54 protein-coding genes, 1 other RNA gene and 1 riboswitch (2 of these 56 running past the window's edge) are annotated in these 56,238 nt (G+C 58.6%); of the genes, 11 read left to right on the top strand and 44 right to left on the bottom strand.

Annotated elements, in window-relative coordinates:
• From moaE to moaA, 12 genes are all read right to left on the bottom strand, one after another.
• Positions 1–355 carry the 5' portion of a molybdopterin synthase catalytic subunit MoaE gene (gene moaE / locus ACY8FN_RS10315; protein ID WP_139693929.1) on the bottom strand. Its footprint begins 119 nt before the window's first position, so the window shows 355 of its 474 coding nt (coding positions 1–355); the start codon lies at positions 353–355; its stop codon lies off the left edge, out of view.
• A 100-nt stretch (positions 356–455) separates the two neighbouring features.
• Positions 456–701, bottom strand: coding sequence for a molybdopterin synthase sulfur carrier subunit (moaD, locus tag ACY8FN_RS10310; protein WP_438580512.1), 246 nt, complete (start codon positions 699–701; stop codon positions 456–458).
• Complete coding sequence (gene moaC / locus ACY8FN_RS10305; RefSeq protein ID WP_139693921.1) at positions 698–1,222, bottom strand: cyclic pyranopterin monophosphate synthase MoaC; 525 nt, start codon at positions 1,220–1,222, stop codon at positions 698–700. Before moaC ends, moaD begins: the two co-directional genes overlap by 4 nt.
• A 9-nt stretch (positions 1,223–1,231) precedes the next feature.
• Entirely contained in the window at positions 1,232–1,738 is a 507-nt protein-coding gene (moaB, locus tag ACY8FN_RS10300) for a molybdenum cofactor biosynthesis protein B (RefSeq protein ID WP_042020350.1), read from the bottom strand.
• Between the two features lie 245 nt (positions 1,739–1,983).
• Positions 1,984–2,577: a NapC/NirT family cytochrome c gene (locus tag ACY8FN_RS10295; protein WP_042020349.1), complete on the bottom strand. Its 594-nt coding sequence runs from the start codon at positions 2,575–2,577 to the stop codon at positions 1,984–1,986.
• An 11-nt stretch (positions 2,578–2,588) separates the two neighbouring features.
• Positions 2,589–3,044, bottom strand: coding sequence for a nitrate reductase cytochrome c-type subunit (locus ACY8FN_RS10290; RefSeq protein ID WP_101324268.1), 456 nt, complete (start codon positions 3,042–3,044; stop codon positions 2,589–2,591).
• Entirely contained in the window at positions 3,044–3,919 is an 876-nt protein-coding gene (gene napH, locus ACY8FN_RS10285; RefSeq protein WP_101324267.1) for a quinol dehydrogenase ferredoxin subunit NapH, read from the bottom strand. Before napH ends, ACY8FN_RS10290 begins: the two co-directional genes overlap by 1 nt.
• Positions 3,916–4,653 carry a ferredoxin-type protein NapG gene (napG, locus tag ACY8FN_RS10280; protein ID WP_463099952.1) on the bottom strand — a complete coding sequence of 246 codons (738 nt, stop codon included), beginning with the start codon at positions 4,651–4,653 and terminating at the stop codon, positions 3,916–3,918. Before napG ends, napH begins: the two co-directional genes overlap by 4 nt.
• Positions 4,654–4,669: 16 nt before the next feature.
• Positions 4,670–7,159: a nitrate reductase catalytic subunit NapA gene (gene napA / locus ACY8FN_RS10275; protein WP_101324265.1), complete on the bottom strand. Its 2,490-nt coding sequence runs from the start codon at positions 7,157–7,159 to the stop codon at positions 4,670–4,672.
• A gap of 105 nt (positions 7,160–7,264) precedes the next feature.
• Positions 7,265–7,519 carry a chaperone NapD gene (locus ACY8FN_RS10270; protein WP_101317032.1) on the bottom strand — a complete coding sequence of 85 codons (255 nt, stop codon included), beginning with the start codon at positions 7,517–7,519 and terminating at the stop codon, positions 7,265–7,267.
• A gap of 32 nt (positions 7,520–7,551) precedes the next feature.
• Positions 7,552–8,091, bottom strand: coding sequence for a ferredoxin-type protein NapF (gene napF, locus ACY8FN_RS10265; RefSeq protein WP_463099951.1), 540 nt, complete (start codon positions 8,089–8,091; stop codon positions 7,552–7,554).
• Positions 8,092–8,330: 239 nt separating this feature from the next.
• Positions 8,331–9,326: a GTP 3',8-cyclase MoaA gene (gene moaA / locus ACY8FN_RS10260; protein WP_463099950.1), complete on the bottom strand. Its 996-nt coding sequence runs from the start codon at positions 9,324–9,326 to the stop codon at positions 8,331–8,333.
• Positions 9,314–9,467: riboswitch (molybdenum cofactor riboswitch) on the bottom strand. It overlaps the preceding gene by 13 nt.
• Positions 9,468–9,545: 78 nt before the next feature.
• Here moaA and narQ point away from each other — a divergent pair.
• From narQ to ACY8FN_RS10245, 3 genes are all read left to right on the top strand, one after another.
• Positions 9,546–11,258 carry a nitrate/nitrite two-component system sensor histidine kinase NarQ gene (gene narQ / locus ACY8FN_RS10255; protein ID WP_463099949.1) on the top strand — a complete coding sequence of 571 codons (1,713 nt, stop codon included), beginning with the start codon at positions 9,546–9,548 and terminating at the stop codon, positions 11,256–11,258.
• Positions 11,258–11,896 carry a two-component system response regulator NarL gene (gene narL, locus ACY8FN_RS10250; RefSeq protein WP_005334471.1) on the top strand — a complete coding sequence of 213 codons (639 nt, stop codon included), beginning with the start codon at positions 11,258–11,260 and terminating at the stop codon, positions 11,894–11,896. Before narQ ends, narL begins: the two co-directional genes overlap by 1 nt.
• A 103-nt stretch (positions 11,897–11,999) precedes the next feature.
• Positions 12,000–12,575, top strand: a complete 576-nt coding sequence (locus ACY8FN_RS10245; RefSeq protein ID WP_042020342.1) for an LON peptidase substrate-binding domain-containing protein — start codon at positions 12,000–12,002, stop codon at positions 12,573–12,575.
• A gap of 237 nt (positions 12,576–12,812) precedes the next feature.
• Here ACY8FN_RS10245 and ACY8FN_RS10240 read toward each other — a convergent pair whose 3' ends face one another.
• Complete coding sequence (locus tag ACY8FN_RS10240; RefSeq protein WP_463099948.1) at positions 12,813–14,909, bottom strand: hybrid sensor histidine kinase/response regulator; 2,097 nt, start codon at positions 14,907–14,909, stop codon at positions 12,813–12,815.
• A gap of 31 nt (positions 14,910–14,940) precedes the next feature.
• Positions 14,941–16,125, bottom strand: coding sequence for an FIST signal transduction protein (locus ACY8FN_RS10235; RefSeq protein WP_463099947.1), 1,185 nt, complete (start codon positions 16,123–16,125; stop codon positions 14,941–14,943).
• Positions 16,126–16,238: 113 nt separating this feature from the next.
• Between ACY8FN_RS10235 and ACY8FN_RS10230 the strand changes: the two genes are divergently transcribed.
• Positions 16,239–17,153, top strand: a complete 915-nt coding sequence (locus tag ACY8FN_RS10230; RefSeq protein ID WP_463099946.1) for a gluconeogenesis factor YvcK family protein — start codon at positions 16,239–16,241, stop codon at positions 17,151–17,153.
• Between the two features lie 39 nt (positions 17,154–17,192).
• Here ACY8FN_RS10230 and ACY8FN_RS10225 read toward each other — a convergent pair whose 3' ends face one another.
• The 3 genes from ACY8FN_RS10225 to lpcA form a co-directional block, all read right to left on the bottom strand.
• The gene (locus ACY8FN_RS10225) at positions 17,193–17,528 is read right to left on the bottom strand and encodes an Hpt domain-containing protein (RefSeq protein ID WP_098968893.1); all 336 of its coding nucleotides are present in this window, start codon (positions 17,526–17,528) and stop codon (positions 17,193–17,195) included.
• 325 nt (positions 17,529–17,853) lie between these two features.
• On the bottom strand, positions 17,854–18,642 hold the full coding sequence (locus ACY8FN_RS10220) for a class II glutamine amidotransferase (RefSeq protein WP_139718598.1): 789 nt from the start codon (positions 18,640–18,642) through the stop codon (positions 17,854–17,856).
• Positions 18,643–18,805: 163 nt separating this feature from the next.
• On the bottom strand, positions 18,806–19,384 hold the full coding sequence (lpcA, locus tag ACY8FN_RS10215; RefSeq protein ID WP_101316920.1) for a D-sedoheptulose 7-phosphate isomerase: 579 nt from the start codon (positions 19,382–19,384) through the stop codon (positions 18,806–18,808).
• A 251-nt stretch (positions 19,385–19,635) separates the two neighbouring features.
• Between lpcA and fadE the strand changes: the two genes are divergently transcribed.
• Positions 19,636–22,092: an acyl-CoA dehydrogenase FadE gene (gene fadE / locus ACY8FN_RS10210; RefSeq protein ID WP_463099945.1), complete on the top strand. Its 2,457-nt coding sequence runs from the start codon at positions 19,636–19,638 to the stop codon at positions 22,090–22,092.
• A 179-nt stretch (positions 22,093–22,271) separates the two neighbouring features.
• Positions 22,272–23,546 (top strand): amidohydrolase, encoded by a 1,275-nt coding sequence (locus ACY8FN_RS10205; RefSeq protein WP_463099944.1) that lies wholly within the window; start codon positions 22,272–22,274, stop codon positions 23,544–23,546.
• A gap of 97 nt (positions 23,547–23,643) precedes the next feature.
• On the opposite strand, the gene ACY8FN_RS10200 is transcribed toward ACY8FN_RS10205, so the two are convergent.
• A complete protein-coding gene (locus tag ACY8FN_RS10200; RefSeq protein WP_463099943.1) occupies positions 23,644–23,991 on the bottom strand; it encodes an RnfH family protein in 348 nt (115 codons plus the stop codon).
• Entirely contained in the window at positions 23,984–24,418 is a 435-nt protein-coding gene (locus ACY8FN_RS10195; protein ID WP_042020332.1) for an SRPBCC family protein, read from the bottom strand. The genes ACY8FN_RS10200 and ACY8FN_RS10195 overlap by 8 nt, the downstream gene beginning before the upstream one ends.
• Positions 24,419–24,587: 169 nt before the next feature.
• Between ACY8FN_RS10195 and smpB the strand changes: the two genes are divergently transcribed.
• From smpB to ACY8FN_RS10180, 3 genes are all read left to right on the top strand, one after another.
• A complete protein-coding gene (gene smpB / locus ACY8FN_RS10190) occupies positions 24,588–25,076 on the top strand; it encodes an SsrA-binding protein SmpB (protein ID WP_042020331.1) in 489 nt (162 codons plus the stop codon).
• Between the two features lie 182 nt (positions 25,077–25,258).
• Positions 25,259–25,618: a transfer-messenger RNA gene (gene ssrA, locus ACY8FN_RS10185) on the top strand.
• Between the two features lie 719 nt (positions 25,619–26,337).
• Positions 26,338–26,700, top strand: coding sequence for a helix-turn-helix domain-containing protein (locus ACY8FN_RS10180; protein WP_041980052.1), 363 nt, complete (start codon positions 26,338–26,340; stop codon positions 26,698–26,700).
• A 29-nt stretch (positions 26,701–26,729) separates the two neighbouring features.
• On the opposite strand, the gene ACY8FN_RS10175 is transcribed toward ACY8FN_RS10180, so the two are convergent.
• The 4 genes from ACY8FN_RS10175 to ACY8FN_RS10160 all read right to left on the bottom strand — a co-directional run bounded on the left by ACY8FN_RS10175 (position 26,730) and on the right by ACY8FN_RS10160 (position 28,294).
• Positions 26,730–26,879, bottom strand: a complete 150-nt coding sequence (locus ACY8FN_RS10175; protein ID WP_162517237.1) for a hypothetical protein — start codon at positions 26,877–26,879, stop codon at positions 26,730–26,732.
• Between the two features lie 237 nt (positions 26,880–27,116).
• Positions 27,117–27,248 (bottom strand): hypothetical protein, encoded by a 132-nt coding sequence (locus ACY8FN_RS10170; protein ID WP_272950964.1) that lies wholly within the window; start codon positions 27,246–27,248, stop codon positions 27,117–27,119.
• The gene (locus ACY8FN_RS10165) at positions 27,245–28,057 is read right to left on the bottom strand and encodes a KilA-N domain-containing protein (RefSeq protein WP_463099942.1); all 813 of its coding nucleotides are present in this window, start codon (positions 28,055–28,057) and stop codon (positions 27,245–27,247) included. Before ACY8FN_RS10165 ends, ACY8FN_RS10170 begins: the two co-directional genes overlap by 4 nt.
• 78 nt (positions 28,058–28,135) lie before the next feature.
• A complete protein-coding gene (locus ACY8FN_RS10160) occupies positions 28,136–28,294 on the bottom strand; it encodes an Arc family DNA-binding protein (protein WP_463099941.1) in 159 nt (52 codons plus the stop codon).
• 156 nt (positions 28,295–28,450) lie between these two features.
• On the opposite strand from ACY8FN_RS10160, the gene ACY8FN_RS10155 reads away from it, so the two are divergent.
• Positions 28,451–28,753, top strand: coding sequence for an Arc family DNA-binding protein (locus ACY8FN_RS10155; protein ID WP_463099940.1), 303 nt, complete (start codon positions 28,451–28,453; stop codon positions 28,751–28,753).
• Positions 28,754–28,756: 3 nt separating this feature from the next.
• Positions 28,757–29,338, top strand: a complete 582-nt coding sequence (locus ACY8FN_RS10150) for a hypothetical protein (protein ID WP_463099939.1) — start codon at positions 28,757–28,759, stop codon at positions 29,336–29,338.
• Here ACY8FN_RS10150 and ACY8FN_RS10145 read toward each other — a convergent pair.
• The 21 genes from ACY8FN_RS10145 to ACY8FN_RS10045 form a co-directional block, all read right to left on the bottom strand.
• The gene (locus ACY8FN_RS10145) at positions 29,326–29,529 is read right to left on the bottom strand and encodes a hypothetical protein (RefSeq protein ID WP_069556139.1); all 204 of its coding nucleotides are present in this window, start codon (positions 29,527–29,529) and stop codon (positions 29,326–29,328) included. The two genes, ACY8FN_RS10150 and ACY8FN_RS10145, sit on opposite strands and share 13 nt — an antisense overlap.
• A gap of 73 nt (positions 29,530–29,602) precedes the next feature.
• The gene (locus ACY8FN_RS10140; RefSeq protein ID WP_463099938.1) at positions 29,603–37,879 is read right to left on the bottom strand and encodes an LPD38 domain-containing protein; all 8,277 of its coding nucleotides are present in this window, start codon (positions 37,877–37,879) and stop codon (positions 29,603–29,605) included.
• 131 nt (positions 37,880–38,010) lie between these two features.
• Complete coding sequence (locus tag ACY8FN_RS10135) at positions 38,011–39,411, bottom strand: hypothetical protein (protein ID WP_463099937.1); 1,401 nt, start codon at positions 39,409–39,411, stop codon at positions 38,011–38,013.
• A 14-nt stretch (positions 39,412–39,425) separates the two neighbouring features.
• Positions 39,426–39,665 (bottom strand): bacteriocin, encoded by a 240-nt coding sequence (locus ACY8FN_RS10130; RefSeq protein ID WP_463099936.1) that lies wholly within the window; start codon positions 39,663–39,665, stop codon positions 39,426–39,428.
• Positions 39,665–40,045, bottom strand: coding sequence for a hypothetical protein (locus ACY8FN_RS10125; RefSeq protein ID WP_103858409.1), 381 nt, complete (start codon positions 40,043–40,045; stop codon positions 39,665–39,667). Before ACY8FN_RS10125 ends, ACY8FN_RS10130 begins: the two co-directional genes overlap by 1 nt.
• 2 nt (positions 40,046–40,047) lie before the next feature.
• On the bottom strand, positions 40,048–40,725 hold the full coding sequence (locus tag ACY8FN_RS10120) for a hypothetical protein (protein WP_463099935.1): 678 nt from the start codon (positions 40,723–40,725) through the stop codon (positions 40,048–40,050).
• A 9-nt stretch (positions 40,726–40,734) separates the two neighbouring features.
• The gene (locus ACY8FN_RS10115; RefSeq protein ID WP_463099934.1) at positions 40,735–41,010 is read right to left on the bottom strand and encodes a hypothetical protein; all 276 of its coding nucleotides are present in this window, start codon (positions 41,008–41,010) and stop codon (positions 40,735–40,737) included.
• 93 nt (positions 41,011–41,103) lie between these two features.
• Positions 41,104–44,970, bottom strand: coding sequence for a phage tail tip fiber protein (locus ACY8FN_RS10110; protein ID WP_463099933.1), 3,867 nt, complete (start codon positions 44,968–44,970; stop codon positions 41,104–41,106).
• The gene (locus ACY8FN_RS10105) at positions 44,970–46,514 is read right to left on the bottom strand and encodes a hypothetical protein (protein WP_463099932.1); all 1,545 of its coding nucleotides are present in this window, start codon (positions 46,512–46,514) and stop codon (positions 44,970–44,972) included. Before ACY8FN_RS10105 ends, ACY8FN_RS10110 begins: the two co-directional genes overlap by 1 nt.
• 155 nt (positions 46,515–46,669) lie before the next feature.
• A complete protein-coding gene (locus ACY8FN_RS10100) occupies positions 46,670–46,840 on the bottom strand; it encodes a hypothetical protein (RefSeq protein WP_463099931.1) in 171 nt (56 codons plus the stop codon).
• The gene (locus tag ACY8FN_RS10095) at positions 46,837–47,169 is read right to left on the bottom strand and encodes a hypothetical protein (protein WP_463099930.1); all 333 of its coding nucleotides are present in this window, start codon (positions 47,167–47,169) and stop codon (positions 46,837–46,839) included. Before ACY8FN_RS10095 ends, ACY8FN_RS10100 begins: the two co-directional genes overlap by 4 nt.
• Complete coding sequence (locus ACY8FN_RS10090; RefSeq protein ID WP_463099929.1) at positions 47,166–48,653, bottom strand: LamG-like jellyroll fold domain-containing protein; 1,488 nt, start codon at positions 48,651–48,653, stop codon at positions 47,166–47,168. The genes ACY8FN_RS10095 and ACY8FN_RS10090 overlap by 4 nt, the downstream gene beginning before the upstream one ends.
• A gap of 11 nt (positions 48,654–48,664) precedes the next feature.
• On the bottom strand, positions 48,665–49,342 hold the full coding sequence (locus ACY8FN_RS10085; RefSeq protein ID WP_463099928.1) for a phage adaptor protein: 678 nt from the start codon (positions 49,340–49,342) through the stop codon (positions 48,665–48,667).
• Positions 49,343–49,351: 9 nt separating this feature from the next.
• Positions 49,352–49,933 (bottom strand): hypothetical protein, encoded by a 582-nt coding sequence (locus tag ACY8FN_RS10080; protein WP_463099927.1) that lies wholly within the window; start codon positions 49,931–49,933, stop codon positions 49,352–49,354.
• Between the two features lie 2 nt (positions 49,934–49,935).
• Entirely contained in the window at positions 49,936–50,376 is a 441-nt protein-coding gene (locus tag ACY8FN_RS10075; RefSeq protein WP_463099926.1) for a hypothetical protein, read from the bottom strand.
• A 66-nt stretch (positions 50,377–50,442) separates the two neighbouring features.
• Complete coding sequence (locus ACY8FN_RS10070; protein WP_139729150.1) at positions 50,443–50,832, bottom strand: hypothetical protein; 390 nt, start codon at positions 50,830–50,832, stop codon at positions 50,443–50,445.
• 68 nt (positions 50,833–50,900) lie between these two features.
• Positions 50,901–52,118 (bottom strand): phage capsid family protein, encoded by a 1,218-nt coding sequence (locus ACY8FN_RS10065; protein ID WP_463099925.1) that lies wholly within the window; start codon positions 52,116–52,118, stop codon positions 50,901–50,903.
• A gap of 73 nt (positions 52,119–52,191) precedes the next feature.
• A complete protein-coding gene (locus ACY8FN_RS10060; RefSeq protein WP_463099924.1) occupies positions 52,192–53,121 on the bottom strand; it encodes a hypothetical protein in 930 nt (309 codons plus the stop codon).
• A 137-nt stretch (positions 53,122–53,258) separates the two neighbouring features.
• Positions 53,259–54,011 carry a Gp49 family protein gene (locus ACY8FN_RS10055; RefSeq protein WP_463099923.1) on the bottom strand — a complete coding sequence of 251 codons (753 nt, stop codon included), beginning with the start codon at positions 54,009–54,011 and terminating at the stop codon, positions 53,259–53,261.
• Positions 54,012–54,052: 41 nt separating this feature from the next.
• Positions 54,053–56,179 (bottom strand): portal protein, encoded by a 2,127-nt coding sequence (locus ACY8FN_RS10050; RefSeq protein WP_463099922.1) that lies wholly within the window; start codon positions 56,177–56,179, stop codon positions 54,053–54,055.
• Positions 56,179–56,238: the final stretch of a terminase gene (locus ACY8FN_RS10045; protein WP_463099921.1), read on the bottom strand. 1,638 nt of this gene lie beyond the right edge of the window; the window shows 60 of its 1,698 coding nt (coding positions 1,639–1,698); the start codon falls outside the window, past its right edge — the gene reads right to left on this strand; the stop codon is at positions 56,179–56,181. The genes ACY8FN_RS10050 and ACY8FN_RS10045 overlap by 1 nt, the downstream gene beginning before the upstream one ends.

Below are 56,238 nucleotides of genomic sequence, written 5' to 3'. Positions count from 1 at the left end.
TGATGAAGTGACAGGCATCAAAGGCGGCGTCGCGGTGGGCACTGCTCACCGCCACCAGCACGATTTGATCGCCAAGCCACAGCTCGCCGATGCGGTGGATCAGGGTGCACTCCTGCAGCGGCCAGCGGCGACGGGCCTCCTGTACGATATCGGCCAGCGCCTTCTCGGTCATGCCTGGGTAGTGCTCAAGGGCCAGCCCTTTTACCTCCTCCCCCTGATTGAAGTCGCGCACCTTGCCAACGAAGGTGACGATGGCGCCACTGTCTGCACGGGTAGCAAGACGGGCATACTCGTCGGCCAGCGAGAAGTCCTCTCGCTGCACCAGAATGCGATCCATCATGGTTGCCTCGCTCATCATCAGCCTCCGGTCGTTACTGGAGGGAGAGGGAAGAAGGCCACTTCGTCGCCATCGCACAGCTCAGTGGTACGATCCACGGTCATTATCTCATTCATTCTCAGCCTCCGGTCACCGGCGGGAAGAAAGCCACCTCATCGCCATCATTGAGGGGCGTATCGAGGGGCACCAGCGTCTGGTTGACCGCCACCAGCAGTTTGCCCGCCTCGAGGGCCAGCGCCCACTTGTCACCGCGCTCACAGAGCTCTGCACGCAGCTGCTCGGCGGTGGCGTAATCGCACGGCAGACTCAGCTCGTCACAGGCCACCAGCTCTCTTACTTGCGCAAAAAACAGTACCTTGATCATGCTTGCTCCCCGCTAGTTGACCCCAACTGAAAATGGCCGGACTTGCCGCCCCTCTTCTCTACCAGTCGCACCTGCTCGATCACCATGTCCTTTTGCACTGCCTTGCACATGTCGTAGATGGTGAGGGCCGCCACCGAGGCCGCGGTCAGCGCCTCCATCTCCACCCCGGTCTTGCCGGAGAGCTTGCAGAGGGTGCGAATATGTACCTTGTGCTGCTCGGGCAGCGGCACGATTTCCACCTCCACCCGGGTCAGGGCCAACGGATGGCAGAGCGGGATAAGATCCGAGGTCTTCTTGGCGGCCATGATGCCGGCGATGCGGGCGGTGGCGAACACGTCACCCTTGTGATGCTGGCCGCTCAGGATCAGCGCCAGGGTCTCGGGAGCCATGGCAACAAACGCCTCGGCACGGGCTTCACGCTCGGTCACCTGCTTGTCGGTCACATCCACCATATGGGCTTCGCCGCTCTGGTTAAGGTGGGTCAAGTTAGGCTGGGTCTGCTTGGGATCGATCTGGTTCATCGTTTGCTCTCAAAGGTGGGAGACAAAGTTGCACGGCTTGGTGCGGGCATCGAGCTGATCGCGAATAAGTTGCTCCCAGCCCAACCGGCACGCACCGGGGGAGCCCGGCAGGCAGCAGATCAGGGTGCGATTTGCCAGCCCCGCCAGCGCGCGGCTCTGCATGGCTGAACCTTTTATCTCGGCAAACGAAAGCTGGCGGAACTGTTCGCCAAAACCTTGCACCGTGCGCTCGAACAGCACGCCGACCGCCTCAGGCACCCAATTTTGCTCATTAAAGCCGGTGCCACCGTTAATCAGGATTGCCTGCACTTCGCTGTCGGCGATCCAGTCACTGACCAGCGCCCGAATGCGAAACAGGTTATCAGCACACAGTGCCCGACCTGCAAGCTGGTGTCCTGTTGCAGTGAGGGCTGATACCAGATAGTCGCCCGAGCTGTCATCGGCGGTAGTGCGGCTGTCGGAAACCGTCAATACGGCGATCTTGAGGGGAATAAATTCGTTGTTGTTCTGTCCCATCGGGCAGCTCCTTATGGCTATGGGCCGTCAACGAGGCAAAATGAGGAGGGGGAGCAAACAGTCATAGAGAGCAACAAGAACCCGCGTCTCCATCCCGTTAGCCCACGTGCCCAGACGTTTGACGGCGGGCTGATTCTACCAAAGGTTTCACGGGATATGGGATTTAAAAGATACACAAATCTGATGTTTGTCTCAGATATCAGTAAAACGCAGGCCGGGCGAACCCGGCCTGTGATGAGGGGGGATCAGAATCCCTTCACCCCTGTCATGTCGGGCAGCTGGTGCGCAATCCCCTTGTGGCAGTCGATGCAGGTGCCCTGCCCCTCCTTGCCAAGATTGGCGGAGTGCATCTGGGCAGCCCGTTTACCTTGCAAAGAGAAATCCATGTACTCGAAGTTGTGGCAGTTGCGGCACTCGCGCGAGTCGGTCTCTTTCATCCGCTGCCACTCCCGTTCGGCCATCGCTCGGCGATGGGTTTCGAACTTCTCGGGGGTATCCACCTTGCCGGTGATCATGCCCCACAACTCTTTGGAAGCCTGCACCTTGCGGATGATCTTGTAGGTCCACTCGTGCGGCACATGGCAATCCGGACAGCTGGCCCGCACACCGGAGCGGTTGGCGTAGTGAATGGTGTCGCGGTACTCCTCGAACACGTTGTCCTTCATCTCGTGACAGCTGGTGCAAAACTTCTCGGTGTTGGAGGCTTCCATGGCGGTGTTGAAGCCGCCCCAAAAGATCACTCCACCGAAAAAGCCCATCATCAACAGCACCCAGAGGGCCGCTTTTGACGGTGACTTGAAGGTGGTCCACAGACGCTGGATAAAGCCGGGTAATTTCATTGATGGACTCCTTAGTTCAGTGCTTCAACCGGCTTGAAAGTATTTTCCACCAGCGGCTTGGCATCCGCTTGCGGCACATGGCACTGCAGGCAGAAGTAGCGACGGGGCGACACTTCACCCAGGGTTGTACCATCACGGGTCTCGAAGTGAGTCGGGCTGATCTTGGGGGCCTTCATGGCGCTGGCATTCTTGAAGCTGTGGCAGGCCAGGCACTTGTTGACCTTGTTATCCACCTCGTAGTTACGAATATCGTGGGGGATCAGCGGCGGCTGATGAATGTACTGGCGATCATACATATCGCCGTCTTTGCGAAAATTCTTCAGGGGTGCGGCATCCGCCTCGATCACCAGATCGGTGGCCCCCCGCTCGGATTTGATCCCTCCGGTACTGTTGATGATCTCGGGGGTGGCGGCCATCAAGGAACCCGCCATCAGGCAGGCCAGCATTGCTCCAATCAGCTTTTTCATTATTTATTCTCCAACGTTTTTTCTGCCTTGACGGCAAAACCTACAGTGATTTCAAAAACTTGTTCCGCGCAAACATCGATGCAACGGCCACAGTTGGTACACTCCTGAGCCGCAATCAAGGGCCCGTGACCGCGCTTGGCTCCGTGAACCGGCCCGCGCAGGATGGGGCGTTCCGGGCAGACCGCATAACAATCCATGCAGTTGCTGCACCGCTCACGCCCCTTGGCAGAAATTTTGATAAATCCGACCCGGTTGACCAGAGCATAGAAGGCCCCCACCGGACAGAGATGACCGCACCAGCCCCGCTCCAGCACGAACAGATCGAACAGGAACAACGCCGCCAGCAGGGCCCAGCCCGCCCCCATGCCAAACAGCAGACCGCGCATGGCCAGCGACACCGGATTGACCAGCTCCCACGCCATCACCCCCACCACCGCAGGCACCACCAGCACCATGGCCAGCAGCCAGTAACGGGTAGTACGGCTGAATTGGCCGTTGCCCTTGAGGCCAAGTCGCCCCCTGAGCCAGGCCGCGGCGTCAGTGATGAGGTTGACCGGGCAGACCCAGGAGCAGAACACCCGCCCCCCGACCAGCCAGTAACCGGCCAGCACGATGGCGGCCCCCAACCAGAGGGTGGTGATGGGCCAATGGCCCGCCGCCAGCGACTGCAACAGCGTGAGGGGATCGGTCAGTGGCACCGTCTCCAGCAACAGCGAGCTGGAGAGGTTGCCCTTGAGGATCCAGATGCCCGCCAGCGGCCCCAGCAAAAACAGCCCGAGAACGCTGAACTGAATCAGCCGACGCAGCAGCAGGAAGCGGTGGGAACGCCACCACCCCAGCTTGATGCGAGCCTCTTCCCCCGGATAACGACTCATAACCCCTCCGGTTTGCGGGTGGGCAGGGTGAGTCGCTCACCAATAAGCGACTTGTTTCCCGCTTTGGCCTTCTCTTCCCAGCCGAGCCGGTAGTGATGACCCAGCTCCCCCTTGGCGAGCTGACGGGGCACCACCTTGATGGCAGACTCCTCCAGCACGCAGGCGTGCTCGCACTTGCCACAGCCGGTGCAGACATCGCTGTGTACCGTGGGCAGGAACATGGCGTGCTTGCCGGTGCGCTGGTTATGCTGCAAATCAAGGGTGATCGCCTTGTCAATCAGCGGGCAGACCCGATAACAGACATCGCAGCGCAGGCCCAGATAGTTGAGGCAGGTCTCGTGATCGATGAGCACTGCCACCCCCATCCGTGCCTGATCAATGTCGGTCATCTGTTGATCCAGCGCCCCGCTCGGGCAGGCCACCACGCAAGGGATGTCATCACACATCTCGCACGGCACGGCACGCGCCTTGAAATAAGGGGTGCCGGTAGTCACAGGGTCAAACAGCCGGGCGAGCTTGAGGGTGTCGTAGGGGCAGGCCAGGGCGCAGAGCCCGCAGCGCACGCAGGCGCTGAGAAACTCCGCTTCGTCGAGAGCCGCAGGCGGACGCAGCGCCTGGGCAGGCACCGCGTGTGCCTGCTGGCGGGCCACCCCACCGAGCCCCACGCCAAGCAGGCCCACACCGCAGGCCCCATTTGCCATGTCGGCCAGAAACTGGCGACGACTACGACTCATCTCGCGCTCCCCCGCCTTATGCCTTCATCACCTTGACGGCGCACTTCTTGTAATCGGTCTCTTTCGAGAGCGGATCGGTGGCGTCCAGGGTCAGCTTGTTGACCAGTTGGCTGGCGTCAAAGAAGGGCATGAATACCAATCCCTTAGGGGGTTTATTACGGCCACGGGTCTCGACACGGGTCTTCACCTCACCACGGCGGGAGGAGACGATCACCTCTTCACCACGCCGCACGCCACGGGCCTTGGCATCGTCCGGGTGCATGAACAGCACTGCATCCGGGAAGGCGCGATAGAGCTCGGGCACCCGACGGGTCATGGTGCCGGTGTGCCAGTGTTCCAGCACCCGACCGGTGGAGAGCCACAGATCGTACTCTTGGTCCGGCGACTCGGCGGCAGGCTCGAACGGCAGGGCGAAGATGACCGCCTTGCCATCGGGCTTGCCATAGAAGCGCACCCCCTCGCCCGCTTTGACATAGGGGTCGAACCCTTCGCGGTAGCGCCACAGGGTCTCCTTGCCATCCACCACAGGCCAGCGCAGACCGCGCGCTTCGTGGTACTGATCGAACGGCGCCAGATCGTGACCGTGGCCGCGACCGAAGGTGGCGTACTCCTCGAACAGCCCCTTCTGGACGTAGAACCCGAAGTGCTCGGCTTCGTCGTTCAGCAGCCCCTTGCTCTGCTCTTTCGGGAACTGGTTGACCTGACCGTTGGCATAGAGCACCTCGAACAGGGTTTTGCCCTTCACTTCCGGCATCTTGGCAATCAGCTCAGCTGGCCACACCTCCTCGACCTTGAAGCGCTTGGAGAACTCCATCAGCTGCCACAAGTCGGACTTGGCCCCTTCCGGCGCTTTCACCTGCTGGTGCCAGAACTGGGTGCGGCGCTCGGCGTTGCCGTAGGCCCCCTCTTTCTCCACCCACATGGCGGTGGGCAGGATCAGGTCAGCTGCCTGGGCGGTGACGGTCGGGTACGGGTCGGAGACCACGATGAAGTTGCGCGGATCACGATAGCCAGGCAGGCGATCGGTATTCATGTTGGGACCGGCCTGCATGTTGTTGTTGCACATCACCCAGTAGGCGTTGAGCTTGCCATCTTTGAGCATGCGGTCTTGCAGCACGGCGTGGAAACCCACCTTGTCAGGAATGGTCCCCTCCGGCAGTTTCCAGATCTGCTCGGCAATGGCGCGGTGCTTGGGCTCGGTCACCACCATGTCGGCAGGCAGACGGTGGGCAAAGGTGCCCACTTCCCGCGCAGTGCCGCACGCAGAAGGCTGACCGGTCAGGGAGAAGGGGCCAGAGCCCGGCTCGGAGATCTTGCCGGTCAGCAGGTGAATGTTGTAGCAGAGGTTGTTGGCCCAGACGCCACGGGTATGCTGGTTGAAACCCATGGTCCAGTAGGAGACCACCTTCTTGCTCGGGTCGGCATAGATCTGGGCCAGCTTTTCCAGCTTCTCTTTGGAGACGCCGGAGAGCTTGGCGACCGACTCCACATCGTAATCCGCCACGAACTTGGCAAACTCGTCGAAGGTCATCGGTGTGGCATCGCCGCTGTCCGGGTTCTTCGCTTTCTGCTGCAGCGGATCGGTCGGGCGCAGGCCGTAACCGATGTCGGTGACCCCCTTCTTGAACACTGTGTGCTTGTTGACGAAGTCCCAGTTCACCTTGTCGTTCTGAATGATGTAGTTGGCGACATAGTTGAGGATCGCCAGATCGGTCTGCGGGGTAAATACCATGCCGTTGTCCGCCAGCTCGAAGCTGCGGTGCTCGAAGGTGGAGAGCACGTGCACCTGCACATCCGGATTGGAGAGACGGCGATCAGACATCCGCGACCAGAGGATGGGGTGCATCTCGGCCATGTTGGAGCCCCACAGCACGAACGCATCAGCCTGCTCGATATCGTCGTAGCAGCCCATCGGCTCATCCATGCCGAAGGTACGCATGAAGCCAACTACCGCAGAGGCCATGCAGTGGCGGGCATTGGGGTCGAGGTTGTTGGAGCGGAAACCGGCCTTCATCAACTTGGCGGCGGCATAGCCTTCCCAGACGGTCCACTGGCCGGAGCCGAACATGCCGACCGCAGTCGGGCCTTTCTCTTTCAGGGTCGCCTTGAACTTCTCGGCCATGATGTCGAACGCCTGATCCCAGCTAATGGGGGCGAAATCACCGTCCTTGTCGAACTGGCCGTTCTTCATCCGCAGCATCGGCTGGGTCAGACGATCCTGGCCGTACATGATCTTGGAGAGGAAGTAGCCTTTGATGCAGTTGAGGCCACGGTTGACCGGCGCATCCGGATCACCCTGAGTCGCCACGACCCGACCATTCTGCGAACCCACCAGCACGGAGCAGCCGGTGCCGCAGAAGCGGCAGGGGGCTTTATCCCAATGGATGGCAGTCTTGTCGGTACTGGTGATGAGATTGGCCGCCAGCGTGGGGGCACTGACACCAGCCACCGCAGCGGCAGCGGCCACCGCGTTGGCCTTCATAAAGTCGCGTCGACTCAGCTTCATGGCATATCCTCGCATTGCTTATCGCGTAAGTTTAAGTTGTCGAATCTATCGAACGGGCGCCAGCCAACAGCGGCAGAGCGCACGCCCGGCATCCCATCAATCTTTTCAGTGACCGCCGAGTTCATCGAACTGGTGGTAAATCAGGGCGGCAGAGAGCACGCCCGGCATCGCCTGTATCGCATCAATGGCCGCCATGATCGGCCGCTGGCTCGGACCTTCCAGGGTCACCACCAGCTTGCCCTCGTCACTGACGGCGTGGATCTCGGCCCCTTCCAGGGCGCCAATCTGCTCGGCGAGCTGATGGCGCAAGGGGGGCTTGGTCAGCACCACCAGACTCGAGACATGGAACTCCTGATCCATTGTGGCTTCTGTGTCACACGGCTTCTGACTCATTATGACTCCTGCTTGAGGGTGGGCTGGCTGGCACCACCGGATGCGGCTGCTCGCCCGTCGACCTTGATGCTGCCAACCGGACAATCCTGCACGCAGGCGCCGCAGCCGTTACAGCGATCCAACTCGACCGTTGGGGTGGGCACGCGCCCCAGCACCGGAATAAAACGAATGGCATTAGGCTCGCAACTGTCCTGACAGCGCTGGCAGAACACCTGACCATTGGCCAGACAGTTGGCCTCGATATGGGCCTTGTAGTGCCAGGGAGATTCGGTGGTCGGGCGAAACAGCGGCGCCTTGCAGACCGTGACGCACTCGGTGCAGAAGGTGCACTCGCCACGCTGAAAATCGACCACCGGAAAACCGCCCTCGCCAATCACCAGGATCTGCTCCGGACAAGCGGCCAGACAGTCCCCGCAGCGGGTGCAGTCGGCGACAAATGCCGACCAGTTGACTGACCAGGGCAACTGCACCGGCGGTTCGGCGGTTCTCAGCCGCCCCCGAAACAGGCCGCGGCGGGCAAGATCGATCTCATCCGGCATGTTGACTCCTGTTCTGGTGAGAAAGGGTGCAGTTCGAGTCCATGATTGGCATTTTCGATACCAATTATAAGAGTGGGTGTATATTGCGGCCCTGACAAGGTCAGGGATATACCACCTGGGAGATAAACAGAGGGGATTCTTGCGCCAGATCAAAGCCTTGCAGCGCAATAAAAATGGAGGTATCGGTTAAAATACCTCCATGTGAGGATTGCTATTTAATCGTTGGGGATTTTTTGCGGTTATCCGCCGATGGAGGCGAGATGAGGTGTGATGCCGGCATTGCCCTCATGGAGCCGATGGCTAGCACTCTTGCCCGCCAGCGCGGCACGAATACGCTGTTGCAGCGCATCCGACTGCGGATCTGCGCTGAGCAGGTCCCGCAGGTCGACGCCATTGTCACCAAACAGGCACAGATGCAGCTTCCCCAGCGAGGAGACCCGCAGCCGATTGCAATCGGCACAGAAATCCTTGCTGTAGGGCATGATAAGACCGACCCCACCCTGGGATTCCGGGTGCATAAAGACCTGCGCCGGCCCGTCATCCTTGCCCCGCAACTGCTGCACCCAGCCACTTTCCAGCAAGCGCTGTTTGATCTGCTCGCCGCTGACATGGTGGTCGCGAAACAGGGTATCCATCTCGCCGGTCTGCATCAGCTCGATAAAGCGCAGCTCGATGGGCTTGTGCTTGATCCAGCCCAGAAAGGCGTCGAGCTGATAGTCGTTGAGCCCCTTGAGCAGCACCGCATTGATCTTCACCGATTTGAAACCGGCAGCCAGTGCGGCTTCGATCCCCTCCATCACCTCGGCCAGCTTGTTTTCACCGGTGATCTGGTGAAACTGGCGCGGGTCGAGACTGTCGACACTGACATTGAGGGCGTTGAGTCCGGCATCAAACCACTCTTGGGCCCGCTCCTTGAGGCGATAGCCGTTGGTGGTCATGGCGACCTTCTCGATGCCCGGGGTAGTGGCAATCACCTTGACGATCTCGGTGAAATCGCGGCGCAGGGAGGGTTCTCCCCCCGTGATGCGCACCTTGCGAGTGCCCATGGCGGCAAAACCACCCACCACGCGACGGATCTCGTCAACCGAGAGAAACGATTTACGCCCCTCTTTGTGGCCTTCCGGGGGGCGATAGCCGTCGGGCAGGCAGTAGGTGCAACGGAAATTGCACACATCGGTCACTGACAGACGCAAATAGTAAAAACGACGGGAAAAACCATCTTCAAGTGGCAACATAAACACCTTTCCAAATACGGGAGGCCAGGGCATTTCTTTCCTGACCCTTACAGCTCGACCATTAGGTTCAACAATCGGCTGACGGCTGGTTTTCCCCTATCGCAAGGACGTAGGCAAAACAGCTCGGAGTTCATCTAGTTTTTCGATGCTAACACAAGTTGAAGTACACTCCCACGCATCTTGCGGAGTCATTATTACTGTCCAGAGGTGTTCATCAGCATGGGAAAACGGTTCAGAGTCCATTCGGTCAGCGGCGCCATCGGCCGTGCCATGGTGTTGATCCTCTTCATGGCCAGCCTGATCGCGCTGGTCGCGATGGTGACGCTTTTTTACTCGGTCCCCGATGCCAAGGCGATCAACCTCTCCGGCTCACTGCGGATGCAAGCCTACCGGATGGCCTACGAGATCGAGCGAGGTGACAGCGTGTTGGGGCGGCTCGCCCAGTTTGAAGAGACCCTGCACGCCGAAGAGCTGCAGGAGACCCAGCGCTGGATCACGCCCGCCTCGTTGCGCCGCACCTATGGTGAAGTGCTCGGCCAGTGGGCGGTGATGCGCCAGCATATCGAAGAGCGCACCCCAAGACGGTACACAGATAACACCGAGCGGTTTGTGGCGGCCATCGACAATTTCGTCAATCAGATGCAATACCACGTGGAATTCAAGGTACGGATGCTGGCCTTGGCGGAGGGGCTCGGCCTGCTGGCCATCATCACCATCGCCTGGTTTACGGTGCGCTTTACCCGCCAACAGGTAGTCGCCCCCCTCAATCAGCTGGTCTACTGCGCTCGCCAAATCCAGCGCCAGGACTTCGATCTCCAGCTGCCCGCCCACGGTGAAAATGAGCTGGGGGAGCTGTCACGGGCTTTCGTCACCATGGCCGACGAGCTCGGCAAGCTCTATCGGGAGCTGGAGAACAAGGTGGAAGAGAAAACCGCCAAGCTGCAGCAGGCCAATGATACTCTCTCATTTCTCTACTCGACCGCCCAGAAGCTGCACGCGGCCCCGCTCAGCACCCGCACCCTGATCAAGTTGCTGGATCGCGCCGCCGCCCACCAGCACATCGACCATATCCGGCTGACCCGCTTCGAACACAACGCCATGCCGGTCTACATCTCGGGGCGCACCGGCTGGCCCGGCGATCTCGATGCGGTCGCCAACTTCTATCTGCAAATGGATGAGCAGGAGTTTGGCCGGCTCGACATCATCAGCCAGCATCCTATCGACGAGCGGTTGATCAAAAACTTCACCATGCTGCTGGCTCAGGTGCTGCACAAGGATCAGACTCTGCTGCAACAGCAGCGGCTGCTGCTGATGGAGGAGCGGGCGGTGATCGCCCGGGAGCTGCACGACTCGCTGGCGCAGGCCCTCTCTTATCTCAAGATCCAGTCCACCCTGCTCAAGCGCTCCTACGCCAAGGGACAGCAGGAGAAAGCACAGGAAGCGATGCAGCAGATAGACGAAGGACTCAGCAATGCCTATACCCAGCTGCGCGAACTGCTCGGCACCTTCCGCCTCACCATTGGCGATGCCAATCTGGGGGAAGCAATCCGGGTGATGCTCGATCAGCTGCAACCCCAGACCCAGGCAAAAATAAGGTGCCATTACGAACTGGCCGATAGCGATTTGGAAGCGGGCCAGCACATCCATATCCTGCAACTGATCCGCGAGGCCGTCCTCAACGCCATCAAACATGCCAACGCGCAAGTGATTGATGTTAGCTGTGAGACCCTCGCCAGTGGTAACATCAACGTTCAGATTTCAGATGACGGTGTCGGGATCGGACTCGCCAGCTCGGCGATCAACCATTACGGTTTGAGCATCATGAACGAGCGCGCCAGCAAACTGCATGGTCTGCTGACCATCAGCGAGCTACAGCCACAAGGCACCTGCGTGCATCTGACCTTCCCCACCAGTCTAGCGAGAGACGCCTGATGGACGAGATGAAATACACTGTTCTGGTCGTAGATGACCATCCCCTCATGCGCAAAGGGATTGTGCAGTTGCTGGCTCTGGAAGAGAACATGGAGGTGACCGGTGAAGCCTCCAACGGCACAGATGCCGTGGCGCTGGCCAAGGAGTCCGAGCCGGACCTGATCCTGCTCGACCTCAACATGAAGGGACTATCCGGCCTCGATACCCTCAAGGCGCTGCGAGCCGAAGAGATCACCTCCCGGGTGGTGATCCTCACCGTCTCCGATGCCCGTCAGGATGTGGTGGCCCTGCTCAAAGCCGGTGCCGATGGCTACCTGCTCAAGGATACCGAGCCTGATCTGTTGCTGGCCCAGCTGGCAGACGTGATGACCGGCAAGCAGATCCTGAGCGAACCGCTGCGACCCTATCTCGAAAATATCTACGAGCTGGACCACCTGCAGCAGAAGCTGGAAAGCTTAACGCGTCGCGAAATGCAAATCCTGCGCGAAATTGCAAAAGGCCTCTCCAACAAACAGGTCGCCTCGGTGCTCCATATCTCCGAGGGAACGGTCAAGGTTCACGTGAAGAGCCTGCTGAAGAAACTCGAGGCGCAAAGCCGCGTGGAAGCGGCTGTCATGTATCTGGAGCAGCGCAACTAAGCGCCCTCTTCCTCCCGAAAAGCCACCCTCCGGTGGCTTTTTTCATTCTCTGGCACAGTCGCTGCATTGTCATATTCAGCAACTACTCAATGGAGGATGGAACATGAAACTACAACCTTTGGCACTGTTCCCCTTGCCTTCCCACATACTACCGGGCGGCAAGCTTCCACTGCGTCTGTTCGAGCCACGCCACCTGCAGATGCTCAAGGAGTCGTTCATCAACGATCAGGGCTTTGGCATCGTGATGGAAGAGTCGACCACCTCGGGACAATCCGGCCGCATTCTGCCGGTGGGCACCCGGGTCAAGGTGACCGATTTTTACACCCTCAATGATGGCCTGCTGGGGGTGACGGTGCTGGGACTGGAGCGCTTTTGCATCCACGAGATGGAAACAGATGAGATGGGCCTGCGCCGCGCCAAAGTGGAGCTGCTGCCCAACTGGCCGAGCACCCACTCCGATTTCAACGACAAACTGCTGGTCAACCGCCTGCGGGAAGTGTTCGAGCAGTATCCGGAGCTTGATGAGCTCTATCCGGACAAGCGCTTTGAAGATGCCGCCTGGCTCTGCCAGCGCTGGCTAGAGATACTGCCGATGCCGATTTATGAAAAGCAGATGCTGATTGCCAAACAGAACAGCGAAGCGGCCCGCAAATTCCTGCATCGCCTGATTTCGCAATAACAAAACGGCGTTGCAAAATGCAATTATTCCAAAAATGAAAATCACAAATTCGCATTTTGCAACGAGGTAGGAACATAACAAGAGAGAGCCGCTGCGCTACACGGCCAATATGAACACAAAAGAGTCACTAAAAAGTTGGCATGGATTTTTCATATAAACTAATACAACCCGATTTATCCCGTGCTCTCTTCAGTATTTGCTGAAGAACTGGTCAACCCACAAAGTTGACCATTTTTTTTATCCGCGAATTGGCAAGCGCTGGCCAAAGTGACGCTGCAAACACTCTCTCAGCCGTGACAAGGTGATGGGCTTGGCGAGGAAATCATCCATTCCCTGCGCCAAACAGCACGCCTTATCTTCGGCCATCGCATTGGCCGTCAGCGCAACAATGGGCATGGTGCAGCCCAGCTCCCGTAACCGCCTTGTGGCTTCCAGTCCGTCCATCAAAGGCATCCGCATATCCATCAGGATCAGATCCGGTAGCTGTTCATCCACCTGCGCCAGCGCTTCCAGGCCATTGGCAGCCAGACGCACCTTGCTCACCAGTTTTTGCAGCATCAGCGACACCACCAGCTGGTTGACCGGGCTATCCTCCACCACCAGTACATCCAGCGGCATCAGCGCAGCCAGGCCCTCCTCTTGCCTTGGCCGACAATCACAAGGCAGTGCCATCCCTGATAATTCGAACCAGAAACAGCTCCCCTTGCCGGGCTCACTCTCTAACCAAATCCCCCCCCCCATCAGCTCAACCAATCGCTTGCTGATGGCAAGGCCAAGGCCGGTGCCGGAGAAACGGCGGCTGGCGGAATTGTCGACCTGAGAAAAGGGCTCAAACAGCCGAGCCTGATCCGCCTGCGCGATGCCAATCCCGGTATCGGACACCGAAACCCGCAACTTGCCGTCCTGCCAGCCCAGATGCAGGCTCACCTGCCCCTGATCGGTAAATTTGATGGCGTTATCCAGCAGATTGCCCATCACCTGCGACAAACGCATGGGGTCACCCTGCAGGGCTAAAGGTACAGCCTCATCAATGCGGTAAACCAGCGAAATGCCTTTAACGCTGGCGCGGCCCTGCAGTGGCTCGATCAGGGATTGGCAAAGCTGGATTGGCTGCAGGGTCTCGCAGTGAAACGCCAGGGTTTGCGACTCGATTTTCGAAAAATCGAGCACGTCATCGATGATGGTTTGCAGCAATCTGGCCGAATGGGTGGCATGGCGCAGCAGGCTCTGCTGCTCAGGTGCCAACTCGGCATGCAGCACCAGGTCAAGCATCCCCAGCACCGCATTCATGGGGGAGCGGATCTCGTGGGTCATCATGGCCAGAAACTGGGACTTGGCACGGTTGGCTGCTTCGGCCTCATCCCGTGCCCGCGCCAGCTCCTCTTCCCGACGGATCTGGGTGCTGATATCCCGGGCGGTACCGCGATAGCCGGTAAACAGGCCATGGTGGTCAAAACAGGGCTCGGCGCTCACCTCCATCCAGCAGGGGCCATCAAGCAGCGCCACCTGCATCCGCACCCCTCGCACCGGTTTGTGCTGGGCAAGCTGCTGCAAATAATGCTGCGCCTCATCACTTTGCTTGTTGCAGAGATAGTCATAGAGGGTCGGGCGGGTCGCCAGCGGGGTCAGATTATTCAGATAACCGGGCTCGGAGGCATAACTGAGGCGATGTTCGGCATCTGTCTCCCAAAACCAGTCAGAGGCCATGGCGGCGAAACTGCGAAAACGACGCTCGCTGGTCTGCAGCGCCTCGGTTTTCACCGCGACTTGATCCTGCAGACGAGCCCGGTAGGTGATGTTGACCAGCGCCTGGGCGATTAGCGGGCGGCAACGTTCAATGGCAGCCTTGCTGTTGAGATCGAAAGTACCCGCCCGTGAGTGACGGCAGATGAGAGTGGCGGTAAACCCTGGCGCCTGCAGCCCGGTCAGCATCACGCTGGCCCAGCCAGACTCGCTCGCCAGCGGTGCCAGCTCGGGTAACTGGGAGGGGTCATAAATCACCAGGGTTTCACCCGCGATGGCACGGGTAAATGCCGGGGTCATACGCCAGCTACGAGCAAATATCATTGGCTCGGTGCTGAGGTGGGTGCTCCCGAGCTCACCTTCCCAAGCCACCACATCCGCGTGTTCAAAGCCAATAAAGGGTTTGAGCACCTGGATCAAGCTCTCCAGCACCTCTTCCAGAGTTTTGGCATCAGCGAGGGTGGCCACCCCGCCCAGCAAGGTCTGGGATTCTTGCCGATATTTGGCCTCCCGCTCGCGACAGCGCACCAGATCGACCAAGGTGGTCTGCAATTTGTCGCCAAGGGCTTCCAGTTCACTGTTGCCAATCATCTTGTTGCCTGCTCTGTTATGTTCTGCCGACTCAAGGGGTCAGGAAAATCACGCTCGATACCATCAGATTACCGTGGGCCAGCTCGCCATTGGGCAGCCGCCCCTGCTCACCGAAGGTAAAGGGGGTGATAAACGGGATCTTGCCGAGGCGAGCCTGGCTCTGCTCGACAAATTGGCACAACATATCACCTAGCGCCAAACGGCAACCAGCACAAAAAATGATAAGGGCACCGATGGGCTGCAATTCCACATCGACCCCATAACCAGGCTCGACGCGCATGGCATTGAGGCTGCGCTGCAGCAACCCCTCCTGACTGCTGTACATCAGCAGCAGACGCTCCCCTTGCACCACATCAGTAAAGAGCCGCAACCCGCCCTGTTCGGTCACCGCCTCGGGATGGGATAGCTTGTAGTAGGGAATGCCATCCAACGCCCCCACCTGACGGGCCAGCGGGGTGAGCGTGGTCTCCCGCAAAATCGCCCCTACCGACCAGGGCTGCTCCCGCCCGCACCAGCGGGCATAGACCTCGGCGGCAGGCTGGTGATCGATGGTGAGCACCTCGCGCCCCTCGCAAGCGGTGATTTCGCCGCTAAACTCGGCTGGCACATAACCGGAGTGAAACTGAAAAGCCAGCTGGCAATCCGGATAGAGTACCGCCAACGCTATGCCATCCTGACTCACCGCATCATCCCAGCAGAGCTGCCAGTCACCACTGACACTGTTGTCTGCCGCCGAGCCGCCCACCACAGGTACAGATGCACCTAGCTCTGCTTCGATACCAGCCAGCAACCCCTCTTCCTGACCGGGACTGGCGTGAAACAGGACTAACTGAGGCAGCTCGCCCGGCCGACCGCAATCGTTCATGGCGCGGCGCAGCAACTGGCGCGCATCCACCGTTGCACCGCTGGCACCGGCCACCCCGAACGCACCTTTTTCATCGTAGAGGGCCGCCACCGCCACCCCAAATCCCTCTCTGGCGTGATGTCCCATCTCGGTCATCACTCCGCCGCAGGAGCTGCATCCCAGCAGGCGGGTGGTAGGGAACTGGCGTTTGAGTGCTTCGCGCAGTATCGCCCCGTCATGGGCTTGGGTAAAATAGAGTAGCAGCAGGGAGGGGGCCTGATTGGCATGGTGGCGCAGCTGCGCGCAGAGATCTTGGGCCGCCAGCGATGAATTCTGGGCGAGGGAGTGAACGGTCAGAAATTTCAACACCATCTCCTTGTTTTATCGAATGGCGGTCTCAAGCAAAAATCATACCTTTATCAAACAATTATCTCGCTTCACTTGCTAACATAGCTGTCAACTGAGCCCAATTACAGGACGCCCATATGTGGCAAAAAAACATCAATGACTTCGAACGGGTCGTTGCCATCGGTGGTGGCCACGGCATGGGCCGAGTGCTTTCGTCCCTTTCGTTTCTCGGTCAACGACTCACCGGCATCGTCACCACCACTGATGATGGTGGCTCGACCGGACGGCTGCGTAAGAGTCAGGAGTGCATCGCCTGGGGCGATCTGCGCAACTGCCTGAACCAGCTGGTGACCGATCCCAGTATCGGCAGCCTGTTGTTCGAATACCGCTTCGCCGGCAAAGGCGAGCTGGCGGGCCACAACCTTGGCAACCTGATGCTGCTGGCGCTCGATAATCTCTGTGTCCGTCCTCTTGATGCTATCAAGCTGATCAGTGACATGCTCAAAATCGAGTCACAATTGCTACCCATGTCTGAATTTCCCACCGATCTTTGCGCCCATATGGAGTGTGGCACCCAGATCCTGGGAGAGGTCTCCATCGATCAACTGGCGACGCCGCCCCTCTCCCTCGGCCTGATGCCGGAGGTGCAAGCGACCCGGGAAGCGGTGCTGGCACTGCAACAGGCGGACATGATCATTCTGGGGCCAGGCAGTTTTCTCACCTCCATCATGCCGCCACTGCTACTGGCCGAGATCGCCCAGGCCATCAACGAGAGCAACGCCATGCTGGTCTTCGTCTGCAATCTGGTGGCGGAGAATGGCCCGGCCAGCCAGCTGGATCTGATGAGTCAGTGTCGCTGGCTGGAGTCTCGGGTCGGTCATGGGCGGCTGGATGCCATCTTGGCCCCTCAGGGCGCGGGTGATGCAGGAGCCTGGCAAGGGCGGTTGATCGAGGCCGAGCTGGGTGAACTTGAGCTGCCCCATCGGCACGATCGGTTGAAGCTGAAACTGGCGCTGGACCGGATCATCCAGCAGCTGCTCAACCAGCGTTAAGCAACGGCCACGGCGCCCGGGCATCCCTGCATGGCGCCGCTACTGATAATCGGCAAGAAACGCGAGCACCTGGGGCAAGGAGACTTCCAGCAGTTGCAACTGGCGCTCGGCCTCGGCCACATCCGCCTGCTTGCTGGCCATCTCCAGTGCCATCACCTGCTGGTAGCTCGGCATAGCGCCGTAGCTGCCACAGGATGATTTCATGCTGTGGGCCACTCGGGCCAGCGCCTCCCACTCTCCCTGCTCATAGAGGGGTCTGAGCTGACTCAACTGCTCGCCCACCTCTTCGATAAACACAGCAATAACCACCGGCAACATCTCTTGGCCTATATCATCGGCCAGCTGCTGCAACACCTTGCGATCCACCCACTCCATGTCAGGCCCCTCCAAAAAGGTATTCAAACAGACCATACTATAGATAGTTTTCGAACCCGTCACTCACCACCCGGTCACTCATCAGTGTCACTTTCAGGTCGCCAATTGGGTGACGCGGGGGATCAAACAGCAATAAATGTGATCCGCCTCGAAAGAGTGACACTGAACGCCTTATGTAAACAACAAGTTAATTGCCGATAATTAACACATGAGTAACAATCGTTGACGTCAGCGTGCTGCTGCTCAGCAACACCTCTCATCCCTTTTGCCATTTATGGCTGCTGCGAAGAACCAGGGTAGGTATCTACCCTGGTATTTTTTTATCTCACTCAGAGACGACCTGATTGGTCGCCACCCGCTCCCCCATGCGAAACAAATTAAACTCGCCGGGGGCCATCCTGACCCAGTTCTCATTACCGGTCAGCGGACGAGTGGTGATCAGGGTCACCACATCGTTGGGCGTGGTCTCACTTTGAAAGTCGATCACCACCTCTTCATCCAGCAAGCTCGCCTCGCCAAAGGGCGCGCAGCGGGTCAGCCAGTGCAGGTTGTTGCTGCAGTAGCTCATCACATACTCCCCGTCCGAGAGCAGCATGTTGAACACCCCGAAGGCTCTCAGCTCGTCACACAGGGTGGCAAGATAGCGAAACATGGCGGGAAAGTTGGCAGGACGCTTGGGGTATTTTTGCTCCAGCCGATCGAGCAGCCAGCAGAAGGCGTGTTCGCTGTCGGTATCCCCCACCGGACGGTGGCGGCCGGTTGGCAGCTTCTTATAGCCGGTCAGCTGACCGTTGTGGGCGAAGGTCCAGTAACGGCCCCACAGCTCACGGGTAAAGGGGTGGGTATTTTCCAGTGACACGCAGCCACGGTTGGCCTGCCGAATGTGGCTGACCACGGCGCAGCTCTTGATGGGCAGCGCCTGTACCAGTCTGGCGATGGGAGATTGGGCGCTGGGCTCGGGATCCTTGAAGGTGCGAAAGCCCTTCCCCTCGTAGAAGGTGATCCCCCAGCCATCCTTGTGGGGCCCTGTCTTGCCGCCGCGCAGCATCAACCCGGTAAAGCTGAAGCAGATATCGGTCGGCACATTGGCACTCATGCCGAGCAGTTCGCACATATCTGGCAGACTCCTTTCATGATTTGGCTGGTGTCATGTCCGACCCCCAGCCGCTTTGACAGACAGCAGGGGAAGGCACAATCCCCTCCCCTGTGGCTGGCAGCAACCGGCCCATGGCGAACCATACAACCGGTGCTGCCCTTGTCTCAGCGCGATAACCTGATTACTTGGCCATCTCTTTTTCGACCAGCTGGATCAGGATGTGGATCACCTTGATGTGTATTTCCTGAATGCGGTCGGCATAGCCGAAGTGCGGCACCCGGATCTCGACATCTGCCAGACCCGCCATCTTGCCGCCATCCTTGCCGGTCAGGGCGATGACCTTCATGCCTTTGGCGTGGGCAGCCTCGATAGCCTTGAGGATATTACCGGAGTTGCCACTGGTGGAGATACCAAGCAGCACGTCACCACGACGGCCTACCGCTTCCACGTAGCGTGAGAAGACATAGTCATAGCCAAAGTCGTTGGAGACACAGGAGAGGTGGCTGGGATCAGAGATAGCGATACCGGCATAACCCGGACGGTTTTCGCGGTAACGACCGGTCAGCTCTTCGGCAAAGTGCATGGCATCACAGTGGGAACCACCGTTACCACAAGAGAGCACCTTGCCCTCTTCTTTGAAAGAGGCAGCCAGCAGTTTGGCGGCCGCTTCGATGTTTTTCAGGTTCTGCTCATCAGCCAGGAAGGCCTGCAGCACGCTGGCAGCTTCGGTCAATTCATTGCGGATCAGTTCTTGATACATGATGTCTCTTCCACTATTTGGGTCGCTTATCGCTGGCGGCTATTCTCGCATAAGCCAATCCCGGAGTCGCCCCCCTACCCACCACGGCACGGGTGCCTCATGAACGTTACGGGGATCACAGAGAAGGTAATGAACTTGTAAACAGCTTGATAACTTTGTGCGTATCAATTACAACAGAGGCCATATCCAACAGGTCAGACCTCTGGATCAGTAATACCACGTTGGCAACCTAACCACGCAAGGAGCAAGCAATGACGACGACCCTCACTCTGCTCGGGGTGATCCTGGTTATCGGAGCCCTGGCTTATCGCCGGACATCCCTGTTTACCGCCACCCTGATTACCGGCGCCGCTTTGGTGCTTGGCGCTATCTATGGTCATGTGCCCTTGCTGGTCTGGGCGCTGTTTGCGGTGATCGCCATCCCGCTCAACATGGTAGAGTTTCGCCGCAACCAACTGACCAAGCCGCTGTTCAAGATCTACAAATCGATCATGCCGGAGATGTCCCGCACCGAAAAAGAGGCGATCGAAGCGGGCACCACCTGGTGGGAAGCCGATCTGTTCGCGGGCAACCCGGACTGGAAAAAGCTGCACGCCATCCCGATCGCGACCCTCTCTGCCGAAGAGCAGGCCTTTATGGATGGTCCGGTCGAGGAAGTGTGCCGCATGGTGAACGACTGGGAAGTGACCCACGAGCGCGCCGATCTCTCCCCCGAGGTATGGCAATACCTGAAGGACCACAAGTTCTTCGCCATGATCATCAAGAAGAAATATGGCGGCCTCGAGTTTTCGGCCTATGCCCAATCCTGTGTGCTGCAAAAACTGACTGGCACCAGCGCCGTGCTCGCCTCCACCGTCGGCGTGCCCAACTCCCTCGGCCCGGGCGAATTGCTGCAACACTATGGCACTGAGGCCCAGAAAGACCACTACCTGCCCCGTCTGGCAATCGGCAAAGAGATCCCCTGCTTCGCCCTGACCAGCCCGGAAGCGGGTTCTGACGCCGGCTCCATCCCCGACTTCGGTATCGTCTGCAAAGGCGAGTGGGAAGGCAAAGAGGTGCTCGGTATGCGCCTGACCTGGAACAAGCGCTACATCACCCTCGCCCCCATCGCCACCGTGCTGGGTCTGGCCTTCAAGCTGCGTGACCCTGAGCATCTGCTGGGTGACGAAGAGGAGCTCGGCATCACCTGCGCCCTCATTCCAACTCATATCAAGGGTGTCGGCATTGGCCGTCGCCACTTCCCGCTCAACGTGCCGTTCCAGAACGGCCCGACTCAGGGCAAGGATGTGTTCGTCCCGCTCGACTTCATCATCGGCGGCCCGGCCATGGCCGGTCAGGGCTGGCGCATGCTGGTGGAGTGTCTGTCGGTCGGTCGCGGTATCACCCTGCCCTCCAACAGCACCGGTGGCGTCAAAATGCTGGCCCTGGCGAGCGGCGCCTACAGCCGCATCCGTCGCCAGTTCAAGCTGCCTATCGGCAAGATGGAAGGGATCGAAGAGCCGCTGGCTCGCATCGGTGGTAACGCCTACATCATGGGCGCTGCCGCCACCCTGACAGTGACCGGTATCGATCTGGGGCAAAAGCCCTCGGTCATCTCCGCCATCGTCAAATACCACCTCACCGACCGTGCCCAGAAGTGCATCATCGATGCCATGGACATCCACGGCGGCAAGGCGATCTGCATGGGCCCCAACAACTATCTGGCCCGTGGCTATCAGGGAGCCCCCATCGCCGTCACGGTGGAAGGGGCCAACATTCTGACCCGCAGCATGATCATCTACGGTCAGGGCGCTATCCGCTGCCACCCGTATGTACTGCCGGAGATGCTGGCCGCCAGCCATCCCGACAAGGAGCAGGCACTGAAGGATTTCGACAAGGCCATGTTCAGCCACGTCGGCTTTGCCATCAGCAACCTGGTGCGCAGCTTCTGGCTCGGTATCACCGGCGCCCGCTTTGCCTCTGCACCGTACAAGGATCAGACCAAGAGCTACTACCAGCAGCTCTCCCGCCTCTCGGCTAACCTGGCATTCCTGTCAGACATGGCGATGGGCACCCTGGGTGGCGAACTCAAGCGCAAAGAGCGGGTCTCCGCTCGCCTTGGCGATGTGCTGAGCCAGCTCTATCTGGCCTCCAGCGCCCTCAAGCGCTATCAGGATGAGGGACGCCAGCAGGCCGACCTGCCGCTGCTGCACTGGGCACTGCAAGATGCCATGTTCAAGGCACAAGAGGCGATCGACGAGCTGCTGCGCAACTTCCCGAACCGCTGGATTGGCCTTGCCCTGCGCGCCGTGGTGCTGCCGCTCGGCCGTGATCTGAACCGCCCGAGCGACAAGCTCGATAGCCAGGTCGCCCGTCTGCTGCAAACCCCGAGTGAGACCCGCAGCCGTCTGGCCAAGGGGCAGTATCTGACCCGCGAAGAGGGTAACCCCTTCGGACTGCTGGAGCAGGCGCTCGATGACGTGCTGGCCGCCGAGCCGCTGTTTGACAAGGTCTGCAAGGCAGATGGCATCAAGCGTCCCTTCACCCAGCTGAACAAGGTGGCCGATATTGGCCTGGCCGCTGGCGTACTGACCCAGAGCGAAGCGGAGCTGCTGCGCCGCGCCGAAGTGAGTCGCCTGCGCACCATCAACGTCGATGATTTTGACCCCATCGATCTGGTGGCCAACAAGAAGCTGTTTGAAGCCTCCGCTTACCATCACGCGGCCTGATCACCACGCCTCGACAACGCCTCCCTTGTGGAGGCGTTTTTTATGCGCGCTCACCACCATTCAAGGCCCCCACTGCCATAACCCGCACTCGCCGCTCCCCCGACCAGCTGCAGGCCCCGTGTGGTCAGCCGGGAAAAAAGGCACAATAGCCGACAAATCGAATCACCAAGGAAGCCAAGATGACCCTTGAGCACCTGATCCTGTGGCGCCGCGACCTGCACCGCCTGCCGGAAGCCGCCTGGAAAGAGTTTCGCACCACCAGCCTGATTGCCCACCACCTGAGCGAGCTCGGCTATCGCATCGTGCTCGGCGACAAGCTGCTGGCCAGCAACCTGATGATGGGGCGCGATCTGGATGTGGCGGCCGAGAAGGCTCGCGCCCGCCGTCAGGGCGCCCATCCCGACTGGCTGGAGCGGATCGGCGATGTCACCGGGCTGATGGGGGAGCTGGATACCGGTCGTCCCGGCCCGACCCTGGCCTTTCGCTTCGATATCGATGCGGTGGAGGTAGAAGAGTCCGACGCCGAACAGCACCAGCCGCAGCAGGAGGGCTTTGCCTCCCACAACAAGGGGTGGATGCACGCCTGCGCCCACGATGGCCACACCGCCATCGGCATGGGGCTGGCCAGCCAGCTGATGGCGATGAAGGAGCAGCTGTGCGGGCGCATCAAGCTGTTCTTCCAACCCGCTGAAGAGGGGTGTCGCGGGGGCAAGGCGCTGGCGGCCGGTGGCGCACTCGATGACGTGGATGCCCTGCTCTCGCTTCATATCGGCATTCACGCCGGTAGCGGCGAGCTGGTGATCAACCCCACCGAGTTTCTCTGCTCCACCAAGTTCGACGTCCACTTTATGGGCACCGCGGCTCACGCCGGGCTTGAGCCCAACGCCGGCAGCAATGCGCTGGCCGCGGCCTGCATGGCCACCACCGCCATGCTCGGCATTCCCCGCCACCGCGATGGCATGACCCGCATCAATATCGGCCAGCTTCACGGCGGCAGCGGGCGCAACGTCATTCCCGACCATGCCGTGCTGCACGGTGAAACCCGTGGCGCCGACAGCACCCTCAACGACTACATGTTCAGTCAGGTGCAGCGCATCGTCGAAGGCACTGCCCTCACCCACGGCGTCACCTACCGCATCATCAAACAGGGTGAGGCGATTGCGCTGGAGAACAGCCCGGCGCTGCAGGCAGAGCTGGCGGCGCTAGCCCGCAAGCAGGGGCTCGCCACCATCCAGACTCGCCGCTTTGGCGCCAGCGAAGATGCCGGTTTTCTGATGGAGCGGGTGCAAAAGCAGGGGGGCGAAGCGGCTTATCTGATCCTGGGTGCCGATCTGGCGGCGCCGCACCACCACAACGCCTTCGATTTCGATGAGCGAGTGATGCAAAGCGGCGTCGAGCTGCTGGCCGCCTGGGCGCGCGCGCAGTTGGGTGTGGCAGAACCAGCCCTGGGCTGACGCAGCCCGCCCTTGATATCCCCTCGGCCAGATGAGCGGCTGACGGGATCAAAAAAAGGCGCCTCGGCGCCTTTTTTCTGCAAGAAAAACCTGAGCGCTATTCGCTGCGCTTGCGATGCACATCGGGGCGGCCACCGGTCACGCTATCGGCTCTCCCCTCCTCCTTGGCCTTTTCTGCGCGTTTCTTGCGCATTTCGCGCGGATCGGCGGTCAAGGGCCGATAAATCTCGATGCGATCGCCATCCTGCAGCAACTCGCCACCTTTCACCGGGCGGCTGTAGATGCCGAACTTGTTGACCGCCAGATCGATCTCGGGGTGCTTTTGCACAATGCCGGACTGCTCGATGGCCGCCAGCACGCAGGTCTCGGACGGCACGCGTAGCGCAATCACCGTCTGCTGTTGCGGCAAGGCATAGACAACCTCGATATTGAGCTGGTCAGACACCGTAGACCTCCTTCGCCCGCTTGGAGAAGGCTGAGACCATGGAGCTCACCAGATCGCGGAACACCTGACCAAATGCCATCTCGATCAGCTTGGAGGTAAATTCGAAATCGAGATCGAACTCCACCTTGCAGGCATCCACATCGAGCGGGGTAAAGGTCCACCAACCCGCCAACTTGCGAAACGGGCCATCTACCAGCTCCATCCTGATCTGACGGTTCACATCCAGCTGATTGCGAGTGGTAAAGGTCTTGGCAATCCCCGCCTTGGCCACATCGACCGATGCAGTCATGTAGTCATCACCCGCCTCGTGGACACGGCTGCCGACACAACCGGGCAAAAACTGCGGATAGGCATCCACATCGTTAACCAACTTGAACATCTGTTCTGCACTGAACATCACCAGGGCACTACGCGTAATCCGGGGCATGGCTTTTCCTCATCCAATCGGCGCGATTTTACCACCATGTTTCCGGTTGTGGAGCGAAAACCTCGGCCAAACCGCTCATAAAGCCACCAGTTGACTTGCAGCGCGTTTTACAGCCGCTCACGCCTACGTATAATACGAGCCTCCTAGTCATTGCCGGAAATCGCCCGTCATGAGCAAAAAAAACAGTAAAAACAAAGCCGGGTCCAGCACCATTGCTCTGAATCGAGCCGCCCGCCACGAATACTTCATCGAAGAGAGAGTGGAAGCTGGCTTGTCCCTGCAAGGGTGGGAAGTCAAATCCCTGCGGGCGGGCAAGGCCAATATCAGCGAAGCCTACGTCATCTTCTTGCAGGGTGAAGCCTTCCTGTTCGGCTCCAGCTTCTTGCCCCTGAACGCCGCGTCCAGCCATGTGGTCTGTGATCCGACTCGCACCCGCAAACTGCTGCTGAGCCGCCGTGAAATCGACAAACTCGAAAGCCTGACCGCCCGTCAGGGCTACACCATAGTGCCACTGGCTCTCTACTGGAAAGAGTGCTGGGTCAAGGTCGAGATCGGCCTAGTGAAAGGCAAGAAAGAGCACGACAAGCGCGAAGACACCAAGGCGCGCGAATGGGATCGGGAAAAATCCCGCATCATGAAGAACAAAAATCGCGGCTAATCCCCGGTTATCCGGACTCACACTCCGGATGTTCAGGGCCAGCAAGCCATTCTGCTTCCCCTGCGCAGTTGACTCGAGTCAGCTGAGCACAATAAATCAGCAAACAGCCAAATGACCAGAGGGAATGGTCATCAACGCCTTGCTATAACAGCATTTTTGCGTACAATCGCTTCTAACAACTTGGGGCTGATTCTGGATTCGACAAGATTCACGAAACCCAAGGTGCATGCCGAGGTGCGGTAGGCCTCGTTAACAAACCGCAAAAAAATAGTCGCAAACGACGAAAACTACGCACTAGCAGCTTAATAACCTGCATAGAGCCCTTCTACCCTAGCTTGCCTGTGTCCTAGGGAATCGGAAGGTCATCCTTCACAGGATCGTGTGGAAGTCCTGCTCGGGGCGGAAGCATTAAAACCAATCGAGCTAGTCAATTCGTGGCGTGTCTCTCCGCAGCGGGTTGGCGAATGTAAAGAGTGACTAAGCATGTAGTACCGCGGATGTAGTAATTTTGGACGGGGGTTCAAATCCCCCCAGCTCCACCAATTTAACTAGGACACAGACAGGACAAAACGAGTTAAAACAGCCACTTAGCCAAATCAAGGCGACCGTGACTGGCCCAAAGTGGGAACTAAAATGATCCACTGGTGATCCAAGAGCAAGAAAGCCTGCAGAAATGCAGGCTTTTTTCTTTTTACCACTCCAACACCTCCCGCCACCAAAAATCGCGCATAGAAAAGCCCGCTCAATGGCGGGCCAATCCGAACCGACCGCATCCCTATGGCGCAGCGGTCAGCTCATCGCGAAGTCTTTCAAGAATGCGCGCGATCTTCTCTTCCTCCACCCTCGTCAGGTCCAAAGTATCAAGAATATTCTCAAGCTCAGTTAGTGAATCCATCCGGTCAGGTCCCCGCTTTTCTACTCTCAGTCTCTCGACTGTGAAACACTGTATACCCATACAGTAACCAAGCGAATGTACCACTTTTTGCAGACTTAGTGGAGCAGTATCTTCTTGAGCCTCCTTTACCTTTTTCCTAGCCGTTGATAGATCCCATACTCTATAACTCGTCATAAAACCGCCACTTATGTAAATGTTGATTTTTGCGGCGACTCTCCGTGTACTCAGCCATCTATTTTTTTGACTACAATCTACACGACCACGATGTGCCATTACTGAGCAATTGCACTATAAGGATCCCAAATATGGGACAATGATAAAAACATGATCTAGAGCACGGTTTGCAACCACAGATAAGGAATGCCTATGAAGCGGTATCTGACCAGCTCTAGCCTCGAGTATGTCCATCGCACAAAGAAGAAGGTGCGCAAGCTTATGGCCGAGAGAAAACTCAGCCAGTCCAAGATCAGCCAACTGACCGATATCCCCCGCTCCAGCATTTCTCGATGGCTATCGCCGCATCACGACGACTTCATGGGATTGGCAGAGGCGGTCATGCTCTCGTCAGCAATGGGCCTATCCGTCCAGGCCATCCTTGCGGATCCTGACTGGAGCGTTTCAGATGATGAACATATGGGGCTAATCAACCGCGCAGCACGACTGCCGAAGCCACACCTGGCGTCGATGCTGAATTGCTATGCCGAGATACTTGGGGTTCGGGTGGGGTAAGGGGCGATGGCTCGCCCCCCTGTGCTGTCTTACTCATCGGAGCCTTGGCGTGATTCATCCCGGCCGCAACAATCCTTCAACTGCTCAAGGATGTTGGCGATCTCGGCACGAGTGAGGCGGGTAAGATCAAGCGATTCAATGATTTCTTCAAGTTCAGTCACGAGGAAAATGGGGTTCATTGCGAACTCCTGATAGCAAAGTTGCATGGGGTGACATCCCCAGGCACGCCTTGCTCACCTCTCAGGCGAACACCTGATTAATGAGAGCGACGTATACTGACCATCCATACCTCCAGTTCGCTAATGAAACCAACAACGAGACCATCTTATCAGTGTGGTGATGGGATTTACCACATCCCAACTCGGATCTTGTGGCTTTCAACAGGCAACAAAAATGGGGCCGAAGCCCCACCATTATTACTCTGCCTGCTCAGGCATCATGCGCTCTATCCGCGCCGTTATCTTGGCTCGCTCGACTCGCGTCATATCGACACCTTCCAGATCATCAAGCAAGGCGGCCAGCTCTACCATCAGTTGGGATGCGCTCATGACAGCAGCCTCCCTTGATCCACGGACCACAGCTGTTGCAACTTTGACAGCCCCTTCCCTGTTATCAGTGCAACGGATCGCTTCTGCAAGCCAAACTCCGGGTGATCCCAAGGGCTGATCTTCACATCCATCAACCCCTGCTCGATCTTGGCTTGGTATGGCTCATTTTTGCGGCTCACCCAGCCCATCTGGCGCAAATAGGCAAATAGCCGATTTTGGCCAGTGCCAATGATCTTGGCCGCCTTGCCGACGCTAATTGAGTCAGGCGTGACCTCCACCTGCTTGGCGAAGCGAACCAGTGGCGCATCAGTCTCGATCTTTTGCTCAAGTTCTTGGTTGACGGTCAGCAAGCGCAGGCGCTCCTGCTCTGACTGCATGGCGATCTGCAAGATCTCGATGGTAGTGAGTTGCTGCGGAACCGGTGCCAGCTTGCCAGTGCGGTAGTCAAGGAACACCTGATTGACCTGCAGATGGAAGGCTGGGCTGATCCAACTGGCATATGAAATCGCCAGCAGCTCATGAGTGAATGTGCCTGGTGCCACGCCACCATTGATAACTTTGAGCACTTCATGACCAGACTGTGAATTAGCAGTCTGGTTGGCTAGCTCGGAAATCAGCTCTTTAGCCTGCTTGGTTCGCAGCCATTGATTTGGCGCCTTATGGTCGCCGGCACCACTTGCCCGATGGAGGGCATTGAGATTGAAGCGCCCAGCTTCATCAGTGGTGATCTCAACTCCGGCAATCACCGGCATGGAATTCTGCGGCCCTGCCAAAACTTTGGTTTGCTGATACTGTTGTTGTATAGTCATACCGTAATCCTTACTTGGTGGTTGGGTTTACATTCCTCGGCCCGAGCTGCGTCAACAGCTTGGGTCGAACTATTTGAGCTACTTGCCTTCATCTTGCTCATCCTTCTCCATCTCTCTTCTCAAGATGAACAACACCTCCTTGTTCATGCTGCGCTCGTTTCCAGCAGCTCTCTTGGTTAACCAATCCTTGATCTCGTCTGGCATCCTAATGCCGGTTGGTGCGATTACCTGCTTCACAAACCCTCCCAAAAAGACTTCACCATGAAGTCACGCCTTGCAGCTTAGTTCTGACTCCAAAGTGAAGTAAAGGTGTTTTGTGGTGAAGTCAGAGTGAATTGTTAGGATGTTTTTGCTAACGTACCCACATATAAGCAAACCAGAGTTCGTGACATCATGAGCAAAGACATACAAAAAACAGCTCTACGCCTACCAAGGGCGCTTCACTCAGCAATCCATGAGTCTGCGGCGGCGGCAGGAAGAACCATGAATGCTGAAATTGTTCACCGACTTCAAAAATCTTTTGATGACGATAAAGAGAGTGTCGCCAGATCGCTACCAGACGGCGCGATTATCATTGATGACGAAGCTCACAGAACCAACTCCAGATTCAATTACCATGAGTTTGATGAGCATATCAAAGAAGTTATTGAGTTCGTCAGAAGCGAAATGAAGAAAAAAGAAGGTAATGGTGGGTGAGCTTTGATGATATTACTTAGGTTTATTTTTGTTTTTTTATTTATTGGAATGTCACACTGCGCCACTGGTGCATCCGTAAGTTCGCAGGTGGTGCATGATGACAAGTTCTGGAGTGAGTTTGATAAAAACCTAGAAGAATATGAAAGGCTTCAAGCTCAGAAAGAGCTTGGTAACGCGCAAGGACGCCAAGGGATGCAGGTTGACACCAAGGAGAAGCAATCAAAAGACAACAGCGGAACCTTCATTCTTGTAGTTGTGGTATTGGTTATAGGATGGCTTGCTGCCAATAAAAGTATGGTGCCACTCATGTCTAATGAAAAGAAAATCTATAGCGCTCTAATATCATTATTTATATTAATGAGTATCGTCCCGCCTTGGAAGTTTGTTGTGAATACAAATATGACAAGAAAGGAAATTCCTGCTGGATATTCAGTGATTTCATCACCACCATCACTTGTCGGTCACTCAAATAACACCGGCGTAACTATAGATATAGAAAGGCTTGTTATTCAGTTCGGAGTTCTAGGCGGCATCGCTGCTATTGTTTTTATAAATAGAAATGTGAAACAACATCAAAACAGCTGATCAAGCGCCGCAATAGCAAATCCAACCAGGACAAAGAAGAAGCTGAATGCCATAAAGTCATCCAGATCGCTCCGGCTGGATTTGCTAAAACACCAACACCCGGCAGCAAATGGGATCAGGGCCAGCGTAAAGCTGAAACTGAACGCCTTGAGCGCCACCACCATCATTATCAACGCAAACAGTATCCACATGGTCAGGGTCCTCACATATTAAGGCCCTAGCTTACCCCTTTCTCATGGGCTCAGCCAGGGCCGCTATTCTCCCTTACTCCCAGTTCGCCTTGTTCTTGTTTACCGCCTGATACACCAGATCATTGCGGCGGGCCAGTAGCTCGTCAATGCGCTGGCGCTTCTCCTCTGCATTCATGGTGCGGTCACGCTGGATCAGCTCAATCTTGTTGCGCACCACCCTTACCTGCTGCTGGGTGCGGCTCAGGCTGCGGCGTGCCTTCAAGATCCCGCTCTGCTCATCCATCAGCTCGTTCGCCTTGTCATCCAGCCCTTCGCTGCGGTACTGGTCAACGGTGCGCTTGAGCTGGTTCACCTCGTTTAGCATCCGGTAAAACTCTTCCATATGCTGGGTGGACTTGGCCGGACCTGTGCCACGGTACACGGCTTTCACCAGCGGGATCTCGTCAGCACGCCAGCTGGCCGACTCGCCCGGGCGAGATGCCCTGATCAGGCCGTCAGCCGTGGCCATCACATAGCTTCCCATAGTGCCGGTATAGCCAATCACCAAATGCTCAAGCTGCTTGGGTGAGAGTCCAGACAGCTCGCCGAGCTCTCGCATCAGCAAGCTGGTCTGCTCGTTGTAGCGGGCTTCTGCCTTCACAGCCAGATCCTGCGGGCTGTCAATGGGGCCGCCACGGAAGCTGTCATAGTTGAAGGCTGCCTCTACCAGCGGCTTGACGATCTGGGGGGTAGGGTTGAGGGCAAAGGTATCGCCGATCGCCCTGGCCACGGCCTTGCCGAACTGGGCGCCGGTGTCCTTGTCGCCCATGGCGCGCACCATGCGCTCCGGAATGGTGCCGAACATCACGCCAATCTCGAACGGCTTGGGGATGCGGAAGTGCTGATCGCCAATGAAGAAGTGCCAGTTGGCGTCCTTGTCCCAGTCCGGCAGCTCTTCGTATCGCTCATCGTCCCAGTTGGCGGCCAGCAGGCCGAGCGACATGGCGGTGATCATGCCAGCACGCTTGGCAATTTCGCGCGGGTTGTCACGCAGCTCCCGGGTTAATTTGCTCAACCCCTGCAGGCGGGCGTTGAAGAACGGCAGCACCAGGGACGCCCCCTGAATAAAGCGGGCCGCCCCGAGCATGGAGAAGTCCATCAGGTCTTTCGACTCAAACGCCGCCTGGGCGTGGCTCTTGCCAGCCTTGATGGCGGCGGCATAGACCGCCTCACGGTTGGCGTTCTCCAGCGCCTCACCATAGCGGCTGTACTTCTCCCATGCATCGGCCACCACGCCCTTGGCATGTGCCGCATTGCGGATGATGCTCTTTTCGTAGCGGGCGATCTGCTCCGGGGTCATCCCCTTGCGGCGCAGTGACTTGCGCACGGTGTCTGCCATGGCACCAGGGTCGTTGCCGTTGACGTAGCCACCCAGAAAGCTGGCACCGCTGAACATCACATCAATGGTGCTGCCATCCATCGCCAGGGTCTTCTTCACCCCCTTGATGGAGTCGATCACCGGCTTGAAGCCGTCCTTGCTTATCGCCCAGCTGGAGAGCGAGTCACGCAGGAAGTTGCGCAACATAAACTCTGGCGAGGCGGTCACCCCAGCCGTCAGCAGCCGCTTGGCTTTGGATGCCATGTTGACCATGGCGCCGAACGGTTGGCGATCGAAGAAGGTCATGGCGCGATACAGGTCAGGGTCCTCCACCCGCAACATGTACTCCTCCCCCTCCAGCTTGAGCATGATCCGGTCTTTGCCATTGGCAAGCGCCTGATAGTCCATCTTGTTAGGCTTGGGTATCACCTCAATGAGCCCGGTATCAGCCAGATTCCAGACGGTCTTTTGCGCCGCCATGTTCTTCATGGAGGCATCAATCAGCTTGGAGGTAGAGGTGAAGATGTTCTCGAGCAGGTCGTTGGTATTGGCTTCCCCGCCCTTGAGCTTCTTGATCCCGGCGCTCTGGTTGGCGATCCCCTTCGGCTTGAAGGGGGCGATAACGTCACCGTCATCAGATTCACGGAAAAATGGGATATACCACTCGTTTTCAAATTCGGCCCGCGCCTCTTTGGTGAAGAGGCCAGCCTCCTGCGCCAGATCCAGTGTCGCTGCGTTAAGTCGGTTCCAGCGGTCTTTGGCATCAAGGAACTTGGCCTCCTTCCCCTTGCCCTGCCCTTTGAGTGCAGCAATATCATTGGCATCGAGCAGGTTCTCGCGCCCCTGCGCCATCAGCAGTTCTGCCCGGTGACCGGCCATCCAGCCAAGCCAGTTGTGCAGATCTGCCCCAAGATCGGAGAAGATGCCAAGCAGCGCGTCCTTTTCACCGGTTCCGGCCTTGCGCTGGATCACCCCATCTTTCCATTCCGGCAGGCCATAGAGCATGGTCGCCTGCATAGTGGAGGCAGCGCCGGTGGCCATCCGTGCCGCGATATAGCCGGAGTCGGCCGCATCGGTAATGCCCGCCGCATCCTCGGCGTATTTGATGGGGGCCAGTGCGTCGATCACTTCGGTGTTGGCTTTCTTGATAAAGCGGTCCACCCATGATTCCACCACGCCGCGATCCACTTTGCGCAGCTTGTCCAGATTGGCTTTTGTCTTGTCGATGATGTCAGGCTTGGGGCCGAGATTGAGCTTTTCCATGGCCTTGTCGGCTGCGGTGGTGCTGGTCTGGCTCATCTTTACCCCTCCCTTCTTCTCCGGCTTAGCTGCCTCCTGGCTGAACTTCTGGCCACCATCCGGGCCGCTATCGTCAGGGCCGCCGTGCTTCATCTTTTTGCCCAACCCCTCGATCAGCGACCTGACCTCTGCGGCAGATACCCCATCCGGCAAAAAACCCACGACGCGCAGCGCCTTGGTCAACCACGCCACCACCTTATCCCAGCCACGCTGCCAGCCGCTCTGCTCCAGCTCGGCCAGGTGGGCAACCACCTCCTCGGCCTGCACCCCCAGCTCCTCGTCGGCGTAGTGGGTGTCAACCCAGTCCCACACCGCTTTCATGCTGGGGTCATTCTTGGATTTGATAAGGCGGCTGATCAGCTTGGTGTACTCACCATCGCCCAGCACATTGGCCAGCCCGTAGTGGGCCAGCACCTCATGGCGCAGGATTTCGCGCATCCGCTTAGGGTTGGCAATGGTGTCGGCGGCCACATGCAGGGTGCCGTTATCGTCATCGAACGCGGCGCGGCGGATCAGCCCCTCTTTGGCGGCCAGCCCCAGCGCCTGCTCAAGCTCCGCCTGGGTAGCGTGGATCTGCATATCAATGCCGCTGGCGCCCCGGTACTGCTTGAACCACTCCTTGGTGACCAGCTCCGCCTCTTTACGGGTCAGGTGTTTGTTCGGCTTATCGCCCTGATACATGGCCTGTTTGGAGAATAGGACCTTGCGATCACCCTCTTCTCTCTCTTCAATAGTGTCAAAGAACTCATCGAACCCAGCTCGAATAGCTGGGATCTCTCCAGCTGTAGGGTATGGATAACTACCATCAAGACGCATCCCAAGAGCGGCTTCCGCATCCCAAGATACCTCGCTGACAATGTTGGCCAGGTAATCGTTGCTGGCGGCCTGGTCTTGCAGCTTGGCTATAAGGTACGACTCGAACGCCCGGGCACTCAGCTCACGATCGGTGGTCCAATAATCCTTGCTGCGTTTATCGTCCAGCTTTCGAGACCGTTCTTTAAGTGCAGTCTGCTTGATGGCCCGGTTGACGGCGCCGAATGCCTCGATCATCTCTTTGCGAACAGCACCACGATGGGTGAATTGGCTGCCACGGGCAGCTAAAGATACATCCAGAGCCTCGGTCATCATGTCGCCAGACTGGCCGCGGGATCTAGCGAAATAGCCATCAAGCGCATGCCACCACTCATGGCCCAGCGAACCGGCACCATTCATCTTGGTAAGGTTGATCACTACCTTACCAGGCTCATAGTGTGCCGCAGCAGGATTTACCCCTCCCGATCCTCTTGCGCCGAATGCCAGCCCAAGCTCGCCATTGAGAGACAGTGCGTTTGGGGAGATGTCCAGCACCGCTGCCATATCCATCAATGCATCATAGGCGTTGTTCAGATCTTGCTGGCGTCGTCCCTGCTCCACCCAGTTACCGAACTCTACGCCACGAAAGCCAAATGCTTGCCCAAACAGCTCGGGGGTGACATCGGCCCCGCCACGCATGTCCTCACCAACACGAGGCTGGTTAATGTCGCGGCGCTCATGCGGGATCTCCTTGGCCTTTTCCAGTTTACTCACCAGCTCGTCATAGTTATCAGCACGATACTGGCGCGCGTCACTTACTTTCTCGAAAGGCTCTGTCAGAGCCAAATAATTGCGGCCAACCTTTTTGCCAACGATCCAGCTTCTGCGGTTGTCATTACTATAAATATCAAATGATACAGTCTTTGGTTTGCTCTCCTGGCTTGTCAGCTGTTCATAGTGGCGCTTGAACTCCGATATCACCTCAGCTTTGTTTGAACCTGATGCAATAGTGCGCGGCCAATTGCCAAACACACTGGATTTGCTCTCCCGGCTGATGGTCCAAATGCTCTTTGGCGGGTCGTATTTAATGCCGTCATAAAGGCTATAGCTGCCAGATGAAAGCTCCAGATCAGCGAGGCTTCGTTGATGACCTACAGCCTGATACAACTCCGCCCTGTTCATGACTGCGTGAGCGCTGCGCAACCTGGAGGACAACATTACTCGGCGAGCCTTATCGACATCAACGGATCCATCCAGCAGGCCGAGAGCCATGTCACGCATGTGCTTAACCGCATCAGCCCAACCATTAACCTTATAGCTAGCGCGTGGCTTTGCCGGGATAGCGTCGCGAGCAGCCCTGGCAATAGCAACAGCCTGACGATCAACACCTGACTCAATTAGTTTGTCGTAATCTGGCGCAGGCCACGCCTTGGAAAGCGGTAGTGCCTTAATCTGCTCAGCAGTTTCCCCCTCCACAGTGTCGCGATATGCAGCCCAGGAATCCTTGCGAGCCCCGCCAATGTTCTCTCCAAAATCAGTGATCTTGCCCGTAGCATCATTGCTAGCAGCTATTGGCTTGGTGGTATCCCTCTCCTTCACCCAGCGCTTGAACTCCTCCACCGGCATGGCCTTGATGGCACTGAGCCCCTTCCACCCCTTCTCATAGTTGGCAAGGTAGCCATCCCGGGCGGCCTGCTCGTCGGCAAAGCCCATCATCACCTTGTGCTCATCAAACTTGCCGGTCTTGGGGTCTACCTGATCCACCACATAAACCATTTCGCTATCTGGCTGGTCACCGATGAACACATCGACATGATCCCCATCCGCACCCAGGGTGCGCTTGATATAGCCGTAGTCGTGGGTCATGGTCGATTGCCACGCCTTGCCATCCTTGTCGGTACCGGAACGGGTAGATCCCTTGGGGTTCTCGAGCGCGATATCCAGCCCCTGTAGCGTGAGGTGGCCTTTCTTGTAGTTGCCAGCCTCCTTCTGTGCCTCGGTGGGCTCAGGCGCCACCTCGGCGCGGGCGGCCTCAATCTTCTGCACAGGCTCACTGGTGGCAGGCGCTACATACTCCCGCACCTTGGCCGCCGACGACTTGGCCACCACCATGCCGCCCTTGCCCGGGATCGCCTTCACGCCGCTCTCCTTGGCCCACTGCTTGATGGCCGGCACCTCGCCTTTCAGGGTGATGGTACCGTCAGGGTTATCAATGGCCTCCGCCCACGGAGTCGGCGCGGCGGCAGGTGCAGGCACTACCGGATCTGGTTCCGCCACCTCAGAAACAGCAGCCCCGGCATCAGGGGCCGGGGCTGTCAGTGTTGGGTCATTTTGCTGCTGTCCATCAGGTACAGGTGGAGCAGGAGTGTTGTCTGCCGGATATCCGGATCCAGCTCGGTCGGCGAGTCCGGCAATGGCTGGTCCAGCGCCTGCTGCAGCCTGGTCGCCTGCGCCAGGCAGATTGCCTTGTCCTTCACTGCTGATTGCAGGTACTGGGGTAACTGGCTCATTGCTCACCTCTGTCTGGGGTTGGTTGAGGGGGATCACCTCGCGGTATCCGGTATCGATAGCAGGTGCTAGTTGGCTGGCCTCGCCTGCTGTGGCAGACGGTGCCGAAACTGTTTCTCCGCTTACACTTTGTGCTGGAAGATCAGATGGTTGATTCGAGTCGGCGACATTAATGTCGTCGAGTCGCGGGACGCTTGGTTGCGTGGTTGCGGCAGCCTTTGCCTGCTCCACTTCGGCGATCTCGGCCACACCAAAGCCGCCACCATTGAGCGGCACCGGCATCTCCTTGCCCTTGCGGCTGGCCATGGCTGCCTCTTTCTCGCTGGCAAACGGCTTGCCTTTGCGGGTGATGCGGAGTGTCTGGAGCGGGCCAACTGCCGATTCTGTAGCGCTGCCGCGCAGCGGCTTGGCGTCAGGCTGGCGCTGATCTGCACCATAGATCACATCCCGGTGCGGTAACTCGGTACCAACCTCGCGGGCCTCGCCATCAATCACTGCCCCAGGTAGCTCGCCGGATGGCTTGGTGGTGGCCGCCTCTGGCGGCAGCAAATCCCCCTCCTGACCACTCTGCCAGCGAGTGCGCTCGGCGCCGCGGAACTGGGGCCCAGTGCCAGCCTGCTTGTCATCAAAGTGACCTTCTTGGGTGAGTTCTCGCGAAGCGTTAGCATTACCGGCAAAGATGATGTCTTTGAGTGGCAATGCGGGACGCTGGTTCTCCATGGCCACTTGCTGGGCACTTTTGTTGCCAGCGAAGGGGTCAACGCCGAGCTCGCCAGCTTGAGCCCGCTCATAAAGGCTCTTGCCCTGATCGCCACCCTGCATCTGAGCAGCAACCAGATCCTGCACTGATTGGCCAAACTCCCCAGCAAGAGCACGCTGCACCTCGCTATCATTGGCCATGCCCTTGAACCGTTCTGCGGTATCGTCGCGGCGCAGGTAGGCTGGCACATCACGCAGTTCGTCAAACTGGCTGGCGCTTGGGCCGAGCGGGGATTGCTCACCTACTGGCATCGCAGGTTCAGCAATGGCATCGACAGCAGAAGCCAGATCCGGCTCTACCGGCGCGGCAGCAGGGCTGGCCTGTACTGGTTCACCCGGCTCTATGGGGGTCACCTCTTCCGCTGTAGCGGGGTCTACCTGGGCGTTACTTTCGCCATCAGCTTGCGACTTTCCGCTGCGCATGCCACCAACTCCACCCAGGGCGCCACCGGTACCCATGCCGATCAAGCCGCCTTCCAGCGCACTGGACACAACACCTTTCATCGGGTCGATATCGGCGGCCGCCACCTCATTGAGAGATTCGTTGACGGCATATTGCTGCACCCCCTCCTCAAGGGTTTCACCGATCCCCTCGCCTGCAGCCCCCTTCGCGGCACTTTTCAGCACGCCGCCAGTTGCAACCTTACCCGCCAGCATCTTGAACAGCATGGCGTCGCCCATCATGGAACCCATCGCCGCAGCGCCCCAGGTCTTGGCATCGCTCATGGTGGCGCGACTGGCAAGATTCGCCGTCTCTTCCCGGGCTAGCGCCAGCTTTTCCTCATCAGAGAGGTGCTGCGTCTGTTGATCCTGGTCGATACGGGTGAAGGATTGGCGAAAGGTGTCACTGTCCGAGAGCTCGTCATAGCTCATACCGAGCACGGTCTCCTTGGTATTCACCCCGGCGCTACCAACAGAACCTGCCACCCCTGTGGTAGCTGCTGCCCCCGTGGCCAGTTTTGACACCGCCTTGGCTGCGACCGCTTCTGCGACCTCTTGGGTTGCGCCACGCTTGATCATGGATGCGGTAACAGCCCGACCAATGCTGGCCTTGGCAGCAACGCCGGTCACACCGCCAGCCAGCAGGGTTGGTACAATGGAGCCAACCCCCTGAGCCATCTTCATGGCCCACACATCGATATCACCCGCGCCATCCCCCATGGTGAGGCGCCCCTCTGGCGTCTCATCGACCAGGCGACGGTTGATAGCCTCTTTGGCATCACCGCTCATCCCCTCGGTCAGTGATTCAGCCCCGGACTTTGCCAGATCGCCAGCGCCAGCCACAAAATCCAGCACCGGGCTGAGCTTGTTGGCCATGTTGGCACGCGCCTGCTCCAGGTAGTCTCCGCCGCTGCTGGCTACCTCCTCTGCGTTGTGGCCACCACGCTCCTTGCCGAACTTGCTCGCTTGCCCTGCCAGCTCACCAATCCCGCCGACCAGATCCAGCGCACCAGCGCCAACCCCACGGGCCACATCACCCAGGCCAACATCGAGGTTGCGCTTTGGCTCTTGGGCTGCAGATTGGGAATAGGTGGCAGCAGATAGGCTGCTGTCGAGGTTGCCCCAGAACGGGTCGGTGCGGGTGTCAGATAGTTTCGGTTGTGGCAAGGCGTCGCGCAGTCCAGGCTTGTCCATGGTGTCCTCGGCTTTTTGCAAAAGAAAAGCCCCGACCGGCGAACCGATCAGGGCTTGATATGGTGGTGCTGGCCAATAAGCAGACTGGCCGACTATGGGGAGATGCTAACGCTGGGGGTGGGGAAAGGCAACTACTGGCGAGCCTGCGCCAGACTTATGGCCTGATAGGCATTTGTCTCTGCGTCACGCAGCCTTCCTGCTGTCACTGTTGCCTGCTCGGCCTTCTGCTGTTTGACTGCCTGCTGGCGCCACAGCTCAAACGCCGTGTTCATCCGCGTCGGGTTTTCCATCAGGCTGCTCAGCTTTCCGTGCTGATTGGCCTCCTTGATAAACTGCAGGCGCTCCGGGTCGCCGCCAGTCCACGCCTTGATGGGTGCCTCCTGCTTTGGCTCCTCAGTCTTGGTGGTCAGGCCGTAGGTGTCAGCCAGCGCCGCCTTGCTCTGCTCAAGCTGACTATCAAGTGCATCCAGTTGCAGGTCTTTATCCTCTGCGTTGCTGGAGGAGATCCTGGCGCGGTTCTGGCCGTGCTGCTTCTCAAGGTCGGCGACCGCCTTCTTGTAGCCAGTCTGATCCGGCCCTGCCGTCAGGCCAAGCGAGGTACGTAGCTGGTCGGCGTTGCCGATCATGTGCTTGGCCAGTGCTGCCCGCTGGTATGCCGGTTTCAGGAAGTCATTGATGGGGATCACCTTGGGGTGGTCATCCGGTGCAGAGGTGCGGTTATTGGTGACCGGGCGAACCGCCTTGCTGCCGTCGTCATAGGTCACCTCCACCCCCAGCACCACGCCGCGCCCATCAGGGGTGATCATGATGTTGCTCAGCTGCTTGCTGGTAATGGTCTTGCCGCTGTCCGGGTCGATGTCGCCAACCCCTTTATTAACCTCCTCCTGATAGAGGGTACCGGCAGCCTTGATAAACTGGGGGTTATTTACGGCAGCGTGCCCTTCCGGCGTGGTTGGGTCTAGCTTTCCTTCCTGAGCCTGGCGCATCAGGTTGCCAGCATGGGTGACAAAGGTCTTGCCCGCCTCGGCATAATCCTGCTGCAGGTAGCGCTCAGGGTTGAAGGAGCCAGCCCGCGGATCGCGCACCACGCTCCAGAACTGCTGGCCCGGGTCCTTGCCATCTGCAACGGCTTGCCAACCAGATTGGATGATGGGCAGGTTCTCCTGTTGGTACAGTTGCTTGCTGCGCTGCTCCTTCTGCCACTCATACTCCTGCTGCTGGCGCGCATCGCCAGCATTGGCGCGGCGTTCTGCGGCACCGGCTCGCGCTTCAGCTGCCTTAACTTGCCTCTCCGTAAGGGAAAACTGCTTTTCATAGCGATCATCAGAAACCTTATCGCGCCCCTTGCTGTAATCCAGCTCACTCTGGTAGCGAGCATCGGCCACCTTTTGCCGCTCCTGCTCGTTTTGCCACATGGCATCGCGCATGCTGATAGCCTTATCGGCTCGCGCGTCATCTTTCTGGCCGCGCTGATAGCGATCCATGGTGTTGAAGCCAGCCAGAAAGCCTTCTGCCAATCCTGATACACCCATCACTCACCCCCCATTTAAAACAAACCGTCAGCCAGAAAACCAATACCGCCGCCAATCAGCGCACCAACAGGCCCGCCAGCCAGCATCCCCATAGACGCACCAGCGCCTATTGAACTCATCGTCTGCTGCTTTTTGGCCGTCTTAAGGCTCTGGTTGGCCATTTCCACTTCCTGCTCCCGATTTGCTGCATCACGCAGCCCCATCATCCCCTGCTGGCGCGTCTGACCGCCGATATCCAAAATGCCGTACCCCATCACACACCCCCTCCGGTTTTAATTGCCTCACGCAGCCCCGCATCCGCGCCGGTCAGGATCCCCATTTGCCGGGTCTGCTCCTGTTCACGCAGGCCGTTCTCGGTGCCTGCCGTCATCAGCGCCATGCGCAGCCCCTGGCTGTTATCATTGGCATTGCTGCTGGTGCCCAGCCCCATCCGCGCATTGCGGTTGGCCGTAGCCTGCTGAGCTGAGCGGAGCGCGTTGGCGTTGTTCTCATCCACCCGCCCCAGTTGCTCCCGCAGCAACTGGCCGTTGGTGGCCAACTCCATCAGTTCCTGCTGCTTGGGGTAGAAGCGCGTCTTCCAGTCCTGGTACTGCTCTCGGGTGATTTTGGCGTAAGTGTCTGCGGCGTAACCCATGGTTACCTACCTCCCAAATACGTTTTTGCGTTGGGGTTATAGACGCGGTTATCAGCGAGCGTCTTGGTGCTATCGAGATGTGATGCAACATCACTGTTGCTGGTAACCGTCGGCGCTTTCAGGCTGGCCAGCCCATACGAGGTGGCGGATCCTGCCAGGGTTCCCACCAAACCAGCCGTCGCCTGCTGACTTTGGTAAGAGCTCTGTGCATCACTGGTTGCCTTGCGCAAGCTGGTTGTGGCCACATCGCCAATACCAGCCAGCGATTCAGCCTTCTGCCCTGCGCCAATGCTCACCACATCCTTGAGCCCAGCAACATACTTGTCCTGCTGGCTGGACTGCGCTCGGTTGGCTGTATCGGTCTGGCTCAATGCCTGGTCAGTTGCCAGGCCTTCCATTGCCTCCTGGTACCGGCCACTGGTCGGGTCTGCCCCGCTGGCAGCCATGGAATCAGCCAGCCCGGCGCGCGCTTCACCGAAGGTTTTCGCCGTTCCCAGCGACGCCGTTCCGGCCAACTTGTCGTATTCGCGTTCGCTGTTGAGGTCATCCACCTTGTCCATGAAGACGTCTTCATACTGCTGCAGGTCACTCTTGTAGATATTCCACTGCTCTGTGGCCACATCAGCCGCGGCCTTCTGGGCTTCGGTTTCCTTGATTTCGTTTGAACCACCCTTTCCCATCCCCTCACCTCACAAGTTGATCTGAAATACAAACATGCCGTCAGCATCATCTGGCTGACGCTCCCACCCCATTCTTGGCGCAACCTTGAGCCACCCCTTGCGCGTCGAATGGAAGCGAAGCCAGCGGGCGCCAATCAGGCGAGCCAGCCGCTTCACTTCCGGCAGGTGTCGCTCCGGTGCCCCGCCATCACCCCACCCCACCCAGACCAGGACACCGATCACGCCATCTTCTGCCTGTGGCTTGAGCACAAACCCGTCATCGCCACGCACAAACAAAAACGCCATCCGGTTTCGGATGGCGTCGTGTAGTTCTATGGATAAGGTAGGGTTGTTAGTATCGTTAGCAATGCGTTGTAGCATTCTTTCAATCGTGGTCATTTATGCAAAAGTCGATGAATCCTGCTTTTGCACGGTGACCAATGCAGTTGCAGTACTGAAATTAGGAATGTTGGCAGATGATGATATTGTGACTTGGACATTTGCCGGGATGGTATATGTGAACACCTCACTTTTCATATCAGCTATTGCCCCAGTTTGCCCGCCAAGCAATGGTGAAACCGATAGACTCCCAATCGAACTACCATTAACTAAGATATTGATGTGACTTCCATATCTCCCTGCAGCGATAAACGTGGACACATATATTTTTCTAACATATACAGAGGGTAGTACAGTCAGTGCTCCATTATTAGGCAATGATCTTGTTGCCGCTACATCCCCTTGAATCCGTTCAGCATATACAGTCCCCCTAACCACGCAATCCTGCTCAATCGTGCAGTTGCCTATGGTCATATTGCGAACATAGCCACCCTCTGCATTGAGCCTGTTGGTGTAGATGCTCCCATCGCTGTAAATGATGGAGTGCCACCCCCAGCCCCAGCCACCATAAGGGCCACCCTTGCCAAAACCAGCCGCACCGCCAGCCATGAAGGCGTTGCCCATATCGATCTGGCCACCGTTAATCAACGGGGTTGTGATGCTCACCCCGGCCTTGATGTAGTCGGCGGTGATCTTCTCTGACTGGATGATCTGGATGGTGGCTTTGCGGATAATGGCCTCGGCAATGACCGCCTGACCATTGTCGATGGCAAACAGCGGCGCCATGGGCGTTGAACTATTCGGGTTGAATACGAACACCTGAGAGGCAGAGATAGCCACCTGGCTGGTGCCGTCCGACTTGGCAATCAGGCCGATCCCGGCCTTGATGTCGCCAGCCTGAGCCTTGACTGACCACATGGCCTGAGCGCCGTTTTGCAGGTCGGCTATGGCTTTGCTCTGTGACTGCACTGCCGCAGCGTTGGCTGCAATACGCGGGTCATCGGTAGCCACCCATGCGGTGCCGCTGTACCGATATGGTCGGTTGTTGTTGGCGGTGTCAAACCACAGGTCGCCGGTTCCCATGCCTGTGCTTGGCGCTGTGGCCTGAAAAAATGTCTTGTTTTTGCTGCCGGCTACGGCCGATACCGTATTGATCTGGCTGGCCAAGGACTGCACGGCGTTTGCTCGCGCCTCTGACTCCGCAGTGATCTGGCCTTCTAGCCGATTATCACCATCCTGATAATTAGCCGTAACCTGCTGGATCTGGCTGGCCAGCGACTCTACCGCATCAGCCCGGGTTGTCGCCTCCTCATTGATGCGCCCAGATAGCGCGGCGTCTGCCGTTTCCATAGCGGATTTCTGCTGACTCAGCTTCTCGGTCATGGCTGAATTTGCGTCAGCGCCTGCCTTGGCCACCTCGGCAATAGAGGCAGACAGCGACTGGTCAACCCCCTCTATCTGCACCTCAAGAACCGACGTTTTTTGTGCCAGCGCCTCGTCCGCCGTGCTGCGCGCCAGCCGCTCCTCGGTGATCTGGCTGTGCAGATCGGCGCTGTCGGCCTCGTAATCTGCGGTGAGTTGTGTCACATCTCGCGCCAGCGCCTCATGGTCGTTGGCCAGCGTTTTCTGCTGAGTGACGATCTTGCCGCGCGCCTTGCGGTTCTCCCGGTCGCGTTCATCGCTGGCCAGAGCTCCCTCGACATCCGTTTTGCCACCAAGGTCGATGGATGACTCCATGTTGTCCTGACGCTGCGCCAGTGCCTGGGCGTTATCAACAACCACCTTTTCCAGGCTGGAGATGCTGGCCGCGTTGGTGGCATCCCCCTGCTTTACGCTGGCGTCCAGCGTGGTGATCCGCTGAGCCAGTGCGCCGTCCCCATCCGCCCGCGCCTGCTCCTCTTGGGCTACGCGGGCGCTCAGGTCGCCAAGTTCGCCATCCACATTGGCGGTCAACTCATCCACTCGCCGCGATATGGCTTCATCAGCCGTCGCTCTTGCCTCGGATTCACTGGCAATCCCGGCGCTCAGAACGCTGTCTGCATCGGTCATCTCGGCATGCATCTGGTCTTGGCGCAGCGCCAGCGCACTGTCGGCGTCAGTCGATACCTTTTCCAATGCCTTGATGGCTGCTGCGGTTTCGCCAAACGACCCGCTTGTTGACGCCTTAAGATCATCAATGCGTTGTGCCAGCGCACTATCTGCGTCGGCAAGCACCTCCTCCACGCCGGTGATGCGCGCTTGGGTATCTGCATCCTTACCCTCAAACTTGACGTCCATGTCGGTGATGCGCTTGGCTTGGGCGGCCTGCTCATTCACGATCACCTGCTGATTGGTGCGAATTGCGCCAAAGGCTGTGCGGTTATCCCTGTCTCGCTCATCCCCAGCCAGCGCGGCATCAATGGCGGCCTGACCGGCATCGCCAGCCCCATCAGCCTTGTCCTTGGCCAGCTCAACCTCGGCTTTAATTTCATCGAACCGCCCGGCAGTGATACCACCGTTGGACTCAATCACTTCCTCAAGTACGCTGATCTTACCTTCTGTCTCGCCCGTCCTCACCTCCAGCCCACTTACTCGCTGGGCCATTACGCCGTCAGCGTCAGCGGTGACTCGCGCCAGTTCGGTGATCCTGGCATCAAGCTTCTCATCCCCGCTATCCACGGTGGCCTGCAGCCCGTCGATGCGCTGCGCTTGGCTCGACAGCTCATCGGTGTGGACCGTCAGTTTGCTTTCGGCATTGGCCAGTCGTTCGCCCTGCTCGTCAACCTCCTGCTGCGTCGCCTTCTGCGCCAGCTCCCCTTTGGTAGCGTTCAGCTCCTGCCCGATCTGGGTAACCTTCTTCTGCTCATCGGTGAACTCGCCCTTGGTCACCGTCTGGCTCAGGCTGGCATCGAGCCCATTAATGCGCTGCTCTGCCTCTGTGATGCGCTTCCCCTGCCCATCAACCGTGACATTATCGGCCTTACTGGTGATCTGGCCAGATACCGCATCCAGCCCTTGGTGAACCTCTGTGATGGAGGTGCGCAGCTCTTCACGGACGGCGTTAACTGCGTCCATCGTAATGTTGCCGCTCTCCGGGTCAACCTCGAACACCGCATCCCGGAAGCTGTCAAAATCACCCTTATACTTGTCGATCTTGTCGTTCAGGCGATCTTGCACCATCCCGATATCGATACTGGCATTGCCAAGCTGATCCTGCGCATCCTTGAGCAGCGCCTCGCTGTCCTGCTGCTTCTGGTTCAGCGACGCCAGCTCACCCTCGATGCTGGGGATCTTGTTCTGGATTGAGTCGATAGTGACATCTACCTCATCCAGCTTTGGCTTGATCGCCTCCACATCCATGGATAGCTGCGGCACCTTCTTGATTGGGTCAAGCAGCTCCTTTGCCAAGTGACTCTCATCAATCTGCCCCTGCAGCTCATCCAGGATGTCCTGCACATCGCGGCTGGTCTCAGCCTTCACGCCGCTGGCGTTAAAGGGGCCAGCATCATCCTTGCCATTGACGAAGCGAGCCCAGTAGTAAAACGTGGCCCCCTTGCCGATGGCATCAGAGAACACATTGGCCAAGGTGGTACCGACCAGCGTGGCTGCCGGCAGGCTATCAGTCTCAGCGCGCCATATCTCGGCATAGGCGTGGCCACGGTAGTTAGGCCCATCCCAGTCGATAACCACGGTATGAAATGCGCCATTGGCCTGCACATTGACCGGTGCATGAGGCCTGTCATAGGTGCCGATTGGGAATAAATCTGGATTTTTGCCTGGCGTGAACGCGCCGCCAGCACCAGGGCGCAGAGTCGCGAGCCCCAGCGCGGTCAGCTCGCGCAGCGTGACGGCCTTATCCAGCTTGTTGCCACGTTGTCCGGTCAGCAGTTCCACGTTTTCGGCGGTGGCGGCCTGATCGCGCCCAGCCCGGTATGCTGCTTTTGCCATTACATCAACTCCGCCATTGAGCCAGCCAGGGTGATGCGCCGCACCGTGGCGGTGCCGAACACCTCGATTTGCCACCACCGGCCACGCACCGGTGGCAATCTGAATGCGCTCACCGTCAGGTTGCCGGGAGACAGCTCCATCACCAGCTGGTTATCCACAAACAGCCTGACCCCGATCTGGGAGATATCGGATGACAGGATGCGGCAACAGCCGTAAGCCGTGCCGCTGACATTCATAAACACCTTCGAGCGCCAGACGAACTGGCCATTACCAGCCTCTCCGCCGCGCCAGATATGCAGATCTCGCCCCTTGGCCACAAACAGGCTATCGCTCTCCATGTCCGAAACCGCCGCATCCCAGCGATTGGTCAGCTCACGCAGGTCGCCAGACTTGGGGTCAAAGATAAAGGCGTTGGTATCGGTCAGGCCGACGTACTTACCTTCGTGATGCCATGCCCGCAGGGTCTCAGGCTTCATTGCTCGCCACTGCTTGCGGGTGATCACCTGCTCGGTCACCACCTGCCCACCGCTGGCGCCAATGCCCACCAGACCGTCAGGGGACGCATAGAGCACGACACCATCCATGGCCACCATCGAGCGCGCACTGATACACGCCTGCGGCAGATGGCTGAGCTTCTGGTTTGTTACCGAAGAAGAGCTCACACCCTGCGCCAGATAGGGGTACCCCTTGGTGCCAATCACCAGCGCGGTATCAATGGCAGCAATGGCCACGATGTCGTGTTCGGTAGTCAGCCGGTACTTCTCCGGCCAGGCATAGGGCAGATAGGGCTCGCACAGATAGAGAGAGTTGCCAGCAAACCCGGCACACATGCCGTTGGCCATCTGGCACAGACCGCGCAGAGCGGCAGGGGGCGGCGCGTAATCGTAAGTTTCCAGCGTGGGGCCGAGCTCACCATCTGCACGGTTGTCCACAAACGCGGCTTGTGCAATGGGCAACTCTGCGACCAGCAGATAATCAGCCAAGCCACCACCGGAGACCGACCGGTAGATCCGGCGCTTGGTGATGTTGTTGTCCTGCGACTGCGGGGGTGATAGTGCCAGCGTTACCGTTGACTCAGGGATAGTGATGGACACCTTGCCGCTGGCAGGCCCGGGCGGCCCCTCCTCGCCCATCGCTGTCACATAGGTGTCAACGTAGTAGCGGGTTTCGTCGTCGGTGATGTCGTCATCCTTGCCACCCTCTGGCGGCGTGATAGCACTGACACCAACGGGAACGCCGGGCGCAGGTACACCGAGCCGATACCAGGCGGTAGGCCTGTTGCTGCCACCAGTGGCTATCTGGGCATGGGTCACCTTGGGGTATTCGCCGTCGGTATAGTAGACCCGCTGATACTCATCCCGAGCAACAGGTGAACGCATGGCCTCAACCACCTTGTTCCATACAAACCAGTGCTCGCCATAGCGAAACAGGGTTGTTGGCGTGATGGGCAGCACCACACCAGCGCTAACATCCTCCTCGATGGGAGAGATAACGCCGTGATCGAAATGGCAATCTCTGGCCACCACGGCCACTTCATCAGACAAAAGGTGAGGCTCCACGCGCGGCGTTACTCCTCGCATGGTGACGATATCAATGGCTGACATGGGATTCTCGGCGGGCAGGAAACAAAAAGGCCCACTCAGAATAGAGCGGGCCATGATGGGTAAATCCTAACGCTGACAGCGCCAGTAGGCAAGGCTCACTTGGCTGGCTGTAACACATCCTTGCAGGGATAAGGCACCAGTACAGCTTTTCCCTGGTGCAACTCCTGCACTTGGCACACCGGCCCGGGGGCTGTGGCGGTATTCCACGCCCAGCCCAGCAGCACGGCGACAACGATCGCCGTGACAGGTTCGAGACGAACGATCATGATGCCTCCAGTTTAGAGGCCCAGACATACTGGGGCGTATCCACGATGACAGTCACCGGCGCCAGCGCGGCGGCCATCGCGGGGTCTTGGGTGCGCACGTTGGCGTGACAGCCAGGTACTGGCTCGCGCACTGCAATCTCCACCCCATCGACAACAGTCACCTCGCCAGTTGGGCGAGTGACCATGCCGTGGGGTAGCAGCTGCAAGCTGGCAGTGGGGTGATAGAGAGTGCCGGTCTCAGGGTCTTTGATAAAGCCAGCGGTCAGCAGCGATTTGTTCATGGCGGCCTTATCGGCCGCTTTTAAGTTGAGGTCGATAAAGTCGGTCATGCGATTGCCTTTATTTGTGCTTCAGATAACGCTCTGTGCCAGATACGCAGATTTCGCATGTGGCCCGCACTTTGAAACAGCCCCGTGTTGTTACAAAGCAGATACAACTTGGCATTTGCAGCCTCAGCTCTTCCTGTAACTGTTGCAGTCCCAATCTTCGCTCCATTGTTGTACAGAGAAAAACTGGACCCGTTCACTACAAGTACGCAGAGACCTGACATCACAGCGGATTGTGAAACAATTTTGTTTGTTCCGAACATCGCCACTAGGCGACGCTCTTGAGAAACTCCGACATAGTGGCGGTTTGATGATGCGTCGTTATCGAGGTCTATCAGTCGGTTATCTGCTATCCTGTCGCTGACACTCAGCAAGTCCCACTCAAACGCAACAGTGAACCCTTGGAAAGCGAATCTATTACCAGCGGCTGGCAGGTACGCGGCATCAGGGGTTCGTGTCACTGCGGCGCCGGATGGCTGCATATATGACGTAGCAAACGGAAGTGCTTCAATCTGCCCGTTTGAGCACGCCCCAGCAACGGTTAACGTAAGCGCCCCTGCTGTAGCAGTAAATGTCATAGCCACCCTGTCACTCGCCCCCACACCAGCAATAGTGCCAGTCGCAGCTCCAGACAAGGTGACAGACCCGACACCAAAAAACGACAATGTGTGCGTCCCAGCTGAAACCTGAATTGTCTGCGTCGTTAGTGTGCCTGGAGTTTGTATTAGATTTGTGCTCTGCAACTCACTCAGCAACCCCTCTCGCTCAAAGCGCGGTTCATTCACGGCTGCTGATTTTTGCTGCCCATCCTTTCCTTTGTATGACGCTGTTGTGCTCCGGCTGAAATTCACCATCCGCGCCACCACATCCGAACCAACCAGCACATCCCGCCCATATCCGGTGATCATTCGCAGGCTGTCAGAGAGCGGCGCCCACACATCCGGCAGGGGGAGCGCTGCCGCAGCCACTATCCCGGCTGCACGGTCGGCCTCTGTGCCCGAGCGATCGGCTTCGGTCTTGGAGCGGTCGGCCTCGGCCTTGGCCCGCGCCGCCTGGCCCTCACCCTCGCTGGTTACTCGCTTCCAAGGGATCAGCTTGTGAGTTGTGCCGTCCGGGGCGGTTACCGTGATCTCTGCCGCATCGCTGGTAAACAACTGCTGAACCATATCAGACTGGCTCTGGTAGTAGGACAGTGAAGCGTTAAGCTTGCGTGCAAACTCCGGGATGGAGTCAGAGAAGGTGGTAATGATCTCGTAAGCCTTGCCGGTGCCAGTGGTGCCACGGAATGCCTGCACGAGATGAAGCTCGGTGTTTGACACCACGTAATCGACCTCATAGAGATCAACCGTGGTGCCGGTGGTCATACAAAAAAGGTGGCCCTTGGCCACCCCGTTCTTGGCATCTGCAAAGGTGGTTCCGGTACCGGTCACCTTCTTGCTGCCGTTGGTGACGGCTACAGTGCCGTCACGCTTCCACACTCCAGCCATCTATGCGCCCCTTACTGCCCTGTTACCCGGTTAAAGCCAGCCTGCTGGCGGGCCTCCATATTGGCGTCAGCCTGGGTTTTCTCGCCCAGCTGCTGCAGGAATGCGTTGTAGTGACCGGCCGCACGGTTGCTGTTGGCGGCGTACTCGGCATCCTTTGAGAAGCAGCGGTAGAGCATGAAGTCGATGATCGGGTTGATGTAGATATCATCCAGATCGGCCAGTGCCGGGGTGCTGACGCTCTCCACATCGGCCAGCAGCTTGGATTGCGGGGCGACCGAGTAGATCACGTCCACCTTGACCGCGGCGGCCGGGCCGGGATGCAGATAGAAGGTCTTGGGGTCGCGCTCCTCGTAGGTGTAGTTGTCCACAGAGGTCGCTATCTTGCCGGAGTGCCAGTCTGGATAGCTGTCATCCAGCGCCTTGCGCGGCACAAATCGAACCACCTTGCCGTTGGCGTTGCGCAGCACTTCAACCAGCCGCAGGGCGTCAGCTGGCAGCGCCTGTTTGGTGCCCGCTGCGCAGATAAACTCGACGTTCTTGGTGTGGGCATCGGGGCGAACCAGCACGATCGCCTTGGTGGCATCGTTGTAGTAGTCCAGCAGCTCCTGCTTGGGCCAACGGGTAAAGGTCGGATCGACCAGCAGGGTGTTAACCCGCTTGATGATGGTTGCAATAGGCACGGTAGCCATGGCGACTCCTTAGAAAAAGCTGTGTTTGCGGGGCGGGTTGTAGAACTCGACTTGCGTTGGGGCGCTGTGCTGTTTGCGGAACCGGCCAGCACGACGCCACCCCTCGACAAACTCGGCGCGATGGAAGCTGGCCCGCTTGGGGTCAGACCAAGGACGGTCTGGCTGGGCATAGAGCAGTGCGGCCACGCCGTGGGCAATGGCCTCAGCGTGGTCGTTGTAGAGCTGCGCTGGCAGCTCCTTGGCGCCTTTTACCGGGGCCGCCACATACCAGATCCGCACATTACTGAGGTCGGTCAGGATGCTCAGCTCGTTGGCAGACATGGCGAAGTAGTCACGCCCAGAGTCCAGTGGTACGCCATCATCTTCGGTGAGGTGCAGCACATTGCAGGAGGTAACCCCGTCCACATTGCACACCGCCTCAAGGCTGCCAGCTGACGCACTTGGCAGCAGGCGATCGAGGGTGATCAGCTCTGACTCGCGGCAGAAGGTGATTGCCGCCTCGGTTACCGCTTCCTCCAGCAGCATCTCGAGCGGGCCGGTGATGTGCAGCCTGACGGTAGGCAGGAACTGCTCGCGGGGCACCATCTGCATGCTTAGCCCTCCACCTTGGCGGCCTGCTTGGCTTTCAGAGCGTCACGCACACGAATGCGATATTCGTCAACCTTCTCTTTCGCGCCTTGCTGCTCGACGCCCAAATCCTCCCCCTCAACCAGGGTCGCCAACTGGGCAGAGCTGAGCTTGGCCAGATCGATCGTGCCAACCACAAAGCTCTGCTCTTCGGCAAGGCGGGCGACTTCGGCAGCAAGGCGCTCCTGCTCTTTCGCTTCCACCTTGGCGATGGTCTCCTGTCGCTCCAGTGCGCCAGCCAGCGCGTCATGGCGGATCCAGACGGTGGGGAACTCCAGCAGCTGCATGGCAATGTGGCTCTCCACATCAACCGCAGTGTGGCGCGGGAACACCAGGCGGGATCCGGTCACGGTGTCTTTCTTGCTCGGCTTGTCGCCGATATAAACCACGGCAATTTTGTCGCTCACGGCAATATCTCCAATCCAGAAATGAAAAAGCCCGGCACTGGGCCGGGCATGGCGTGACGGGCGGCCTTACAGGTTGCCGATCACCTCATAGTGCAGCTTGAGCTTGACCGTGCCCGTTGCCGCACCGCCGCCGACTGTGAGGGTGATCTCCTGGTCTGGGAGTGTCATCAGATCGTCCACCGGGAAATACTTGGCCACCGCCGCCACCGTGCTCTCGGCGTTGATGATGACCGTCGAACCGACGGTGACCGTGAGGTTGGTACTTGCGCCCAGCGCGCTGCTGATGAGGGTGGCACCAACCACTTTCAGGTTGGGCTCCACCTTGTCACCGAACGCGACGACATCACCGGACGGCACAGCCGCCAGCTTGGCCACCAGGGTCGGGGAGATAGAGAGGTTGCCGAACGAACCAATAAACCAACGGTACGCTCGGGCGAGCAGGGTAGTTTTGGCCATGATATGGCTCCTTGTCTGGTCAGATATCAACAGGAGGGGGTATCAACCCCCTCACTCGGGTGGGTGGCTTAGCGAGCGACGGCGCTGACGGCGGTATCCAGCACCATGCAGCCATGGTCCTGAATGTTGCCGTTGCGCTGCTTGAAGCGGATCTTCTGCAGACCGGATACCCATCTGATGGAGATCTCGGTGCTGTTGCCGTGGTCAGTTTTCTCTTCGTGCATGCCGAAGGAGCCGCCCTGCTCGCCAGAGCCGAAGGCGTTAGCCAGCGCCTGACCACCCAGCAGCACGGCACGGTCGATGGTGGTACCGGCAACCTTGTCCACTTCCACTCCTGTCGCGGAGTTGGCGGCGCACACCTTGACGGAGCTGCCCTGATTGAAGCGGATCGGCATGCCCTTGTAGGGCTTGACCAGAATGCCGCGCCACATCGCACCTTCACCGCGGAAGATGGGGTGATTCCAGCCCTTGCTGCGCTCCATCGCGGACGCCAGCATCGCCTGCCAGTCCTTGCCGGAGCTGGAGGTGTAGAAGTCGTGCCACTGGCGCGGGGTGACATAGAGCACGTAAAGCGGCTCGCCACCGGACGGGTCGGAGACCATGCGGATCGGCTGGATGGGGTTGGCCATCTCAGACAGGACCAGCGACATGTTGTCCACGCAGCCAAGGTTGAAGCGGTCAGCCGCATCAATGGACTCGAAGCTGGTCGCGTCACCGCCAAAGAAGTGGCGCTCGTAGGTTGGCGCGGTCAGCGGGTTGATCATGATGTCGGCAAATTCCAGATCATCCGCCAGCGGCAGAATGATATCGGTCGCGGAGTAATCACCGCGGGCACCGGCCAGCTGGGCAAAGCCGCGCTGATCAACCAGCCGACCGTAGTAGCCATCACCCAGCAGCACACGGGCAGTCTTGATCAGGTCGTGTTTGGTGCGGGACTGGCTCATCTTGCCGCCAGCATCCACGCCGTGACGGGTCTGGTTGACCTTGAGACCGAAGTCAGCGAAGGACAGAGACTCCAGGCGGCCATCCAGCTTTTTGTCGCCCATGGTCGGGCGGCCAGAGAGCTGATGGAACAGCTGCATATCCACGGAATCGCCAGCAACCTTGGACAGGTCGGTGATACGAACCACCGGAGCGCCTGCGCTGGTCTGCTTGCCGCCGTTGACCTTGGCTCCCTTAGGGGCTTCTTCGGTCAGCATGTTCACCAGCGAGTGGGAACGGTTGGCCGCTGTAAACAGGGCGGCCTGCAAAATCTTGTTGGCTTGCGCCGAGGTGACTTGGGTCATGATCCTCTCCTACATGAAAACAAAAACCCCGGCACATTGGCCGGGGTTGATTGATGTAAACGGGGTTGTGGGGTTAGAACCCGGATTGCTCCAGCAGCGCCTCGATCTGGGCTTCGCTCATGGAGCCAAACTCCCCGACCAGTTCGGCCTGAGACATGGCGCCATAACGCTCGACGCCCGTTGCCGGTGCGTGATGGGTTTGGCCGAGTTCTGATGGGCTGGACGGGATGTGATCAGCGGGTTTCTCTGCCGCCTTGCCGGGTGCCTTGGCGGGAGGCGCTTCAACCTCGTCGCCAAAGGCCAGCTTGGTGCGGCGAGCCACTTCTGCGAATCGCTCCGCCAGCGGCTTGTTGCTCCACGCGGGGTCTGCCTGCAACTTGTCATCGATAGTGAGGGCCATATCGAAGCGGTCTTGGTCGCCATCACGCCATGCTGCCAGATCAGGTACCGCCTGCAGTGCGGCCTGTACCTGGTTGGCGGATGGTTGAACCTGTTGCGACGCGGCCTGCGGCTCCAGCTTGTCGAGCTTGCTGGCAACTGCCATCAGAGCCTTCCCGATATCCGGGTAGTCCTGCGCCAGCTGCTCAAGCTCTTCCTTGCTAATGCGGTCAGGGTCAACCGATGGGTCGATCCCATTCTTCTCCAGCAGCGCCTGCAACTTATCCCGCTCCACCTGGGCCTGCTGCGCCTGAGTCAACTGCTCACGCAGTTGCTTGGCTTCATTGCGCGCCTGCTCCAGCACTTCATACGGGATGGTGTGTTGACCGTTCTTGGCCATAACGACCTTTTCAGGTGCGCTGGCCTGTTCCTCAACCTGATTGGCTGCGGCTTGTTCGTTACCGGCTGCCACCTCGCCCGCCGACGGCGCGGGTTGTACGTCCGTTTGCTTGGTGCTAGTGCCATTGTCCAGCTCAACATCGGGCGCTCGCTCAATATCGGCCAGCATGGCTTCCAGTTCGTCCAGGCTTTCAGTCCCGGTCAGGTTATCGATGCTCGTATTCATGGTCGTCCTCGTGGGTTTTCAGTGGGTGGTATCGCTGCCCAAGCGGGGGAAGGCTCTCACTGAAAGCGCTCCCCGGCTGGGGCTGGGCATAAAAAAGCCCGCACAAGGCGGGCAAAGGCTGCTGCTATCGTCTATCGCTAGGGATTCGTCGCTGCGGCAATGCGCTCGTTCAGCGCAGCAAGATATTCACGCATGGCAACCAGCTGGCGCTTCATGCGGTTCTGCTCATCTGCGCTCAGCGCGCAAAAGCTAATCGTCCCTGTGAACGATTCCAGCTTGCTGGTGCGCTCGGCCAGTTGCTCTTGTTCTTGGTGCATGCGCTCAACGTGGCCAGTCTTGGGGCTTCCACCATCAACGCCTCGCACCTCGCTAACACTGTATCGGCCAATACTGAGACTGTTGTTGTGAATAATGCCGCAAGGCATCTCAATAAGCCGCGCCATCTCATCGCTATCAATGGCCCTGTCGATAACGCGGACCGGCACCTCGAGGAGACACTTAAGCCGCCAGCCTTCCAGCTTCCACAGCTCTTGGCGGGCCTTGGCTTCGGCATCCTTGATGGCGTACTTGGCGCCAAGCTCTGCATTGAAGTTGGCCGGATCGACGCAGGCTGTCATGCCGATGGCAAGGGTGAAGCCGTTGGCAGCAATGGCAGTGGCCAGCGTGGTGGTAGTGCCAGGCACAACCTGCACCTCATAGCGAACACCACGCATCAGCGCATCGATCTGCTCAGGGGTCACGCGCGGCGCGGTCAGTCCGAGTACCTCAATATCTCGCTCCATCTCGGCATCAATCTGCTGGCGGTCAGTCATTGCCTGCTCCAAATAAAAAACCCGGCACAATGGCCGGGTCTGGAAATGAAAAGGCCCAATCTCGAAAGACTGGGCCATGATGGAGAAATCCTAACGCTGGGCGATTAGGAAAGCAACTATCAGAGCGCGATCGCGTCAATCTGCTGCTGAATGGTGTCCAACAGCTGGGCTTGAAGGGCTGCCTGTTCTGTCTTCATCGCCTGCTGCTGGGCGGCCAGCTGCTCCATCTCCTGCAGCGTCTTGCCGGTCTGGGCCTGTTTGAGGGCGTCCTCGAAGCGGATAGAGTCGGTTAGCTTGGTGATGCGCTGGGACTCTGCCTGCCACTTGGCGGCCTTGCCTTCCAGCTCAGCCAGCTTGGCCTGCATCTCTTGCATGGCCATCTGCTGCTGCATCTGGGCAAGCTGAGCCTGCTGCTCTGCGGCGGCGCGCTCCTCCTCGTTCATCTCCTCCGGGTCTTTCTGGATGTTCAGGGCATTGCGGATCCGCTCCACAAACTCAGCCTTGCGCGGCACATCCATCAGCTCGACCAGCAAATCGAAGCAGGCGGCGGCGGCTTCTGGCGGCAACTGGGACATGGCTTGCGTCATTCGCTCGGCCAGTTGCTGCTTGTAGGCGGCGGTCTGCTGGATGGGCGCCAGGGCGATATGGGCTCGCAGCCGGGTCACATCGTTGGTCAGCTTGCCCCCTTCCTGCTCCACGTTGATCACCACAGCCTTGCGGCGGCGCGGGTCGTCGCGGTTGACGGTTACCTTGTAGTTGCGCTTGCTGGCCATATCCTCAAGCAGATAGGCCAGCGCCAGTTGCCCTACCTGCTGGCAGCCCATCCGGTAGTTGTCGTTAATCTCCGACAGGGTGGTCGCGCCCTGCTCCACAAGGTTGCTGATGGCAACGCCAGATTGTCCGGTCGAACCCTGACCCAAGAAGGCGGCATAAACCCCCATGGTATCCTGAATGAGCTTCACCGAGTCCTGCATCACCTGGAACTGCTGGGCGGCAACGTTGAAATCCTGCTCCACCTTGAAGGCGTCGCTCACACTGGTCTTGTTGGCGCGGTTAGGGTTGAGCTCGATATAGCCATCCGGGCGCTCCACCTGCTCCAGCACCTGATCACGGCTCATGTTGGTAGCGTCCTTGTCCATGATGACGCGCTTGGCCTGCAGTAAGAAGGTGAGCTTGATGCGGCGCAGGTTCACCTCATCCTGTGCGGGCATGGCGCGGGCAATCAGGCCATAAGGCTCGCCGGTGCGGTCCTTGCGATACCCCCAGAACGGCACCAAAGGGTACATGTTGTGCGGCGCACCGCAGGGACGATCGACCAAGTGATGAGGGCCAACAAACCACGACTCACGGATCACAGCCACCGGGCAGCGCTCCAGCCTGGCGCGACCGCTGGCGATGGCGGCGAGGTGCAGTTGGTTGCTCTTGTCAAACTCCAACGCACGGCCAGAGTCGAGCATCAGCACCTGACGCATGGTGTAGGTGCGATAGTAGACTACCTGCAGCAGGACGCGATCCCGCTCGCGGCTGCACCACTCGACCTCCTTGCCGCTGAACTGGCTCCATTCGTCATAGGCGCTGACAAGGTTGGGGTCCAGTCCCTCTATGGCGGTCAGGCTGACCATGCCTTCCCAATCGTTGACGCCCCACTCCAGCGCCTGAGCCTTGCTCGGGAACATGGTCTTGGCTTCATCCAAATCAACCCAGCGGCGGCGCATCAGCCAACGGCAGTCGCTGAGATCTGGCTCTCGGCTGTGCCAATCCCAATACACCTCGTCACGGTGGACGTTGCTGAACTTGTAGCGCGGGCCGAACGGATCGCCACGGCGGCACACCTCAACCCAGCCCAAGCCAGTTTTAATCTGGCCGCCGTATGCCTCGCCCCGGGCGCGATCCAGCCCGCCGAGGCGGCACATGTCGGAATATTCGGCGTTGACGGCTTCGGCCAGCTGCTCGAGCTCGTCGTCGTGGTCGTCAGCGATAACCATCAGATCGGTGCGGCTCTTAGCCTCCATCCCAAGTACGCCGTCGATAGTCGGGGCAATCAGGTTGTGGATAGTGATGGGCTGACCCCGCTCTTTGAGCGCCTTGATCACCTCAGGCGGCAGCTGGTCGCCGTCGTAGTAGGCACAGGAGCGGTTGGCAAGGCTTCGCCAGTCTGGCTGGCCATTGATATCGCTCATCAGCGCGAGCAGCTTCTGCGTGTCGAGGCCGCCCTTTTCGGGGGCTTTGGGTTGTGAGTTGATCATCAGTTGGCCATCCAATGCTTGGGTTTACGGGTGGATTCGGGTTTGACGATGCGGGCAGG

Source organism: Aeromonas sp. 160P (assembly GCF_055193095.1).
The sequence above is the reverse complement of the archived record's forward strand: the minus strand, read 5'-3'. Positions and strand labels throughout refer to the sequence as shown.

What these genes read in the sequence shown, in the direction of transcription:
- moaD (WP_438580512.1), bottom strand. Translation starts at nt 701, where the DNA reads ATGATCAAGGTACTGTTTTTTGCGCAAGTAAGAGAGCTGGTGGCCTGT.
- moaC (WP_139693921.1), bottom strand. Translation starts at nt 1,222, where the DNA reads ATGAACCAGATCGATCCCAAGCAGACCCAGCCTAACTTGACCCACCTT.
- moaB (WP_042020350.1), bottom strand. Translation starts at nt 1,738, where the DNA reads ATGGGACAGAACAACAACGAATTTATTCCCCTCAAGATCGCCGTATTG.
- ACY8FN_RS10295 (WP_042020349.1), bottom strand. Translation starts at nt 2,577, where the DNA reads ATGAAATTACCCGGCTTTATCCAGCGTCTGTGGACCACCTTCAAGTCA.
- ACY8FN_RS10290 (WP_101324268.1), bottom strand. Translation starts at nt 3,044, where the DNA reads ATGAAAAAGCTGATTGGAGCAATGCTGGCCTGCCTGATGGCGGGTTCC.
- napH (WP_101324267.1), bottom strand. Translation starts at nt 3,919, where the DNA reads ATGAGTCGTTATCCGGGGGAAGAGGCTCGCATCAAGCTGGGGTGGTGG.
- napG (WP_463099952.1), bottom strand. Translation starts at nt 4,653, where the DNA reads ATGAGTCGTAGTCGTCGCCAGTTTCTGGCCGACATGGCAAATGGGGCC.
- napA (WP_101324265.1), bottom strand. Translation starts at nt 7,159, where the DNA reads ATGAAGCTGAGTCGACGCGACTTTATGAAGGCCAACGCGGTGGCCGCT.
- ACY8FN_RS10270 (WP_101317032.1), bottom strand. Translation starts at nt 7,519, where the DNA reads ATGGATCAGGAGTTCCATGTCTCGAGTCTGGTGGTGCTGACCAAGCCC.
- napF (WP_463099951.1), bottom strand. Translation starts at nt 8,091, where the DNA reads ATGCCGGATGAGATCGATCTTGCCCGCCGCGGCCTGTTTCGGGGGCGG.
- moaA (WP_463099950.1), bottom strand. Translation starts at nt 9,326, where the DNA reads ATGTTGCCACTTGAAGATGGTTTTTCCCGTCGTTTTTACTATTTGCGT.
- narQ (WP_463099949.1), top strand. Translation starts at nt 9,546, where the DNA reads ATGGGAAAACGGTTCAGAGTCCATTCGGTCAGCGGCGCCATCGGCCGT.
- narL (WP_005334471.1), top strand. Translation starts at nt 11,258, where the DNA reads ATGGACGAGATGAAATACACTGTTCTGGTCGTAGATGACCATCCCCTC.
- ACY8FN_RS10245 (WP_042020342.1), top strand. Translation starts at nt 12,000, where the DNA reads ATGAAACTACAACCTTTGGCACTGTTCCCCTTGCCTTCCCACATACTA.
- ACY8FN_RS10240 (WP_463099948.1), bottom strand. Translation starts at nt 14,909, where the DNA reads ATGATTGGCAACAGTGAACTGGAAGCCCTTGGCGACAAATTGCAGACC.
- ACY8FN_RS10235 (WP_463099947.1), bottom strand. Translation starts at nt 16,125, where the DNA reads ATGGTGTTGAAATTTCTGACCGTTCACTCCCTCGCCCAGAATTCATCG.
- ACY8FN_RS10230 (WP_463099946.1), top strand. Translation starts at nt 16,239, where the DNA reads ATGTGGCAAAAAAACATCAATGACTTCGAACGGGTCGTTGCCATCGGT.
- ACY8FN_RS10225 (WP_098968893.1), bottom strand. Translation starts at nt 17,528, where the DNA reads ATGGAGTGGGTGGATCGCAAGGTGTTGCAGCAGCTGGCCGATGATATA.
- ACY8FN_RS10220 (WP_139718598.1), bottom strand. Translation starts at nt 18,642, where the DNA reads ATGTGCGAACTGCTCGGCATGAGTGCCAATGTGCCGACCGATATCTGC.
- lpcA (WP_101316920.1), bottom strand. Translation starts at nt 19,384, where the DNA reads ATGTATCAAGAACTGATCCGCAATGAATTGACCGAAGCTGCCAGCGTG.
- fadE (WP_463099945.1), top strand. Translation starts at nt 19,636, where the DNA reads ATGACGACGACCCTCACTCTGCTCGGGGTGATCCTGGTTATCGGAGCC.
- ACY8FN_RS10205 (WP_463099944.1), top strand. Translation starts at nt 22,272, where the DNA reads ATGACCCTTGAGCACCTGATCCTGTGGCGCCGCGACCTGCACCGCCTG.
- ACY8FN_RS10195 (WP_042020332.1), bottom strand. Translation starts at nt 24,418, where the DNA reads ATGCCCCGGATTACGCGTAGTGCCCTGGTGATGTTCAGTGCAGAACAG.
- smpB (WP_042020331.1), top strand. Translation starts at nt 24,588, where the DNA reads ATGAGCAAAAAAAACAGTAAAAACAAAGCCGGGTCCAGCACCATTGCT.
- ACY8FN_RS10180 (WP_041980052.1), top strand. Translation starts at nt 26,338, where the DNA reads ATGAAGCGGTATCTGACCAGCTCTAGCCTCGAGTATGTCCATCGCACA.
- ACY8FN_RS10175 (WP_162517237.1), bottom strand. Translation starts at nt 26,879, where the DNA reads ATGAACCCCATTTTCCTCGTGACTGAACTTGAAGAAATCATTGAATCG.
- ACY8FN_RS10170 (WP_272950964.1), bottom strand. Translation starts at nt 27,248, where the DNA reads ATGAGCGCATCCCAACTGATGGTAGAGCTGGCCGCCTTGCTTGATGAT.
- ACY8FN_RS10165 (WP_463099942.1), bottom strand. Translation starts at nt 28,057, where the DNA reads ATGACTATACAACAACAGTATCAGCAAACCAAAGTTTTGGCAGGGCCG.
- ACY8FN_RS10155 (WP_463099940.1), top strand. Translation starts at nt 28,451, where the DNA reads ATGAGCAAAGACATACAAAAAACAGCTCTACGCCTACCAAGGGCGCTT.
- ACY8FN_RS10145 (WP_069556139.1), bottom strand. Translation starts at nt 29,529, where the DNA reads ATGTGGATACTGTTTGCGTTGATAATGATGGTGGTGGCGCTCAAGGCG.
- ACY8FN_RS10140 (WP_463099938.1), bottom strand. Translation starts at nt 37,879, where the DNA reads ATGGACAAGCCTGGACTGCGCGACGCCTTGCCACAACCGAAACTATCT.
- ACY8FN_RS10135 (WP_463099937.1), bottom strand. Translation starts at nt 39,411, where the DNA reads ATGGGTGTATCAGGATTGGCAGAAGGCTTTCTGGCTGGCTTCAACACC.
- ACY8FN_RS10130 (WP_463099936.1), bottom strand. Translation starts at nt 39,665, where the DNA reads ATGGGGTACGGCATTTTGGATATCGGCGGTCAGACGCGCCAGCAGGGG.
- ACY8FN_RS10125 (WP_103858409.1), bottom strand. Translation starts at nt 40,045, where the DNA reads ATGGGTTACGCCGCAGACACTTACGCCAAAATCACCCGAGAGCAGTAC.
- ACY8FN_RS10120 (WP_463099935.1), bottom strand. Translation starts at nt 40,725, where the DNA reads ATGGGAAAGGGTGGTTCAAACGAAATCAAGGAAACCGAAGCCCAGAAG.
- ACY8FN_RS10115 (WP_463099934.1), bottom strand. Translation starts at nt 41,010, where the DNA reads ATGGCGTTTTTGTTTGTGCGTGGCGATGACGGGTTTGTGCTCAAGCCA.
- ACY8FN_RS10110 (WP_463099933.1), bottom strand. Translation starts at nt 44,970, where the DNA reads ATGGCAAAAGCAGCATACCGGGCTGGGCGCGATCAGGCCGCCACCGCC.
- ACY8FN_RS10100 (WP_463099931.1), bottom strand. Translation starts at nt 46,840, where the DNA reads ATGATCGTTCGTCTCGAACCTGTCACGGCGATCGTTGTCGCCGTGCTG.
- ACY8FN_RS10095 (WP_463099930.1), bottom strand. Translation starts at nt 47,169, where the DNA reads ATGACCGACTTTATCGACCTCAACTTAAAAGCGGCCGATAAGGCCGCC.
- ACY8FN_RS10090 (WP_463099929.1), bottom strand. Translation starts at nt 48,653, where the DNA reads ATGGCTGGAGTGTGGAAGCGTGACGGCACTGTAGCCGTCACCAACGGC.
- ACY8FN_RS10085 (WP_463099928.1), bottom strand. Translation starts at nt 49,342, where the DNA reads ATGGCTACCGTGCCTATTGCAACCATCATCAAGCGGGTTAACACCCTG.
- ACY8FN_RS10080 (WP_463099927.1), bottom strand. Translation starts at nt 49,933, where the DNA reads ATGCAGATGGTGCCCCGCGAGCAGTTCCTGCCTACCGTCAGGCTGCAC.
- ACY8FN_RS10070 (WP_139729150.1), bottom strand. Translation starts at nt 50,832, where the DNA reads ATGGCCAAAACTACCCTGCTCGCCCGAGCGTACCGTTGGTTTATTGGT.
- ACY8FN_RS10065 (WP_463099925.1), bottom strand. Translation starts at nt 52,118, where the DNA reads ATGACCCAAGTCACCTCGGCGCAAGCCAACAAGATTTTGCAGGCCGCC.
- ACY8FN_RS10060 (WP_463099924.1), bottom strand. Translation starts at nt 53,121, where the DNA reads ATGAATACGAGCATCGATAACCTGACCGGGACTGAAAGCCTGGACGAA.
- ACY8FN_RS10055 (WP_463099923.1), bottom strand. Translation starts at nt 54,011, where the DNA reads ATGGCCCAGTCTTTCGAGATTGGGCCTTTTCATTTCCAGACCCGGCCA.
- ACY8FN_RS10050 (WP_463099922.1), bottom strand. Translation starts at nt 56,179, where the DNA reads ATGATCAACTCACAACCCAAAGCCCCCGAAAAGGGCGGCCTCGACACG.